The organism is Vibrio sp. 11-4(1) (genome assembly GCF_013048625.1).
GTDB classification, from domain to species: Bacteria; Pseudomonadota; Gammaproteobacteria; order Enterobacterales; family Vibrionaceae; genus Vibrio; species Vibrio diabolicus.
Window position 1 is genome coordinate 57672 of sequence record NZ_VHSY01000005.1, and the last position, 56858, is coordinate 114529.

At 44.5% G+C, this 56858-nt stretch carries 64 protein-coding genes (2 of these 64 cut by a window edge); 30 read left to right on the forward strand and 34 right to left on the reverse strand.

Features of this window, described 5'->3' with window-relative positions; translation table 11 throughout:
• A protein-coding gene (lldD, locus tag FKN16_RS11245) for an FMN-dependent L-lactate dehydrogenase LldD (protein WP_005383962.1) crosses the window boundary here: on the forward strand, positions 1 to 303 show its end. It extends 837 nt beyond the left edge of the window; only the last 303 of its 1140 coding nucleotides appear in the window; its start codon lies beyond the left edge, outside the window; its stop codon occupies positions 301 to 303.
• Between the two features lie 91 nt (positions 304 to 394).
• On the opposite strand, the gene FKN16_RS11250 is transcribed toward lldD, so the two are convergent.
• On the reverse strand, positions 395 to 742 hold the full coding sequence (locus tag FKN16_RS11250; RefSeq protein WP_005375109.1) for a helix-turn-helix transcriptional regulator: 348 nt from the start codon (positions 740 to 742) through the stop codon (positions 395 to 397).
• Between the two features lie 300 nt (positions 743 to 1042).
• On the opposite strand from FKN16_RS11250, the gene FKN16_RS11255 reads away from it, so the two are divergent.
• Positions 1043 to 2146 (forward strand): mechanosensitive ion channel family protein, encoded by a 1104-nt coding sequence (locus FKN16_RS11255; protein WP_046875767.1) that lies wholly within the window; start codon positions 1043 to 1045, stop codon positions 2144 to 2146.
• A gap of 72 nt (positions 2147 to 2218) precedes the next feature.
• Here FKN16_RS11255 and FKN16_RS11260 read toward each other — a convergent pair whose 3' ends face one another.
• From FKN16_RS11260 to FKN16_RS11310, 11 genes are all read right to left on the reverse strand, one after another.
• Positions 2219 to 2938, reverse strand: coding sequence for a carbonic anhydrase (locus FKN16_RS11260; protein ID WP_006741954.1), 720 nt, complete (start codon positions 2936 to 2938; stop codon positions 2219 to 2221).
• A gap of 141 nt (positions 2939 to 3079) precedes the next feature.
• Complete coding sequence (locus tag FKN16_RS11265; RefSeq protein WP_170902711.1) at positions 3080 to 4051, reverse strand: spore coat U domain-containing protein; 972 nt, start codon at positions 4049 to 4051, stop codon at positions 3080 to 3082.
• Positions 4048 to 6462: a fimbria/pilus outer membrane usher protein gene (locus FKN16_RS11270; RefSeq protein ID WP_170902868.1), complete on the reverse strand. Its 2415-nt coding sequence runs from the start codon at positions 6460 to 6462 to the stop codon at positions 4048 to 4050. The genes FKN16_RS11265 and FKN16_RS11270 overlap by 4 nt, the downstream gene beginning before the upstream one ends.
• Entirely contained in the window at positions 6455 to 7213 is a 759-nt protein-coding gene (locus FKN16_RS11275; RefSeq protein WP_006741957.1) for a molecular chaperone, read from the reverse strand. The genes FKN16_RS11270 and FKN16_RS11275 overlap by 8 nt, the downstream gene beginning before the upstream one ends.
• 39 nt (positions 7214 to 7252) lie before the next feature.
• The gene (locus FKN16_RS11280; protein ID WP_225311819.1) at positions 7253 to 7789 is read right to left on the reverse strand and encodes a spore coat U domain-containing protein; all 537 of its coding nucleotides are present in this window, start codon (positions 7787 to 7789) and stop codon (positions 7253 to 7255) included.
• Positions 7790 to 8323: a spore coat protein U domain-containing protein gene (locus tag FKN16_RS11285; RefSeq protein ID WP_006741959.1), complete on the reverse strand. Its 534-nt coding sequence runs from the start codon at positions 8321 to 8323 to the stop codon at positions 7790 to 7792.
• A gap of 377 nt (positions 8324 to 8700) precedes the next feature.
• On the reverse strand, positions 8701 to 9732 hold the full coding sequence (gene tdh / locus FKN16_RS11290) for an L-threonine 3-dehydrogenase (RefSeq protein WP_005394871.1): 1032 nt from the start codon (positions 9730 to 9732) through the stop codon (positions 8701 to 8703).
• A gap of 44 nt (positions 9733 to 9776) precedes the next feature.
• Complete coding sequence (locus tag FKN16_RS11295; RefSeq protein WP_005394869.1) at positions 9777 to 10970, reverse strand: glycine C-acetyltransferase; 1194 nt, start codon at positions 10968 to 10970, stop codon at positions 9777 to 9779.
• A gap of 212 nt (positions 10971 to 11182) precedes the next feature.
• Complete coding sequence (locus FKN16_RS11300) at positions 11183 to 13513, reverse strand: EAL domain-containing protein (protein ID WP_170902712.1); 2331 nt, start codon at positions 13511 to 13513, stop codon at positions 11183 to 11185.
• The gene (locus FKN16_RS11305) at positions 13510 to 14442 is read right to left on the reverse strand and encodes a transporter substrate-binding domain-containing protein (protein WP_046875760.1); all 933 of its coding nucleotides are present in this window, start codon (positions 14440 to 14442) and stop codon (positions 13510 to 13512) included. Before FKN16_RS11305 ends, FKN16_RS11300 begins: the two co-directional genes overlap by 4 nt.
• Positions 14443 to 14504: 62 nt before the next feature.
• A complete protein-coding gene (locus FKN16_RS11310; protein ID WP_170902713.1) occupies positions 14505 to 15914 on the reverse strand; it encodes an aminotransferase class V-fold PLP-dependent enzyme in 1410 nt (469 codons plus the stop codon).
• 540 nt (positions 15915 to 16454) lie between these two features.
• Between FKN16_RS11310 and FKN16_RS11315 the strand changes: the two genes are divergently transcribed.
• Complete coding sequence (locus FKN16_RS11315; protein WP_005394862.1) at positions 16455 to 16970, forward strand: superoxide dismutase family protein; 516 nt, start codon at positions 16455 to 16457, stop codon at positions 16968 to 16970.
• A 30-nt stretch (positions 16971 to 17000) separates the two neighbouring features.
• Here FKN16_RS11315 and FKN16_RS11320 read toward each other — a convergent pair whose 3' ends face one another.
• The 4 genes from FKN16_RS11320 to FKN16_RS11335 form a co-directional block, all read right to left on the reverse strand.
• Positions 17001 to 18374 (reverse strand): HAMP domain-containing sensor histidine kinase, encoded by a 1374-nt coding sequence (locus tag FKN16_RS11320; protein ID WP_170902714.1) that lies wholly within the window; start codon positions 18372 to 18374, stop codon positions 17001 to 17003.
• A 104-nt stretch (positions 18375 to 18478) separates the two neighbouring features.
• On the reverse strand, positions 18479 to 19210 hold the full coding sequence (locus FKN16_RS11325) for a response regulator transcription factor (protein WP_170902715.1): 732 nt from the start codon (positions 19208 to 19210) through the stop codon (positions 18479 to 18481).
• Between the two features lie 146 nt (positions 19211 to 19356).
• Entirely contained in the window at positions 19357 to 20052 is a 696-nt protein-coding gene (locus FKN16_RS11330; RefSeq protein ID WP_170902716.1) for a spondin domain-containing protein, read from the reverse strand.
• A gap of 9 nt (positions 20053 to 20061) precedes the next feature.
• Complete coding sequence (locus FKN16_RS11335; RefSeq protein ID WP_170902717.1) at positions 20062 to 20745, reverse strand: spondin domain-containing protein; 684 nt, start codon at positions 20743 to 20745, stop codon at positions 20062 to 20064.
• A gap of 289 nt (positions 20746 to 21034) precedes the next feature.
• Here FKN16_RS11335 and FKN16_RS11340 point away from each other — a divergent pair, with 289 nt between their 5' ends.
• The 3 genes from FKN16_RS11340 (at position 21035) to FKN16_RS11350 (ending at position 22929) form a co-directional block, all read left to right on the forward strand.
• The gene (locus tag FKN16_RS11340; protein WP_046875756.1) at positions 21035 to 21508 is read left to right on the forward strand and encodes a hypothetical protein; all 474 of its coding nucleotides are present in this window, start codon (positions 21035 to 21037) and stop codon (positions 21506 to 21508) included.
• A 77-nt stretch (positions 21509 to 21585) separates the two neighbouring features.
• Positions 21586 to 22515, forward strand: a complete 930-nt coding sequence (locus FKN16_RS11345; RefSeq protein WP_042601221.1) for a LysR family transcriptional regulator — start codon at positions 21586 to 21588, stop codon at positions 22513 to 22515.
• A 30-nt stretch (positions 22516 to 22545) separates the two neighbouring features.
• Positions 22546 to 22929 (forward strand): VOC family protein, encoded by a 384-nt coding sequence (locus FKN16_RS11350; protein WP_170902718.1) that lies wholly within the window; start codon positions 22546 to 22548, stop codon positions 22927 to 22929.
• Here the strand turns inward: FKN16_RS11350 and FKN16_RS11355 are convergent.
• From FKN16_RS11355 to FKN16_RS11375, 5 genes are all read right to left on the reverse strand, one after another.
• The gene (locus tag FKN16_RS11355) at positions 22909 to 23274 is read right to left on the reverse strand and encodes a hypothetical protein (RefSeq protein ID WP_080619260.1); all 366 of its coding nucleotides are present in this window, start codon (positions 23272 to 23274) and stop codon (positions 22909 to 22911) included. The genes FKN16_RS11350 and FKN16_RS11355 overlap by 21 nt on opposite strands.
• A 176-nt stretch (positions 23275 to 23450) precedes the next feature.
• Positions 23451 to 23840: a cytochrome b562 gene (locus FKN16_RS11360; RefSeq protein WP_005394852.1), complete on the reverse strand. Its 390-nt coding sequence runs from the start codon at positions 23838 to 23840 to the stop codon at positions 23451 to 23453.
• Positions 23841 to 23995: 155 nt separating this feature from the next.
• Positions 23996 to 24748, reverse strand: a complete 753-nt coding sequence (locus tag FKN16_RS11365) for a phosphatase (protein ID WP_170902869.1) — start codon at positions 24746 to 24748, stop codon at positions 23996 to 23998.
• Positions 24749 to 24831: 83 nt separating this feature from the next.
• Entirely contained in the window at positions 24832 to 25278 is a 447-nt protein-coding gene (locus FKN16_RS11370) for an SRPBCC domain-containing protein (RefSeq protein WP_005394850.1), read from the reverse strand.
• Between the two features lie 99 nt (positions 25279 to 25377).
• Positions 25378 to 26301 carry a DMT family transporter gene (locus FKN16_RS11375; protein WP_170902719.1) on the reverse strand — a complete coding sequence of 308 codons (924 nt, stop codon included), beginning with the start codon at positions 26299 to 26301 and terminating at the stop codon, positions 25378 to 25380.
• 129 nt (positions 26302 to 26430) lie between these two features.
• Here FKN16_RS11375 and FKN16_RS11380 point away from each other — a divergent pair, with 129 nt between their 5' ends.
• Both FKN16_RS11380 and FKN16_RS11385 read left to right on the forward strand, forming a co-directional pair.
• Entirely contained in the window at positions 26431 to 27321 is an 891-nt protein-coding gene (locus tag FKN16_RS11380; protein WP_170902720.1) for a LysR substrate-binding domain-containing protein, read from the forward strand.
• Between the two features lie 125 nt (positions 27322 to 27446).
• On the forward strand, positions 27447 to 28448 hold the full coding sequence (locus tag FKN16_RS11385) for a serine protease (RefSeq protein ID WP_225461349.1): 1002 nt from the start codon (positions 27447 to 27449) through the stop codon (positions 28446 to 28448).
• Between the two features lie 16 nt (positions 28449 to 28464).
• Here FKN16_RS11385 and fliJ read toward each other — a convergent pair whose 3' ends face one another.
• Genes fliJ through FKN16_RS11425 form a run of 8 tightly spaced genes read right to left on the reverse strand, consistent with a single transcriptional unit; the run spans position 28465 to position 36485 of the window.
• Entirely contained in the window at positions 28465 to 28905 is a 441-nt protein-coding gene (gene fliJ / locus FKN16_RS11390; protein WP_005394844.1) for a flagellar export protein FliJ, read from the reverse strand.
• A gap of 24 nt (positions 28906 to 28929) precedes the next feature.
• Positions 28930 to 30276, reverse strand: coding sequence for a flagellar protein export ATPase FliI (gene fliI / locus FKN16_RS11395; RefSeq protein WP_005394843.1), 1347 nt, complete (start codon positions 30274 to 30276; stop codon positions 28930 to 28932).
• Positions 30269 to 31024: a flagellar assembly protein FliH gene (gene fliH, locus FKN16_RS11400; protein ID WP_005394841.1), complete on the reverse strand. Its 756-nt coding sequence runs from the start codon at positions 31022 to 31024 to the stop codon at positions 30269 to 30271. Before fliH ends, fliI begins: the two co-directional genes overlap by 8 nt.
• A 4-nt stretch (positions 31025 to 31028) precedes the next feature.
• Complete coding sequence (locus FKN16_RS11405; protein WP_005394839.1) at positions 31029 to 32042, reverse strand: flagellar motor switch protein FliG; 1014 nt, start codon at positions 32040 to 32042, stop codon at positions 31029 to 31031.
• On the reverse strand, positions 32011 to 33759 hold the full coding sequence (fliF, locus tag FKN16_RS11410) for a flagellar basal-body MS-ring/collar protein FliF (protein ID WP_031780427.1): 1749 nt from the start codon (positions 33757 to 33759) through the stop codon (positions 32011 to 32013). The genes FKN16_RS11405 and fliF overlap by 32 nt, the downstream gene beginning before the upstream one ends.
• Before the next feature lie 3 nt (positions 33760 to 33762).
• Entirely contained in the window at positions 33763 to 34119 is a 357-nt protein-coding gene (gene fliE, locus FKN16_RS11415) for a flagellar hook-basal body complex protein FliE (protein ID WP_046875752.1), read from the reverse strand.
• Between the two features lie 15 nt (positions 34120 to 34134).
• Positions 34135 to 35466, reverse strand: a complete 1332-nt coding sequence (locus FKN16_RS11420) for a sigma-54 dependent transcriptional regulator (protein ID WP_006741978.1) — start codon at positions 35464 to 35466, stop codon at positions 34135 to 34137.
• Positions 35466 to 36485, reverse strand: coding sequence for an OmpA family protein (locus FKN16_RS11425; RefSeq protein ID WP_170902722.1), 1020 nt, complete (start codon positions 36483 to 36485; stop codon positions 35466 to 35468). Before FKN16_RS11425 ends, FKN16_RS11420 begins: the two co-directional genes overlap by 1 nt.
• Positions 36486 to 36869: 384 nt before the next feature.
• Between FKN16_RS11425 and FKN16_RS11430 the strand changes: the two genes are divergently transcribed.
• From FKN16_RS11430 to lafA, 9 genes are all read left to right on the forward strand, one after another.
• Positions 36870 to 37688, forward strand: a complete 819-nt coding sequence (locus FKN16_RS11430; protein ID WP_170902723.1) for a flagellar motor switch protein FliM — start codon at positions 36870 to 36872, stop codon at positions 37686 to 37688.
• Positions 37685 to 38056 carry a flagellar motor switch protein FliN gene (gene fliN / locus FKN16_RS11435; RefSeq protein WP_005398044.1) on the forward strand — a complete coding sequence of 124 codons (372 nt, stop codon included), beginning with the start codon at positions 37685 to 37687 and terminating at the stop codon, positions 38054 to 38056. The genes FKN16_RS11430 and fliN overlap by 4 nt, the downstream gene beginning before the upstream one ends.
• An 18-nt stretch (positions 38057 to 38074) precedes the next feature.
• Complete coding sequence (gene fliP / locus FKN16_RS11440) at positions 38075 to 38833, forward strand: flagellar type III secretion system pore protein FliP (RefSeq protein WP_005398045.1); 759 nt, start codon at positions 38075 to 38077, stop codon at positions 38831 to 38833.
• A 13-nt stretch (positions 38834 to 38846) separates the two neighbouring features.
• Positions 38847 to 39116 (forward strand): flagellar biosynthesis protein FliQ, encoded by a 270-nt coding sequence (gene fliQ, locus FKN16_RS11445; RefSeq protein ID WP_005375036.1) that lies wholly within the window; start codon positions 38847 to 38849, stop codon positions 39114 to 39116.
• The gene (gene fliR / locus FKN16_RS11450) at positions 39116 to 39892 is read left to right on the forward strand and encodes a flagellar biosynthetic protein FliR (protein ID WP_006741982.1); all 777 of its coding nucleotides are present in this window, start codon (positions 39116 to 39118) and stop codon (positions 39890 to 39892) included. The genes fliQ and fliR overlap by 1 nt, the downstream gene beginning before the upstream one ends.
• Positions 39889 to 41016: a flagellar biosynthesis protein FlhB gene (gene flhB / locus FKN16_RS11455; RefSeq protein ID WP_006741983.1), complete on the forward strand. Its 1128-nt coding sequence runs from the start codon at positions 39889 to 39891 to the stop codon at positions 41014 to 41016. Before fliR ends, flhB begins: the two co-directional genes overlap by 4 nt.
• A gap of 31 nt (positions 41017 to 41047) precedes the next feature.
• Positions 41048 to 43138, forward strand: a complete 2091-nt coding sequence (gene flhA, locus FKN16_RS11460; RefSeq protein WP_006741984.1) for a flagellar biosynthesis protein FlhA — start codon at positions 41048 to 41050, stop codon at positions 43136 to 43138.
• 19 nt (positions 43139 to 43157) lie between these two features.
• Complete coding sequence (locus FKN16_RS11465) at positions 43158 to 43928, forward strand: EAL domain-containing protein (protein ID WP_046875750.1); 771 nt, start codon at positions 43158 to 43160, stop codon at positions 43926 to 43928.
• 304 nt (positions 43929 to 44232) lie between these two features.
• Positions 44233 to 45105: a lateral flagellin LafA gene (gene lafA / locus FKN16_RS11470; RefSeq protein ID WP_046875749.1), complete on the forward strand. Its 873-nt coding sequence runs from the start codon at positions 44233 to 44235 to the stop codon at positions 45103 to 45105.
• Positions 45106 to 45164: 59 nt separating this feature from the next.
• Here the strand turns inward: lafA and FKN16_RS11475 are convergent, their stop codons facing one another.
• A complete protein-coding gene (locus tag FKN16_RS11475) occupies positions 45165 to 45452 on the reverse strand; it encodes a hypothetical protein (RefSeq protein WP_053807552.1) in 288 nt (95 codons plus the stop codon).
• Between the two features lie 414 nt (positions 45453 to 45866).
• On the opposite strand from FKN16_RS11475, the gene fliD reads away from it, so the two are divergent.
• The 9 genes from fliD (at position 45867) to FKN16_RS24550 (ending at position 52474) form a co-directional block, all read left to right on the forward strand.
• Positions 45867 to 47204 (forward strand): flagellar filament capping protein FliD, encoded by a 1338-nt coding sequence (gene fliD, locus FKN16_RS11480; RefSeq protein ID WP_170902724.1) that lies wholly within the window; start codon positions 45867 to 45869, stop codon positions 47202 to 47204.
• A 19-nt stretch (positions 47205 to 47223) separates the two neighbouring features.
• Positions 47224 to 47610: a flagellar export chaperone FliS gene (gene fliS / locus FKN16_RS11485; protein ID WP_005375014.1), complete on the forward strand. Its 387-nt coding sequence runs from the start codon at positions 47224 to 47226 to the stop codon at positions 47608 to 47610.
• Positions 47594 to 47914: a hypothetical protein gene (locus tag FKN16_RS11490; protein WP_005398525.1), complete on the forward strand. Its 321-nt coding sequence runs from the start codon at positions 47594 to 47596 to the stop codon at positions 47912 to 47914. The genes fliS and FKN16_RS11490 overlap by 17 nt, the downstream gene beginning before the upstream one ends.
• Entirely contained in the window at positions 47911 to 48984 is a 1074-nt protein-coding gene (locus tag FKN16_RS11495; protein ID WP_170902725.1) for a flagellar hook-length control protein FliK, read from the forward strand. Before FKN16_RS11490 ends, FKN16_RS11495 begins: the two co-directional genes overlap by 4 nt.
• A gap of 22 nt (positions 48985 to 49006) precedes the next feature.
• Positions 49007 to 49507 (forward strand): flagellar basal body-associated FliL family protein, encoded by a 501-nt coding sequence (locus FKN16_RS11500; RefSeq protein ID WP_005398533.1) that lies wholly within the window; start codon positions 49007 to 49009, stop codon positions 49505 to 49507.
• Positions 49508 to 49519: 12 nt separating this feature from the next.
• Positions 49520 to 50248 (forward strand): FliA/WhiG family RNA polymerase sigma factor, encoded by a 729-nt coding sequence (locus FKN16_RS11505; protein WP_005396579.1) that lies wholly within the window; start codon positions 49520 to 49522, stop codon positions 50246 to 50248.
• Positions 50249 to 50258: 10 nt separating this feature from the next.
• Positions 50259 to 51116, forward strand: coding sequence for a flagellar motor stator protein MotA (gene motA / locus FKN16_RS11510; RefSeq protein WP_005396580.1), 858 nt, complete (start codon positions 50259 to 50261; stop codon positions 51114 to 51116).
• Positions 51116 to 52108 (forward strand): flagellar motor protein MotB, encoded by a 993-nt coding sequence (locus tag FKN16_RS11515; RefSeq protein WP_170902726.1) that lies wholly within the window; start codon positions 51116 to 51118, stop codon positions 52106 to 52108. Before motA ends, FKN16_RS11515 begins: the two co-directional genes overlap by 1 nt.
• 78 nt (positions 52109 to 52186) lie before the next feature.
• Complete coding sequence (locus tag FKN16_RS24550; RefSeq protein WP_031780567.1) at positions 52187 to 52474, forward strand: hypothetical protein; 288 nt, start codon at positions 52187 to 52189, stop codon at positions 52472 to 52474.
• Here FKN16_RS24550 and FKN16_RS11520 read toward each other — a convergent pair.
• The 4 genes from FKN16_RS11520 to FKN16_RS11535 all read right to left on the reverse strand — a co-directional run bounded on the left by FKN16_RS11520 (position 52471) and on the right by FKN16_RS11535 (position 54023).
• A complete protein-coding gene (locus FKN16_RS11520; protein ID WP_170892747.1) occupies positions 52471 to 52689 on the reverse strand; it encodes a DUF6500 family protein in 219 nt (72 codons plus the stop codon). The two genes, FKN16_RS24550 and FKN16_RS11520, sit on opposite strands and share 4 nt — an antisense overlap.
• 10 nt (positions 52690 to 52699) lie before the next feature.
• Positions 52700 to 53077, reverse strand: a complete 378-nt coding sequence (locus tag FKN16_RS11525) for a PH domain-containing protein (RefSeq protein ID WP_005396583.1) — start codon at positions 53075 to 53077, stop codon at positions 52700 to 52702.
• 118 nt (positions 53078 to 53195) lie between these two features.
• A complete protein-coding gene (locus FKN16_RS11530) occupies positions 53196 to 53411 on the reverse strand; it encodes a TIGR02450 family Trp-rich protein (protein WP_005396585.1) in 216 nt (71 codons plus the stop codon).
• Positions 53412 to 53549: 138 nt separating this feature from the next.
• Entirely contained in the window at positions 53550 to 54023 is a 474-nt protein-coding gene (locus FKN16_RS11535; RefSeq protein ID WP_170902727.1) for an HPP family protein, read from the reverse strand.
• Between the two features lie 98 nt (positions 54024 to 54121).
• Here FKN16_RS11535 and FKN16_RS11540 point away from each other — a divergent pair, with 98 nt between their 5' ends.
• The 4 genes from FKN16_RS11540 to FKN16_RS11555 form a co-directional block, all read left to right on the forward strand.
• Positions 54122 to 54667, forward strand: coding sequence for a TetR/AcrR family transcriptional regulator (locus tag FKN16_RS11540; protein ID WP_047009615.1), 546 nt, complete (start codon positions 54122 to 54124; stop codon positions 54665 to 54667).
• 98 nt (positions 54668 to 54765) lie between these two features.
• Positions 54766 to 55203 carry a MerR family transcriptional regulator gene (locus FKN16_RS11545; protein ID WP_170902728.1) on the forward strand — a complete coding sequence of 146 codons (438 nt, stop codon included), beginning with the start codon at positions 54766 to 54768 and terminating at the stop codon, positions 55201 to 55203.
• Positions 55204 to 55456: 253 nt separating this feature from the next.
• Positions 55457 to 56401 carry an SDR family oxidoreductase gene (locus FKN16_RS11550; protein ID WP_109169237.1) on the forward strand — a complete coding sequence of 315 codons (945 nt, stop codon included), beginning with the start codon at positions 55457 to 55459 and terminating at the stop codon, positions 56399 to 56401.
• A gap of 24 nt (positions 56402 to 56425) precedes the next feature.
• Positions 56426 to 56858 carry the 5' end (the start) of a saccharopine dehydrogenase NADP-binding domain-containing protein gene (locus tag FKN16_RS11555; RefSeq protein WP_170902729.1) on the forward strand. It continues 650 nt past the right edge of the window, so the window shows 433 of its 1083 coding nt (coding positions 1-433); the start codon lies at positions 56426 to 56428; its stop codon lies beyond the right edge, outside the window.

Here is a 56858-nt window from a genome sequence, read left to right on the forward strand (position 1 = left end):
TTAGATGGTGTACTTTCAAGTGCTAAAGCACTACCAAGCATTGCAGATGCGGTAAAAGGCGATCTTAAAATCTTTGTTGACTCAGGTATCCGTACTGGTCTTGATGTGGTTCGTATGCTCGCACTTGGTGCAGACTGCACACTGCTTGGTCGTTCATTTGTGTACGCATTGGCTGCACAAGGCGGCGCAGGCGTTGAAAACCTACTGGATCTGTACGACAAAGAAATGCGTGTAGCTATGACGCTTACTGGCGCGAAGTCTATCGCGGATCTTTCTCGCGATTCGCTAGTGAAAATCCCATAATCTTTGCAGGCGATTAAAAACAGAAACGAAAAAACGAGCCACAATTGGCTCGTTTTTTATTGCTCTTCAACCCGATAATTTGACGAGCAAGCTAGCTTACTTGGTGAACGTACTCAATCACGACTTGGTTGCCGTCGATAAACACGTTACTGATATCACCATCCACCGTCACACGATTTTGTAAATAAACCGTACCAGATGCAGATAGATCACGCTCCGTCAAAGACGGAATCACCTGACCAGGACGTACATGTAGCTGCTCGCATAGCTGTTTTACAAAACCTAGCGTCAGTGGAGAATTACCACGTAACAAGCCAGAAAACTCGTGTAGACTCAAACCAAGGCGCTTCGCCATTTCCATTTGAGTGATGTGCATTTTGGCTTTTTGTGACATCCAGATGTCGTAGAGCGCGTTTCGATCCAGCTCTGTAAATTCCATATCTGCCTCCGCTAATTCAAGAGCCAATACACTCTCACACTTACTTAAGATAAATGTTAGCGATAAGTCAGAGAAGTTATAATTGATCGTTCAAATATCAACGCACATCGGAGATGACGAAGCTCCGCACACGAATGGAACGGCGGCTCATCACCCAGTTTCGACCACTCACTTTTCACCTCACGAAATAGCCTACCTCAGGCGATTTATACATAAGTAAATGATTTAAAGGAAATCACTGGGGTGAAGGAGTAATATCTGCTACCTTTCCTTCCATGGTTCACTAGAAAGAAGTTACATATGTCACAGTGGTTTACCGATTTGCAAAGCTATATTGAAACATCTCATCAAGATTGGAGTGGAAGTGTCCTTTTCATTACACTCGCCAGCTTTATTGCTTGGATAGCTTGGCGACTGATCCGTTCTCGTCTCGCAGTACTAGTAGAGAAAACCCCTTTCCACTGGGATGACATGTTGCTTGATGCGCTAAAAGCGCCAGTCAGTACACTCATTTGGTGTTGGCCAGCAACCGTCTCTATCGGCATCATATTAGAGAGCGAGCTCAACGATAAAATAAACTGGTTAAGCACGCTGAAACTGATTTTGGTGATCAGTATCTTCGTCTGGACCGTTATGCGACTCATCACCAATGTTGAAGAGTACGTCCTAGAACAAAAAAACCGAGATGAAACCACAGTACAAGCGATAGCTAAAGTCGCGCGCTTGTTCTTTATTACCGTCGGAATTCTCACTGTGATGCAGGCGTTTGGCTTGTCACTGTCAGGATTGCTCACCTTTGGTGGTGTCGGTGGTTTAATCGTTGGTTTAGCGGCGAAAGATCTACTATCGAACTTCTTTGGCGGCCTTATGATCTACTTCGATCGACCGTTTAAAGTTGGCGACTGGATCCGCTCTCCAGATCGCCAAATTGAAGGTACGGTAGAGCGAATTGGCTGGAGAATGACCATCATCCGAACTTTCGACAAGCGTCCTCTTTATGTGCCAAACTCTGTGTTTAGCAACATAGTCGTAGAAAACCCATCTCGCATGCTAAACCGACGCATCTACGAAAAAATTGGACTTCGTTACGACGACGCCGAAAAAATGCCGCAAATCATTACAGCGGTGAAAGAGATGCTTAAGAATCACAAAGATATTGATGCACGCCAAACGCTTATCGTCAACTTCGATACGTTCGGTCCATCGTCACTGCATTTCTTCATTTATACCTTCACAAAAACCGTGAATTGGGTGAGATACCATGAGGTTAAACAGGATGTTCTTCTTCAAGTAATTAACATCATTAAAGAACACGAAGCAGATATCGCATTCCCAACTCAAACACTCAAGCTCGACCCAGTTCAAATGATAAAAGCTGAAGAGCAAGAAGATCACGGCTTCTAATTTCCACCAATACCAATAACAAAGCCCGCTTTATTTAAGCGGGCTTTTTCATTTTTTATTTGCTTGGATTGGTTAGTGTTGCATTAACACCATACGAGCATTCAACGGTTGGATGGGACGATTGTTTTCCCCCATCACTTTCGTAAACGCTTTAATCTGCTCAGGGGAAATGGTTTGTGCTTCTTTCATCACTAACCAACGTACCCCTTCAGAGCATGGTGGTGTCGTTAGTGAGCCATTAAAGCGATAATAGGCTTTGTCTTTTGGAAGCAGTGCATCCGCTTCAAATGGCAATTTAATCTCTACAGCTTGATCTTTACTTGGTATGTTTGCCAGTAACTTCGCTAAATCTGGGTTCGCTTTTCCGGATTGAAAAAACACGGCCACAACCGCCAAATGGCCAGTTGTATCAGCATGCACAAAGTGCGCTTCTAATGGGTATTCTTTGCCATCCACATGGTTTTCTGACGGAGTATGGAAGTGGAACTGCTTTAACGTGAATGCATTGCCATCAATCAACAGTGTGTTGTCACCCTCTAGGCTGGTTTGCAGGGTGTGGCCGTTATTGAGCAATGAGATTGCTTTGCCATGGTAGTCAAACTGCAATTTGTCTAACTTCGCTTCTGCTGCGGAGACAATATTAATTGGGCTTTGGTTTTGACCTTTGGAACATTCAGACGCAAACTCGCCCCAATGCTCAGGCCCGTGACTCCCCTCGTAACCCCAGCTTGCTGCGTAAGCTGTTCCTGTAAATACCAACGCCAAACCTAGTGCTGCCAGTGACTTCTTCATAGTTTTCCTTATTCCTTCAAGTTAAATGTTGTGAAAACAAAACCATACTAATCGCACAGAATTAAGCGGGAATAGAGTGAAAACTATGATTACAAAAGTTTTTTGGAATAGATGCCTCTAGTTATGCAATTGATATGATGCTCAAAATTGAACATCAACGATTATCGAGTCGGTATAAGTGCCAGCTGGTGGGGTGGTTTGGCTTGTTATTATCTCTGCGCGATAATTGAAGTTCTGCGGAGTGATGCCATCGGGAATAGTGTCACCCGTATCCACATCGCTCTGTTCACGACGTTCAGAACCAGTACCCCCCCACCGCTCCGTCGATGAGGATTTATAGATTTCATACTCCAAATAGTTACCGCCAGATGCCATGCGTCGTTGGCCTCCGGAGGCATTCACACCGTCGTTTAAACCAATGGTAAAAGCACTATTCTTGGTGCAGGTTAATGATATAACCTGACTGACAGGGTCAAAACCTGCCACCAATGGTGATGAACCAAAATTAATATCTGGCGCCGTGATCATACAATCGGGAGTGACTTCCAACTCTACCGTAATCAAGCTTTGTGCATTGCCTGTTTCTCGCCCAAGACATACGCCTCCAACTCCAATTCCTGAGCAATAATTCCAAATCCAAGACACCGTAATTTGGTCTCGATAAGTCCCTGCTGAGAGATTACTACCAGCTCCTGTCCGGGCATAAAGCGGAAATTCAGCTTGAGTGCCAAATAAACCTAGTAAATCGAGCAGCCCAATTTCAAAAAAATTGTAAGTTTGGCCAAAAATGTACTCTTGCGAAAGGCTTGGGTCTCCAAAAATCTGATAGCTAAGTTCCGAACTGATATCCGCCGCATTAAGCAACCGCCCATCGTTAGCGCTGTTAAATGTTGCAGACACATAATCGCCACTCAACAAAGAAACAAGTGTAGAAAAGTCACACGTTATCCCTGCGTGAGGCTGGGCTGAGCTCTGTTGCTGAATAGTTGAAACGGTAAACGAGGAAACGCTTCCAAATTGAATCAAAGGCGTCGGCGCAGTGAGCTCACAAGCCATGTTACCGGACGATATAAAAAGAAGAAAAAACCAAAGATAACGAGAATACCGACTCATAATTGTACCTCTGCTTTTTGCTCTTTCGTGCAGACTTGTTTACCTAATGTCTGTATCTTCTCGCTCCGTGTTTGATAGAGTCCCGTTATAAACACTTTACAAGGTGGAAAGCCTTCGGGGTAAAAGATAATGTACTCACCTACATTACGACCCTCAAAATACGTCACTCCATCCCAACCAATTTGCCCTACCACTCCAGTATCCGATTGACCATAAGTTCCTAACGGCAAGTAGGCGTCATTTTCATCAACAACCTCCATACTTAACGCAACTTGCAAAGCTATTGGGAACTCGAGCAAATAGCCATACCCAGAATGTATCGACGCGTATTGTTCTGTTGTTGGGAAAAAAGCATTGGCTGGTAATCTAAGCGGATCAATTTCATATTTTGCGGTGTAATATGCCATTGCCCACGGCACAAGTAAGTAACCGTCATCATCAGTCAATCCAACGACTTGATTCTCATATTTGACGGGCACACCTTCAAAACCGCTAGTACTGACAACAGCGAAACTATCGTACACATTATTTGCAGGGAATATTTCACCATCGAGTGACGCAACCGAACCCGACATTTCGGCAAAATAATCGTAATTACCACTCGTCCCGTTTAAGCCCGCTCGGAACTCCGCCCAAGAGGCTCGGTAAGTAACATCGGCCTGCTTTCTATTGTCAGGCTTTTCATTAATATCATGCGCTAAGTTGATTCCCCAACCACCTCGAATCGGCGCAAGTCGACTAACACTAGCACGGCCACTAAGATGACCATCGCTTTCCCGCTTCATGGTTAATCCCGCGCTACCAGAGAAAGCGCTCAAAGGTAATGAGAATTGTGCTAACGTAACGGCCTCTCCACCTATGCTCCGATTAAACGATAATGACATGTTGATATCGAACGGAAGCGAGCGGCTGTAAGTTACATTAAGTATTCTCGATCGAGAGTCGGTTTGCTGAACATCAAAGTATCCCCCTGATAACGAACCCCACTCATTCAGCCGTGCGCCAACATTTATCTGAGAGACATGTCGAGACAAATTTTCTCGCTCGTTAGTGTCATCACTTCTCAAGCTCTCTGGTGTTTGGGAGAGCGTGTAAAATCCCTCGCTCTCAACTTGGGTACGAGTGGCAAAGCTAAACATTCGAGATTGATAACTATAACCAACTGAATAGGAACTCGCTCTCTGCTCATAATTGCTAAACCTTACCGCCCCATCAATCGTTCCCATATTGAATAGGTTGGTAACAAAACCGACTCCCGCAACAATCAAGTCATCTTTCGCTTCGGTTTGTGCCTCCAACGTTAGCCAGTTTGTCATTCCGTGCCTCGCAGCTGCGACAACAGCACCATCGCCATAGTCATTTGAAGCGTTGCCATAGTTTTGGCGTAAAGCACCAAAACTGGCGTTGTAAGAGGTGTAGTTAGCCTTCAGCAAGTTAGCTGAAAGGAAAAATGGACTGGTCATTGCAGTCCGCCTTCCCTGGGCATCCGTTGCAATCACTGTGGCTTCACCAGCTCCCGATACCATTGGAATATCATTGATAACAAACGGTCCCGGCCCCACAAACATTGAATCGGTTTTTAATCCGTTTACAAATAAATCTAACGTCGTGGGAGCAGTTACTTCGCCATAAAATGCAGGTAAAGGGGCGGTAACCACATCTGGACGCATAGAGAAGTCATGTGAGAGTTGAATACCAGCCATTCGAACTGGTTGACTCCACGCAAGGGGCCTCACAATGTAATCCCCTACTTCAAAGCGCAATCGACGACTTTGATCAACATATTCGTACCTCGTGTCGAAGCGCGTATATTTATTACTTTGTTGCGCTTGAACGTCTCGATGAAGGTTAGATTTAAATATTCCCGTCGTAGAAAGTACGCCGAATTCGGAAAAGGCTCTCAATTCGTGGTTAATAGATACTTCTTTTTGACTACTCTCGTGATCATAAACACCAAACACACTGTAATTAAATAACCCACCAGTTCCGAATTTAGCAGGGGAAAAACGCCTCCTGTTCTGCGCAGAAAAGCGTTGCATCGGCAACCAATTCGGAGGCACTGTGATTGATAATTGCAGTGACGATTGCAAATAATCGACCTCTACACCCGATATTGATGTTATGTCTAACTTCTCTTGCGTCCCAGGTAATACATCCGCGACCACGCCAGCAGAAAGTAAATCGTCTCTATACACGAAGTAACGCTCGCCTTTACGTTCAACATCCGAGATTAAACCAGTCGGTCGTTGATTAATGACTAGTTCTAACGACAAATGAATATTTTCAAAGTTCTCATAAGAAAAGTTTTCAGGGCTAGGTAACTGCGATAAATGGGTCACTACGTTATCGCACCAACCCACGCCAGACGTCATACTGGTAAATAAACAAGATAAATATAAAATCTTATTCATTTTGTTCGAGTGGAATAACGTAACGCTTACCTTCAATATCCGCCTTTACTTTTATATTTTTCATATTGGAGTAAGAAATAGGCCACGTTTTATATTGCTCAGGTAATATATACCCTGCTAACCCTTTCGAAACGATAAAAGGCGATTGGTTTGGCGCGGTCACTGCTAGGTTGACTAATCTGACATAGTGATTACTGGTGTTTTCTATATGAATAAGGTTCTTATCTTTACTCTTTATAATCTTTGCCTGTAGTCCGCTCCAAACTTCATTTGTTCCTTGGGATTGTCTTTTCATCCCTTTACCGTACATAAACAATGGTATGGAATATCTCATTCTCACTTTTACTGCCAGATCATTTTCTTTATTTTCATCTTGAGGCCCTTTAGCTGGCGGGAGTTCATCGATGATAATACGATATGCGTACTCTTTATTCGAAAGCGCCCCATCTTGATTTAATATACGAATAAGTTGTTTGGCACCAGGTGCAATTTTCACAAAAGGAGGCGTAGCTATCAGTTGTCGTTGCTGCGCATATGTATCCTGTCCATCCTTCTGTCCCCACTGAAAAATACGAACCTGCAAATAAAAATCTTCAGTGCCTTGATTAACCATCCAAATTGATGTCGCATTCGATTCAGAAGATATTTTAGGGTAAATAGGCCAAATAAGAAGAGAATTAGCATAGGCCTGTGAAGTTAACGTTGATAAGAAAATAATGACGAAAACCAGTCTTTTTATTATTAAATCCATTTAATTTCTCCGAAGGTTATCATTTCTTCGAAACAGCGCTTACCACTCAAGCGTTAAGGTAAGAGTATCTGTATAAATACCAGCGATTTCATTTCCATTTAATATCGCCTTTGCCCAAATTGGCACCTGAATGTTGTCAGGGTCTTCATTAGTTCCAACAGAATAGGGGGTATCAATGTCTAATACTTGAGAGTGTTCTGCATCTTCAAATAATAAATAATCCACCGTACTCGACTTTTCTGTGTGCTTCAGCTTGCGTACTCCTAGCGAAGCGTTCAAACCACCGTCAATCTTAATATTCATGGCTATGCCAGGGGTACAACTTAACGTAAGCCCACCGTTGTAGGTGATGCTGCCTTCTACTTCCGCAGCATAAATAGCAGAATGTTCACCAAAGTTTAACTCTCCTATTGTTCCAATTTGAGTGTTACTCTCTTCTGTCAGCGCACCATTGATCAGACACCCCGTATCAATGGTCGCTGACACTTGGAAAGTTTCACTCTGCGCTGCAAAAATAGGATAGGAAAAAATGGCACAGGCGGTGAATAAAAATGCTTTGAGTAATATAGAGTTCACTTACCAACTCAGAGTTACGTTTAGTGTATCAACATAACTCCCTGCGACGCTGCTGGTACCGTATGCCGTGGCGTACAAATTAATGGTCTCTGAATCAACACCATTAAATGTAGAGAGTGCTATAGGGTTACTCGAGGTAAACTGGGTAGAACGATCTGAATCAGTGAAGAGAGTGTAATCCACAAACTCGGATCCGTTGGTCATTGCGTGATTACCTGTCGTCGAACTGGGATCGTTGGCACCACTGACTAAAGAGAAAGTAGGCGTGACTCCATTGCTGCAAAGTATTTCGATCCCCGTACCACCTTCCCCAGTCAAGACTGCTTCTTGCTCAGTAAAAATGGCCGGAACGTCACCAAAATTTAATGAGCCAAAACCAATATTACTGGAACCGTTCACCGCATTGTTGCCATTAATGACACAGCCTTCCACTAAATTGATCGAAACGTCTATCGTACCGCTAATTGTCTCTGCCCTCGTTTGTAAGCTCAACACTGTAAATAACAAGGGAATAATCAAACAAAAAATTTTCATATGAAGCTCCATTTCTATCTCTGTGAACTCTATACAGATGATTGTATTATTAGTTATAGCTCAACAAATAAAACAAAGTGCATATCAAGATTAAAAAGATAAAAAGAAGTCAGTTCATTGTAGTTGTCAAAAGAAAAGCAGTGCTTTACACCGAGATATTCTTTTAGGTTGGAATATAAAACCACCAATTAACCATATTAAATAAAAGGTCTTTAGTGTATTCTGCATACGTTGAAACACGAAGAAGGCAGTTTTTTCTGAATTAGACAGCTTTTAGAAACGAAAAGAGATAGGGTGTGAGCTAAATAATAAAAAATCTAACCGTTTAAAAAACGAAAAAAAACGCCCCTTTCGGAGCGCTTTCTTATTTGAGCAGATTATTCCCAATCAAGGATAACTTTGCCAGACATGCCTGAACGCATGACATCGAAGCCTTCTTGGAAGTCATCAATCTTGTAGTGATGCGTAATAATTGGTGATAGATCCAAACCAGATTGAATCAGTGAAGCCATCTTGTACCATGTTTCGAACATTTCGCGACCATAGATGCCTTTGATAACTAGGCCTTTGAAGATCACTTGGTTCCAATCAATGCCCATATCTGATGGTGGAATACCGAGTAATGCAATACGGCCACCGTGGTTCATTGTGGTTAGCATTGAGTTGAATGCCGCTGGGTTACCAGACATTTCTAGGCCTACGTCAAAGCCTTCTGTCATGCCTAGTTCAGCCATTACATCTTCAAGCTTCTCTTCAGCAACATTTACTGCGCGTGTTACACCCATTTTACGAGCTAGCTCTAAACGGTACTCGTTTACGTCTGTGATAACCACATGACGAGCGCCGACGTGTTTCGCAACTGCGGCGGCCATGATGCCGATTGGGCCAGCACCAGTGATGAGCACGTCTTCACCGACTAGATCGAAAGAAAGCGCAGTGTGTACCGCGTTACCGAACGGGTCGAAGATCGATGCTAGATCGTCAGAAATCTCGTCAGGGATCTTAAACGCGTTAAATGCAGGAATCACTAGGTATTCTGCAAATGCGCCTTCACGGTTTACACCCACACCGATCGTGTTGCGACACAAGTGAGTACGACCGCCACGACAGTTACGGCAGTGACCACAAGTGATGTGACCTTCACCAGATACGCGGTCACCGATTTCAAAGCCACGAACTTCCTGACCAATCGCAACCACTTCACCCACGTATTCGTGACCGACAACCATAGGCACTGGAATTGTCTTTTGTGACCATTCGTCCCAGTTGTAGATGTGTACGTCCGTACCACAGATAGCGGTTTTCTTAATTTTGATCAGAATGTCATTATGGCCAACTTCAGGTTTATCAACCTCAGTCATCCAGATGCCTTCTTCAGGCTTTAGCTTTGATAATGCTTTAATTTTCATAATGTAACCTTAATTAAAGGCCCTATTATCTAGGACCTAGAGTCTTAAATAAGACCCATGTCCTTACCAACTTCGATGAACGCATCAATTGCACGATCTAGCTGCTCACGAGAATGCGCTGCTGACATTTGAGTACGGATACGCGCTTGGCCTTTTGGTACCACAGGGAATGAGAAGCCGATTACGTAGATGCCTTTCTCTAGTGCTCGTTCAGCAAATTCTGCTGCCACTTTCGCATCACCTAGCATGATTGGAATGATCGCATGGTCAGCGCCGCCCATTGTGAAACCAGCAGCTTCCATACGTGCGCGGAAGTGTGCTGCGTTTTCCCATAGACGGTCACGTAGGTCACCGCTCTCTTCTAGTAGATCTAGAACTCGGATAGAAGCGCTTACGATTGCTGGTGCAACAGAGTTAGAGAATAGGTATGGACGAGAACGCTGACGTAACCAGTCGATCACTTCCGCTTTACCAGACGTGTAACCGCCTGAAGCGCCACCCATTGCTTTACCTAGCGTACCTGTAATAATGTCGATGCGGTCAACCACGTTGTGGTATTCGTGCGTACCTGCACCCGTTTTACCCATGAAGCCAACCGCGTGAGAGTCATCAACCATGGTCAGTGCGCCGTATTTTTCAGCTAGGTCACAAATAGCCGGAAGGTTCGCCACTACGCCATCCATTGAGAACACACCGTCAGTAACGATAAGAATGTGGCGTGCGCCTGCTTCTTTCGCAGCAATCAGTTGTTGCTCTAGCTCTTCCATGTTGTTGTTTGAGTAACGGAAGCGCATTGCTTTACATAGACGAACACCGTCGATGATTGACGCGTGGTTTAGTGCGTCTGAAATAATTGCGTCTTCTTTACCGAGAATGGTTTCAAACAGACCTGCGTTTGCATCGAAGCAAGAGGTGTAAAGAATCGTATCTTCTTTACCTAGGAACTTAGACAACTTCTGCTCAAGCTCTTTGTGGATGTCTTGAGTACCACAGATGAAACGTACTGAAGCCATACCAAAGCCGTGTTCGTCCATACCCGCTTTACCCGCTTCAATTAGCGCAGGATGGTTAGCAAGACCAAGGTAGTTGTTTGCACAGAAGTTTAATACTTCTTCACCGGTAGAGATTTTAACAGCCGCTTGCTGCTGAGACGTGATTACGCGCTCTGATTTGTAAAGACCTTCAGCCTTCACTTCTTCAATTTGCTGCTGAATCTGTTGGTAGAATGCAGAAGACATTTGAAATTCCTTCCTGGTTATTTTGGCGAGTATTTACTCGTTTAGAATTAGGTTGAGCCTTTATGTGACGGGCATCACGGGCTATCACTCATCAATTAATTGTAGTGTAATTCAAGGAAGGAAGAAGGATTATCCCTTAAGGTGGAAAAGCATTAATGAATTCAAGGCACGAATTCAATTAATGCTTTCCTATATTATTGTAATAAAAGGAGTTATCGCCCAGTTGGTTGTTTAAGTAGTGCTTCAAAGTCTTTGGCTGGTAACGGGCGGCTATAGTGGAAACCTTGCCCGAACTCACAGTTTAAGCCTTTTAGATAATCGACATGACGCTGTTCTTCAATGCCTTCAGCAACAATCTTAAGGTTCAGCGCTTTCGCCATTGCAATGATCACGTTGACGAGCTCACGATCGGAGTCGTTTTCGAACATATTTTGCATAAAGCTGCGATCAATCTTAAGGCGATCGAACGGGAATTTCTGTAAGTAACTCAACGCAGAATAGCCAGTACCAAAGTCATCGATGGTAAGCTTAGTGCCTAACGCTCTTAAGTTATTGAGCATGTCTAATAGCTCTGAGTCGTGGTTAAAGAGAAGGCTCTCAGTCACTTCAATATCGAACTTATCTGATGGAAGACCAGACTCCTCAAGGCTCTTCTTAATAAACGCAAGTAAGCGATCACAATACCTAAATTGAACACTGGAGAAATTCACAGAAACAAACAGCGGCGTCAGACTTTGCCATTGCGCCGCTTGGCGGCACGCTTGCTGGATAGCGAATTCACCAATTTGATGAATCAAGCCATTTTTCTCAGCAATAGAGATAAACTCTTCAGGATTTACGAATCCGTACTTCTCATCATTCCAACGCATTAACGCTTCTGCGCCAACAATTTTACCACTGCTCAGCTCAATAATAGGTTGATAATACAACTCTAGTAATTGACTAGAGATGGCATTTCTTAGTCGATTTTCCAAATCCAAATAGCGTTGCAAGTCTTGGTTCATATTGTGGTTATAAAAACAGAAGGCATCGCGTCCATCTTGCTTCACGCGATACATCGCCATGTCAGCACAGGCGAGGAGCTGCTCGGCATTATCTCCATCATCCGGAAATACAGACATTCCGACGCTGCTACTCAAGAAGAATTCATGGTTGTTCCATACAAATGGATCGTTAAACGCCGAAAGCACGCTTGAAGCAACGCGCTTCGCGGTGTCGTTGTCAGGTAAGTCAGGAATCACTAATAAAAACTCATCCCCACCAATTCTCGCCAGTAAGTCTGTTTTTCTCGCGACTTGATGCAGTCGTTGAGCACTAAGTTTAAGGATCTCGTCCCCAACAAAGTGACCCATTGAATCGTTAATCTGCTTAAAGTGGTCTAAATCAATAAACATGACCAATACTTTTGAACCACTACGTGACGCTCTAATCAACTCCAAAGCCAGTCTCTCAGAACCGTAGCTGCGATTAGGCAAGTTAGTCAACGTATCGTATTTAGCTTGGAAGGCGAGTTCTTTTTCAGACGCTTTTCGGCGTTCAATTTCGTTAGTTAGTTTTCGGTTCTGTTGAGAAAGAATGTCTTTTCGCTTTTTCTCTTCTTCAAGTTTAATTTTCAATTCAATTCTATTATTGTTTGTGATGAACGCATAACACAGCGCAATAACAACCATAACAGCAAGAATACTCAAACCGAGAATGAAGATCCGTGATGTGAAAATATCTCGCTCACTCAAAGGCTCAAACCAAGCCATAAGTTTGAAGTGATGTTTTTCAACAGGCACTTCAAAATATATTTTTCCATCAACGGCTTCAGATATTAAATAATTCTCATCTTTATTATGAGAAGACGTTTTATTTATTGTATCCCATACGACCATCTCAACGTCTTTTATTTTGAGCACCATCCGGCTATAACTGTCTTCGTGCTCTTGATTAGTGAGCTGATCAATAACAATGTTTTTATTGAGATCTGCAATTAGAAAGGCAACTGGCTTTCCAGAGAACTTGACTTGCTTGATGACTTGAATACGCACGTCGTCGTTATATCGAGTTGCACAAACCTCTTCGGGATGCCCATGTTGAGTCATTAAGGTTTGGATATCCACCTTCTGCTCTGTGTTGTCTTCAGAGCCCGTCGTGACAATCGTTGTGCCATCACTGCCTACCAGTGTGAGCTTTTTATAGATTTGGCTGCTATTAATTAACTTACCATCTATCTTTTCATCGAAACGACGCTTCAAGTTAATTAAACTCGCTCCTAATCCGTACTCCATTGACATGCCAGAGGCTAAATTAGCAAAGAATGTTTGTACTGTTTTATCTGTAGATAAATTATCAACATCTTCACTAGCAATGGTAAATAAATTATCGAGTGTGCTTGCGTAACTTTTTACTTTTAAACCGAGTTCCCTATGCTGGGATTCTTTTAATTTATTTTGCCCCAAACTTGTCACAACAATAAGCATAGCTAAATAAATAGAGACTAATATTGCGCTTATTGCAATAAATTTTTTACTGGATATTTTTTTAACGGCCTTTTTCATCGGATTTTCTTACTATCTTCTATGAAGTAATCGTTATAAAAGTAGTAAATAGATGGGTAGTATTTTTTTACTAATTTTTCGTAGGTTCCATCTTTCTTTATTGAATCTAAATAACGATCAAATGCTTTGCGTAATTCCGGCGAGTTTTTCCGGAATGCAACAGCCATTTTCTGATTTTCGGATACTGGACCAATAACTTTTATTTCACCTGGCCATTTTTCTAATGCAATTAACGTATCGGCGACGTCTAGTAATGTGCTTTCCGCATCATTTTTCATTATCGCTGGCACCATCTCATTAAGAAGACGAGCCCCATCAGGCAGTATGACTTTTGCGCCTGTGTCATATAAGTCATAAAGGTTAGGGTCCAAGCAAGAGTGCTCCAACGCTAACACTTCGCGACCATGAATAAGCTGCTTGACGGTTTTTACATCTTCATCAACCGAACCACTGGGTTTAATCGGACTCAGCGTGGAATCTGTTCTGGAAACTAACCAAACACCTGACGGGAAGTAATCTTGTGAAAAGTCTAAAACTTCAGAACGCCAGTCAAGAATGGTAACGCCATTTGCGATCAAGTCCCCCTCGATTGGAACACTTTCTCCCACGACGGCTTGCTTATTATGGTATTGAACATCTTGGCCCGTCAGCTTACCGACCATATCGCTCCACTGAGCTGGAACATATTGGTACTTAACGCCCAACGACTTGGCAAAGCCTTTTACTATCTCTACATCTAAGCCAGTCAAGGTTTCCACTTCACCTTGTTCAATATAAGAAACGAAGTTAGCGTACGGCACACCAATATGGCGCAACACTCCGCGATCACGGATCTGTTGTAAGTCGTCTGACCAAGCGGAAGAGGACATAACAGAGGCCGCCATAAGCGCCATCGCCGCTAAAGTTCTTTTGAATGTTTTGACTGACATAATAATATCCTTACCTTTCACAAAGCGCCCAATCATGGGCGCTTGAGTGATAAACAACGATGTTAGAACGACGAGTAATACAAATTCGTCATCGCCACCACGAGCCCTTCAACATCCTGCTCGTCATGGAACAAGTGCGTGGAGATACGGAGTGCGTAAGTATCAAAGTCATCATCTTTATGCAGCTTAAAGCTGGTTGTTCGAATGATATAGCCATATTCTTCACGCAGACGATCTCTGAATTCAGTCAATATGTCTTCATTCGTCACATCAGAGAATGGGTTAACTGTGGTTAAGCCACTCGTTAAACCTTCCACGTTTGGCGAGTACATTTGGGCTTGTGGCAAGTACTCTTGTAGTAAGGTTTTACACAAACTACCAAGACTTAGAACACGTTCCTCAATGCGGTCACGACCAATCTCATCCCACATTTTGCAGCTATCAACTAACGCTTGTTTCGCAGGATAGTTGTCGTTCCCGATGTACTGCATCTGTAACTGCTTGCCTAAGTAATCCGCATGAGAAAGTGAAGAGTTGATCAACCACAACGGGTTTTCACGATCACTCCAATACTCATTCAAGCGATTGGCGTTATCACGTACGTACAAAATACCGGTTGCGCCAGGACCACACTGCCATTTGTGACCAGAACCTGCATAGAAATCACAGTCCATATCATGGAAATCGAGGTCAAACATACCGACAGTATGCGCTCCATCTACAAGCGTAGGCACACCATATTCTTTCGCTAAAGCACAAATGGCTTTGGCTGGTAACGCCGTTCCCGTTTTATAGGTGATATGAGAGAACATGATGAGGCGAACGTTTTGATGCGCATCAAGCGCGTCACGGAAAGCTTGGATGTAATCTTGTTCAGAAACGTCTTCAGTACCGGTAAATACTGGTAGTTGAATTTCAACAACATCGACGCCAAAACGATGTTTTGCGACGTTCATCGGTGATGTTGCTGCCATATGCTCATGGTGCGTCGTTAGAATCACATCGCCTGGTTCAAAGTGTAAGCCGTTAATGATCGAACATAGACCATCAGTAGTATTGCGGCTGAGAATGATCTCTTCTGGGTTCGCACCAAAGCCAGGCGCTACTTCTTTAACCATCTCAGAGACATAAGGCCAAGAGCCAAATTTGCCCTTCATATCCCAAGGATATTTAGCCACCAACTTGTTGTTATGCTCGTAATCTTGAAGAACTTGTCTTGGCATAGAACCCGTTGTGCCAATGTTCATGTAAGTCGTACGTTTATCCAAAACGAACTGTCGTTGCACTTTACGCCAAAAGCGCTTATCGTGTTTTCTACCTAGCCCGCGGCTGCTCCAATCAATTTTCTGTTCTCGTGCTTGAACTGCGCTCGAGAAAGCGGAAGCACTCACACCAGCAACAACAGCTCCTGTTGCGCCTTTCAGAAAATTACGGCGGCTGCTATTAGTCTGAATAGATTCCTTGTCTTTCATCTTTTTCAATCCTTGTCGGAAATTAGCCATATTATTAATTTTAAGTGCGTAACTATCTGTTACTAAAACATTATTACCCATTAAAACCAGAGTTTAATTTTTCCTCCGCCATTAAGTGACTTTAGTTCCAATTTTTTATCTTATTTGATGATATAAGCAACAGTTTGACCACAAACCTATAAACAACCATATTCACATTAAAATATTCATTAAATTGATTATTTTTTATAGAAGACAATTCCGACAACTTCTTTATAAAACAATTATGAGCTTTGTTATAAAGTCATTAAAAATTTAACTTTGCGTTAATTTAAAAATATTCAGGCTATTTTTTGATTGACGTCTATTCTTTTTATATCTGAACAATCTCAATATGTTAAGTCTTAATAGTGGAGAGCTGGTTTCGCAGATAGATACCAGTTTAAGACCATAGAGTGAGACACATCACTCTCTGACATAAACCCACCGCTCAACAGACATAAGGAAGAGAAGTTTTCACTAATATGTGCTTGAGCGTACAACCAAAAAGAAGGAAGTCCCATGTTAAAAGGATTGCTATGCATTTCAGTTGCTGCCACTCTCGTAGCCGCTCCTAACGTACTTGCGCAGACTGTCGCGATGACCGATCTCAACAGCAAGAAGAGCGCTGGCACCATTGAGATTTCACAAAGTGACTATGGCGTGGTATTTATGCCTCAGTTATCAGGTTTGTCATCAGGGGTCCACGGTTTCCATGTTCACACCAATCCATCGTGCGATAGCGCGGAGAAGAATGGCAAAACCGTCCTTGGCGGTGCAGCAGGTGGTCACTATGACCCCAGCAACACAGGGAAACATGGCTACCCTTGGACCGATGACAATCATTTAGGCGACCTGCCTCCACTCTACGTGGACATGGATGGCAATGCCAATCAGCCCGTTGTCGCGCCTCGCCTAAAATTATCAGATTTAAAAGGCCGAGCATTAATGATTCATGCTGGTGGTGACAATCATTCCGACCATCCTGCTAAATTAGGCGGCGGCGGTGCGCGCGTTGTATGTGGCGTTATTAAGTAGTCATTCGATAAGCCAAATTCGCGCTTCTCCTCAAGTAGCGAGAAGTGCGAATTTTTGTTGATACTCAGTGTCCGTCTCACACGTCTCTAAGTAACTGTGGTGCAACATTAAAATTGATTGCACTATCTTTGTACCAATTCCTAATGCGCCACCGACGGCATCTTTATCAATTCGATTGACAAAAGTGAACAGGATTCGCGACTTATCCTCACTCAAATGCGCTCGACAATGCACTTCCGAGCCGATTGGGCTGTGGCGTAAGGCATTTTCAAGCAGGTTCAATACCAATCGCTCTAAGAGTCCTTTATCACCCACAGTTTGAATCTCGCTATCGATATCCACTTTCAACACCACTTCTTTACGAGAAAACTGGCTCTGCATCGTCTCAGCACATTCTGCCATCAACGCGCCAAGATCTATGGGGCGGTATTCGTAGTTTGGCATTGGTTCCTCTTTACGCGCGGCGTCTAATAAAGAATGCAATTGAGTTGAGAGCTTCTCACAATTTCGGAACGCGACATCAATCAGCGGATCGGATCCCGGATGCTGCAAACGCCACGTTTCCAGATAGCCAAGCACGCTCGATAACGGCGTTTTTAAGTCATGACTGAGCTGCAATAAACTTTGACGGCGATGAGAAGACTGATACTCCAACTGTAAAAACTGCTGCTGAATGTGCTTCGCCATCATCTGATAAGAGTGCGCAATCGGCACGAGCTCCGGCACTTGGTAAGTAAAGTCAGGTTGCAGGTGAAAATCATGTTCGGCTTGCTGTTGAAGTTGCTTGGTCACACGCTCAATCGGGTTCAATAGGCTACGTTTGACCAGCACATAAGCCCCGAGAGCAAAGCCTAAAATGGACACTAAGACCAATCCTGCCAGCGCGATGTAAGGGGTATCGACTTGCGCATTGGCAATGGCGTCATGTCGGGTACTGCCAATCACCACATAGAGATAACCGACCGTAGAGCCTAATTCCTCTATCGCCGCGACAGAAAAGACTTTGTGTTCACCGCGATTACGAGGGTCTTCGCCTAAGATGGGAAGCGGTTCGTTGTTTAAGAATTGCTGAATGGGGTTCAGATCCACCGAGTCCATAAGCTTTGCCCCATCTGGCGCAGCATGGGTGGTGATATTGCCTTGGCTATCGAGGAAATAGATTTCAAAATCAGGGCCGATCAGCATGAGGGTATGAAAGATCGACTTGAGCGCTTTAGGGTTGTAATCCGTACCAATCATCAGCGGATTATCATCGCGCATGTGGCTGGCTAGCTCTTTGTGCAGGCTTTGCTTAGTCCGTAACTCAATGGTTTCTTTTTGCCAATTGTAAGTCAGTGCAATCACCACCGCCGCAAGACAGAACCACAAGCTAGTAAATACTACCAAGCGAGATTTGAAGCTCATCCTATCGCCTCCTTAAACAGCGGTGTTTTTGAAACACCCGTGATGATTGAAAAATGACCTGCCGACTTACTGTCTGGCTTGATGTTTTGACTTGCTTTTTTGCATTAGTGTCTTGGCTGAAACTTATACCCAACGCCCCACACGGTTTGGATGAAGTGATGATCAGAGTCAGACAAAGACAATTTGCTGCGTAAACGGTTAATGGTGCTACACACCGTGTGGTGATAACCAGAATGACTGGTGTTCCATACGTGATCGAGCAATTCATCTTTACTGTAGACTCTGCCCGGACGAGTCGCGAGAAACTGCAGCAAAGTAAACTCTGTCGCGGTAAGAGTGACATCCTTGTCGTTTAGGGATACTTGGTGCAACTCCGGAATGATTCTTAGCGGACCAAAATCCATCGCTTCGTCGAGTACTTCATTTGCTACTTTGGCCTCTGCGGTTTGACTGACTCGGCGCAGCACGTTACGTACTCGCGCTTGGAACTCTAATACACTAAATGGCTTAGTGATGTAGTCATCAACGCCCGCTTCTAAACCGTCAACCTTGTCCATTTCGCCGTCTCTTGCTGTCAACATAAGCACTGGGCTCCAATCTTGTTGCTGCCGCAAATAATGGCAGATGTATAGACCATCACCATCTGGTAAACCTCGGTCAAGGATCAATAAATCAAAGGGTTGTTGCTGGTACTGCGTTTTAGCATCGGCGACATTTGTGGCTCGCGACACTTGGTGTCCTTGAAACTTGAGATGCATCTGAACCAGTTCTGCCAAATCATCGTCATCTTCCACCAACAAGATGTTCGCGACTAAATTGATTGCCTGTTGTTCCATGGTCCTTTCCTTGCCTTCGAGTATCCTCACTTTGCACATGACCGGAACAAATTAGAAATTCTTTCAAAAAAGGTTCCGATGACGCCATGAGGGATAAAGCGCTCGGCTACAAACGCTTTGGAAAGGAGACGTCATCGGAGCCTGTGTTACTCGACTCGAGTGATGGTGACTTTCGCACCTGGGTTCAAGAAACGATGGTTCGCAGAGAGTGCTGAGTTTGCTAATCCATCATCTTGGCTAACTACCCCCGCATGGAAGGCAACAACGTCATTACTGTCATTACGAGTGGCATTGAAGCCCTCACCGCCACCTGCTGGGCCCGGAATGGTTGCGGCAAGTTCATTGTTCAGTTCCGTGCCAGAATCCCAAACGTTCATGCTCATTTCATAGCTTTCACCTACTGCGAGCGATTTGAGCGATAGCCCCGTTTCGCCAACAAAGGCATCGTTGGTATTCACGAACATAGACGCCACAGACAAGTAACCGTAACGACTAGGGTCAACCGTGATGGTGACTTCGTCCGATGCACCCGGCAACACCAATCCATTACCCGAAATACCTTGGTAAACACTGTCATTGCTGTTCATCAACTCAATCAGCTCGGCGTTACTACCGCCTTCAGCAAGATGCTCAAGTTCAACAGATGCGGCTTGGCCAATTTCAAACAGTTGATAGTCGCCATTGTGAGTGAGAACCGCGAGCGGAGACATAGGTTGATTCGCAGTCAAGTTCGCAACGTTAATCGTGTAACGGTACGATTTCACTACGTCATTATCATCATCGCTTGGACAACCGGCGAGCAAGCCGACTGAAGCTGCTACTAGTAAGATTCTGACTTTCATACATCCCCCTTACTTCACAACGATTGTGATGGTTGCAACTGGGTTTAACCAACGATGGCTGCTGCTGTCTAGATCACTGATGCCGCCAGTTGGATCGCTATCACCAAGGTTACCCGGATGCACGTGAACTTTATCGTTAGTTACCGTTGCTTCAACGCCTGTACCGCCAGTGCCAAAGGTAATGAAAGGTGGGTTTGGCATGCTAGACGCAAGTTCATCGTTCGCTTCTGTACCGGCATCGTAACTTCTTAGCGTTGCTCGGTATGTACCCGCTTCCGTTGGAATCTTCCAGCTGTCTAGACCGACAAAACCGTCATTGGTTGGCAGCAACATCGCGCTCAGAGAAAGATATCTGTGGTCGCCACTGTCTAAGGTGAAGGTGGTTGCAACACCCGGATTCAAAATACCACCAGCAGGATTCTCAACCACCGCACCACCAGCGTTACCAATCACACTCGCAAGACCAGAGATATCACCACCTTCTGCCATGGCTTCTAGTTCTGACGTTGCTGCTTGGCCCGTTCTGAACATTTGAAGATCAGAGCCATGTGCAGCAACAATAAGTGGTGTAAAGTAGATGCCTTTGGTTGCGTTTGTCACGGTAATTTCCAATTCCGCCGCATTCACTGATGCAGAGCCTAGTGCCATAGCGACTGAAGTCATGACGAGTCCGAGTTGGGTACGTTTTTTCATTGTGATTCCATCCTTTAATGAGGGTTGAACTACCCAAGCCAATCTGTACGGCTTTACTTCTTTGTTCGTGACTTGAGTAGGTTAAGCATTACGTTTCGAACGTTTTGCGTTCTTGCCTCTAAGAATGACGAGCAAATCTATCAGTAACTTCATCGAATTCTCATAAAATTCTCACAAGTTCTGTTCGAATTCTGTCAGCAGCACTTTTTTTACTCTTAATCAGCTATTTACACTTCTCGGTTTCCCCTCCTACAATGCGGTATTCCCTGTTTAAATCACGATTCTCACCATGATTCATAACGTTCTGTCTGCCTACTATGGCGAAATCTACGGCATCGCTTTTTTCAACCACTACTTGAGCCATTACGCCCAAAGTGAACAACAAACACTGTGGCAAACCTTGATTGAAGTGGAAGACCTCACCGCAGAAAAGCTCAAACCTGTACTGCTGACAAATGGCATGGATATCGAAAATCGACACCAAGAGATGCTGGATAAAGGCTTGGCAGATGCAACCAAGTGGATTGGTTTACCATGGCAAGAGTTGGTAGCGACTCTTCTGAAGTGGGTAGAACCTTATGAGGTCAAGTATCGAGAGTGGCATGAAGAAGTGAAAGCTTCGCAGCAATATTCAATCGCTGAGCGAGAAGCTATCGAGTTAATTGCAGACCACGAAACAGCTATTTATCACTGTTGGCAACAATACCATACTGGTGAATCCGGCTTGCCTGCACTCAATACATTTTTAGCAAAATATCGTTAAAGCGAGACGGTGACACTTGAACCTCGTGAAACCGTACCAGACAATATCGTTATTCCGCTGCGCAGAACTGAACAATTATGGTTAATCCAAAACTCATTGCCCTACTTCCTGATCTTGCGTCGTTTATCTTGGTGGTAAACGAAGGCAGTTTTACCGCTGCAGCCAAACAACTCGGCGTGACGCCATCGGCTTTAAGTAAGTTGATCACCCGACTAGAGCAAGCGCTCTCGGTCAAATTGTTTGAGCGTACGACTCGTAAGTTGATCATCACTCAAGCTGGACAAAAGGTTTACGACCAAAGCATCGCAATGGTGAATGCCGCGCAGCAAGCCGTTGAGCTATCAGCGGAAGATCATGCCGAGCCAACAGGCGCACTCACAGTGGCAGCCCCCGAAGCATTTCTTAATTCGGTGCTTCAACCGTTTGTATTGCCATTCCTAGAACGTTATCCAAATATTCAGCTTAAACTGCGTGCAGCAGATGGTGAGATCGATCTGTTCCGCCAAGGTATTGATGTCGCATTTAAGCTTACCGATAAACCCGATGAGAACTTGGTACTCAAAGAGATCAGTAAGACCAATCTTGTTTTGTGTGCCTCTCCAGATTACCTCACCAAACACGGTATGCCTGAGCACCCAACCGAGCTTGAACAGCACGATTGTATTTACCTTGCCGAGAACGACAAAGACAACATCTGGTCGTTCTTTAAAGAGGAAGCCTTTCATTCGATCGCAGTAAGTGGACGCTACGCCGTCAACCACTCTCAAATGCGCTTGAACGGGGTTAAGTCTGGCTTGGGAATTGGGATCTTCCATGACTTCGTGATCAAAGACGCGTTAGAGCAAGGAGAAGTGGTGGAGGTATTGCCGGATTGGATGATCAAGAGTAACTACCACGGCGCTATTGCGATGCAGTATGCACAAACCAAATATATGCCTGCTCGCCTGCGCGTGTTTATCGACTTCGTTAAGGAGCATTTAGTCTCCGAGGACACTAACCATGCTTGAGGATACGAGCCATGTTTGAAGAGGTTAACCATGTTTAATGCCATTCATCACGTTGCGATCATTTGCAGTGATTATCCAAGGTCAAAACGCTTTTACACCGAATTGTTAGGGCTAAAAGTCATTGCTGAAAATTATCGTAAAGCCAGAGACTCGTACAAACTTGACCTTGCTCTGCCTGACGGTAGCCAAGTTGAACTATTTAGCTTTCCGGACGCACCAGAGAGACCGAGCTTTCCTGAAGCTCAGGGGTTACGCCACCTTGCTTTTCAAGTGGATGATGTCGAGCATGTTAAAGAATATTTAGAGGCGAGAGAAATTGAGGTAGAGCCCATTCGCGTCGATGAATTTACAGGCAAAGCGTTTACCTTTTTCAAAGATCCAGATGGCTTGCCGCTAGAAGTTTATCAACGCTAACTTTGGTGGGGCACGAGGAACTGGCGTTTCAAACCGTACACTTAGAGCCAAAAAAGTGTAGCTTTCAGAAATGACCAAGCTCAGTTGTGGAAGTATTGGTGTAGTTGGAAGTGAATCATGATGAAAAGTCGAAAAGTGACTAAAAGGACAAGGTTTGCCTTTATGGCTGACGGCATTGTCACTTTCTTCGATTTGAACCAATTCAAAACCATTAAGCGTACATAGCGTCGCCCACACGCCCATGCTGTTACCATGAGCATTGATAACAGGCATAAGCGTCACTAGCACCCAACTTAGAGCACTAGCAAATAGCATGGAGCGATAAAAAGGAATTAATCTACGCATAACGGTGACTTAACAAATTTAATTCAGCGTAACTAATTCTGAGTGCTAGCTCAAAAATAGGATCAATAAGTGGTTGCCACCTCACAGCTTTTCTTCAATAACGCAATTGACAGACACAAAAAAGCCCACCAAAACGGCAGGCTATTTTCATATTCTATTGTCAGCATTTATCGCGATTAGCCGAACAGCTTACTCCAAATACTTGGGTTACGCTTGTCGTGGTATTCTTCACGTAGGCTATCAATTTCACGTAATTGTGCTTTCGCGTCTTGCAGGTTACCAGCGTCTAAGTCTGCCTCAATCTTGTCTAACGTTACCGTTAGTTTATTAAAGCCTTCTAAGTAGGTATCGAATTTCTCTGGTGGATAGTTACCGCGCTTAGATTGCTCGACGATTGCTTGCAAGCTATCAATTGCAGACTTCATGGTTTCAACATCCGACGCTTCTGCCGCCTGTTTGAATTCCATCTTCATCTGCTTCATGTTTTGTTTTAAATCAACCGCTTCTGCCATTGCGTATGTTGAGCCAAACGCAATCGCACACCCTAGGACTAAAGGACGTAACATTTTCACTTCTCCATTTATAGTGCCGAATTCTGTGTCGGCTTTATTTACCCAAGTAACCCACGCCATAAAAGGCGACAAACTAGCTTAGTTGAGTATTTCCGGGTCGCAGTGTAAAGCAATCTTACGCCAGGTGCATACCTAAAATGTAATCAAGTTTATGCGTTGCGAATGTCGTCATACTCTGGAATTGGCTTACGGCCTCTCAGAGCTAAGAAAGACAAAAACTGCTGAGCGGTGTGAGTAATCACTTTTTTGCTATCGATACCCACTCTATCCATTAGCTCTCCAACCAAATCCAGATTACCAACATCATGACAGAAATGCGCATCACTTCCCGTTGTGAAGAAGACACCGAGATCTTTACCGATTTGTGCAATCTCGTGGCAACGGTCTACGCTACCCACTCGGCTATTCCCTTTTAGCGTGGTGTTATTGATTTCAATCGCAACATTATGCTCTTTCGCGCACGTTAAAACGGCCTGAAAATCAAAGTCGAAATTTGGATTCCCAAGATGGCCAAGCGCATCAATACGACCGTTTTGAATCACATTAATGAGCGCTTCCGTATGAGTTTCTTTGTTTGCAGGACGAAAAACAGGTTCATGGAAACTTGCAATAACCCAATCTAGGTTACGATCGACACTCAGCGGAATATCGATGTCGCCTTCGGTATTAAGAATGTTGGATTCCACACCCCGAATGATCGCGATACCGTCCAAAAATCGAGGCAGGATTTTTTGGTTGGAGAAAAACCAGTAATGCGGCGCGCCCGGCATTGATTCTGCGTGATCGGTAGTACAGAACATATCCAAGCCGTTCTCTTTCGCCAATTTTGCATTTTCAATCAAGGTGCTGTACGCATGACCACTGGCGTACGTATGTGTATGGGTATCAACTTTAAATTCCATCATCCACTCTCTTAGGTGCGCTATCTTGCGTGCTATTGTATACCTACACGTGACGTACCGTCAGCCCAAGATGAGTATCAGACTTAAGCTTGCTCCTCACTGATGGCTTTTATTAGGGGCAACGCTTTTTCCCATCCGTGATTAAACATAGAAACAAAGTCGCTGTGCGTATGAATGGTGACATTGAGTAACAAACGATCACTATTGGTGTCGATCTGATAGATCTCTCGTGATCCAATCCACTTAGATGCTAAATCCCCATCCAATTGCTGCCTATTATCCGGATTAAAAATAGCAATGTGATGAAATTCAAGACGCTGTTGCGGTTGCACGATATCGATAGTCGCTCGCGTTCCGCCCATATCGGGATCAAAAAAAGTGATGTCTTGCCCTTCTTCCCATATCCCATCAAATTGAGACTGGGGTGAGAAAGCCTGTGCCCAGCGTTTGTATAACTCAGCATCGGTTAGCACTTCCCACACCCGTTGCGGTGTAGCCGAAATCTCAACGTAATAATTTAGCGTAAGCATTATTTCTCTCCCTGAACCTTTCTTGACGCTAGTTCATTGTCAGAAAAAATCAAACCTCACCTCTGATTTGCCTTACTTAATCCTCTATTTTCCGACAGGCTAAGAAGTTCTCGCTTGTAACCTACCACCACGATGCGCCGTAAAGCGAACCCAACATGTGTTCAGTATGGTTGCGAGCACGATTAAACTCATCCCGATAATTTGGCTTTGGCTCATTCGGTCATCGAAAAACGCACTCTGCCAAACCGCGGTGAACAGTAGGTTAGTAAAAATAAGTGGTGCAAGTTGAGAGCCGCTGCTTGCCAGTTGATACGCTTTGGAGCGGAAAAGTTGGGTGTTAATGATCATCAGGGACATCACACCGAGCCACAGCATATTAGAAGAAACAGTAGATTCCATCACATTGGCTTTGAGGAAAACATCGATGTCGTTAAACAACGTTAGCGGTAACAGAAATACGGCAGCAAACCCAAACGCCCAAAAGTTGATTTCTAATGGCGACATATCAGTTTTACTCACTTTATATAGCGTAAGCTGAGAGCCGGAATTGAAGAGTCCACCAGCTAGACCGAGTAATAAATCCGAGCGCCAAGTAAACTCCCCACCAACTCCCGCCAACATAACCACTCCAGTAAACGCCATTGCTAAAGCCGCCAATGTTGAAACGCGAATGTGGCCTCCCATAAACAGCTTTTCAACCAAAGGAATAAATAATGGGCCAGTGGCAAACAATACCACCCCTTCTACCAGCGTTAACGTTTGTAGTGACGCGATGAAACACAACTGTGATAAGCCGATACAGAAGGCGCGAAGCAAAATCGGTTTTAACGTCCCAGCTTTAGGAAAGGTAAGATTTTTGAAACGAAGTAAGACAAGCAAAATAAGTGCAGGAGCCAAAAAGCGTAAGAAACTAAACAGTGTGACGGAAAGTTCACCTGTCAACTGCTTTGCTAACAACCCAGTAACAGATAAGCTTAACGTAGACATCAGCATGAAAAGAATAGATTTATTTACTGCATTCATTCGATACTCCTTAATATGTGGAGTATTTTATGAGATATCACTTATTGTAAATAGCGAGTAATATTAACCATTAATGTAAGAAAAACTTACAGGTTAACTTATCTCTCATCATGTTACGGTTTCTAAAATATGCGTAAATTAGTCCCTCTAAAATCCATCTATGCATTTGTCGCTGTGGCGGAATCTGGCAGCATGACAGAAGCAGCGCAGATATTAAGTGTGAGTCATTCGGCGGTGAGTCAGGCGATAAAATCACTGGAGACTCAGGTCAACAAACCTCTGTTTGATCGCGTAGGCAGACAAGTTCAACTTAATGCTGACGGTAAAAAATATTATCGAAATGTTGCGCCAGCTTTAGAACAAATTGTCGATGCCACAGAAGCGCTAATCCAAGACCAAAACTTGCAACGTATTACGCTTAATATGGTGAATTCCTTGGCGCTGCATTGGTGGATTCCGCGAATGTCGAGTTTGCAGGACTTTGCTCCGCAATTAGACGTTCGTTTATCAAACCTGTCTGGCAGGTTTAATCTAGAGCAAGAAGGTATCGACGCTGCCCTCGTGCATGGAAACACCGAGGAATGGCAAGATTATTACTGTGAAAAGCTCAGTGAAGATGAACTGGTTTTGGTGTGTAGCCCTGAATTGATAGCTAAGACGAATGACTCAAATATAGCTCAACTGTTAAAGCAGTATCCCATCATTGAAGTCACTAACGAACGAAGAAAAAATGACTGGAACGTGTGGCAGAATGCGACTGGCATCCTGCGACCTAAAAGCAAAAAACCAATCACTTTTAATATGTCGATACAAGCCGTGCAAGCGACGACTCGTCGTTTAGGCTTATTGGTGACTCATCGCTTGTTTGTGAAAGATGACATCAAATATGGCCAGTTAATCGAGCTGGGTAAACCCGTCATTAATCCTAACCAACAGTTTTACTTTGTTTGCCCACCACACAAGCTAAAGCTGGAATCGTTTCACCTTCTGCGCTCGTGGTTGCAACAATCATTCAATTAAAGAAACCTTTTGTTAAGCACATTCATTGAAAAATTAGTATAAAGTTAGAAAGAGCACTTTTCATCCAAGGATGGTTTATGAAGCGGTATCAAATATGGTTAAGCGTACTCTGCCTCGCAGTACCCATGAGTGCAGTCGCTGAAAGTGAAGACGCTCATTCAGAGCAAGGCATCTCAACGGCAATCATAGGCGGCCAGCAAGCCACTCAAAATCAATTGCCTTTTTTCGCACGACTCATTCTACACAAAACTGGCGCTAATCAATTTGCCAACATCTGTGGCGGCACGATTGTTAATGACCGCTTCATTTTAACCGCCGCTCACTGTGTAGAGCCGAGTGTTTTTTCTGACGGATGGACAATCAATGATCTACGAGTTTTAGTAAAAAACCCGACAATGAATGATGTGTTTGTTGAAGAATTCAAAGATGTTCGCTCTATCACTATTCATCCAAATTACGAGCCTAGTGATTTATGGATTAATGATATCGCCGTACTTGAACTTACCCATCCGATCACCGACAACGTTCAATCCATTACGTTGCCGCAAGATTTTGGTGATTACAGCAGCAAATCGGTTTATCAGATATTCGGTTTAGGGCAAACCTCGACCAACGATGAAAATGGACCAAATTATTTGCGATGGGCGGAAGTAAAACCACTCACTGATGCGCAATGTGCTTCTTTAGTGACGGGGTTTAATGCCCAAGAAAGCTTATGTGCCAATGGGTTTCCTGAGCGCAGTTATACCGGTATTTGCAGCGGTGACTCTGGTGGCCCTCTCACCTATCAAGACAACAACGGAATATATCAACAAATCGGTATTGTGAGCTATGGTTCTTCTGTTTGTGAATCCGCTGCGATTCCGAGTGTGTTTACTGAGGTTCTAAATTACACAACATGGATTGAATCCCAAACCAGTTCGGGAGTGAAGACTCGTTACAATGCCCTCTTAGCAAGCACAGAAGATTATCATAGTGAAGGTGATTCCGGCTTTGAACCAGAAGATACCAACACATCTGGCTTTGAGGATAATGGCAGTAGTGGTGGCGCACTTGGCGCAGGGATGATCATGCTTGGAGGCTGGTTTGGTTGGCTAAGACGCCGCGGAACTTATTCGCGCTCCTAATAGCTTCGATAAGACATCATAATATCTTGCGCTTAACACGAGAGTTGATGATGTCTTCTATTATTTTTTGCTCTTTTTTCGCTTTTTCATAATTTTGCTTAGTACGCCATCGTTCGAGCACTTTTTCTAACCCTTGAACACGAGCGTGTTTGTGCTCCAGCGTTTTTTGTACAGACGCGCATTCCGCTTGCATGACGGCTTGTTCATGCTCATGGTGGCGAAGCATTTTTTGCAGCATTTGATCGACACGATTAAAGTTCATCAGTGCTGCGCTTGTCAGTGTTGGAACAGTTCTGGTTGATTGTCCCGCATGACCTTTCAATGCTGACAATTGTTCCAACTGCATTGAAAGATGGGAGTGACGTTGACGCATGGCATCAAGTTGTTGACCCACACGATCACGTTGCTTTTCTTCCATTTGTTGCAGCTTACCCACTGCTTTTAACTTGGATTTCATCTCAACGATGCCACTCCCATTTGGTTAAGCACTTTGAAAAAGCTGCGCGAGCTCGGTCAAACTGGTTGGGTAATCCACTGACTCATTGGCGGCTTGTTGTAAATACGCACGTAAGTTTGGATACATAGCAACAGATTGATCTAATTCAGGATCTTGCCCCGGTTGATAGCCTCCTAACGGCAGCAGTTCTTTCACCTGAAGATAGTTGGAGTACATCTGGCGGAAATTATTCGCGATCGTGCTATGCGCCTCCTGTGTACAGGTACTCATACAACGGCTGATAGACGCATTAATATCAATGGCAGGATAGTGCCCTTGCTCGGCAAGTTGACGCGATAATACAACATGCCCATCTAAGATAGCACGCGCAGAATCCACGACAGGATCTTGCTGGTCGTCCCCTTCCGCCAACACGGTATAAATTGCGGTTAGGCTACCGTGCTGATTTTCACTGTTGCCCGCACGCTCAAGGAGTTGCGGTAACACGCTGAAGACAGAGGGCGGATAACCGCGAGATGCCGGAGGCTCGCCAAGAGAAAGAGCGATTTCACGCTGTGCCATGGCGTATCGAGTGAGAGAGTCCATCAACAACAGAACATCTTTGCCTTGGTCTCGAAAATACTCGGAAACGCGATGACAAAGCAGTGTGGCTCTTAACCTCATCAGCGGGGATTCATCAGCAGGAGCTGCGATGATAATCGCCTTCTTGCGCGCCTCTGGGGTTAAGTTTCGTTCGATGAACTCGCGTACCTCTCGGCCTCGCTCACCAATAAGACCAACCACAATCACATCGGCTTCGGTGTTTTTGGTGATCATCCCCATTAAAACACTTTTACCGACACCACTGCCCGCCATTAAGCCAATGCGTTGACCTTTTCCGACGGTCAAGAGTCCATTGATTGCGCGCACCCCAACGTTGAGTGGGGTATCAACAGGACGTCGCTTCAATGGGTTAATCGGTTTTGGTTCAAGTGAAACACGATCTCCCCCTTTTAGCGGTGCCCCGTCGTCCAACGGCTCACCTAAACCATTCAGCACTCGCCCTAACCACTGAGCACTTAACTGCACGGTACTGTCGCCGTCCAGAGGAATAACTTTCGCACCAGCAAATAAGCCACCTAAGCGCCGAATAGGCATTAGGTAAGCAATAGTGTGCTCAAAGCCCACCACTTGCGCTTCGATCATGTCGCCTTCTGCGGTTTCTACGAGACAGCGCTGCTCCAGTTTAAACCGGCACCCAACGGCTTGTAACATTAAGCCGTTTACTTTAATCAAGCGCCCTGTCACGCGAGCAACAGGGATTGAATCGAGCGAAGCCAATGCTTCGCTCAAACGCTCACTCAATAGCTCATGGCTTAAGGTATTACTCATGCTCTGATTCTACCTGCGGAATACTAACTTCATCCAAAAGGTGTTGTTTTACATTGTCCATACAGGCTTCTAAACGAGAGTCGCAACTTGCATCCGCCTCTGCATCATCGGTCACTAGTTGACAGCCACCAATCGGAAGTTCCGTATTAGCCACCAGTTTCCAAGATTGTGGCAGATCAGCATTAATGTGAGTAATTCGTTCTAAATCCTGCGGATTTAAATGCACGGTTACGGTTTCCGCTTTACCAGGCATGGCAGACAATGTCTCATCCACCAAAGCAAGGATCTGTTGAGGCATTAAAGTGAGCTCAGCACGAATCACTTGCTGAGCCACTTTTTGTACCAGCTCACAAATCATATGACGTTGCTGTTGCTCTTTTTCGTCTTGCCAACGAGACAGCGCATGAAAGAGCTCGTTCACGGGTTTCGCCGCCTCTAGAAAACTCTGTTTTCCTGACTGCTCACCAGACACAAAGCCTTTTTGGAAGCCTTCTTTTTGCCCATCTAACAGGCCTTGTTGCTTACCCTGCTCGATACCTTGACGTAAGCCTTCTTCATGCCCTTGTTGTAAACCTTGTTGAAAACCGGCTTCAAGCTGCTGTTGAATATCAACTTGCGGCTCTTGCCAACCTTGGTTATCTAGCCCGAATTCGTCTTCTATAGCCTTAGGCTGCGCCAAAGGCGGAAAACGGTGCAAACGGTATCCACTCGGCGGCAGTCGCATCGTACTTGATTTTGTCTCTACCATGACGTTACTCCACCGTTGGCTCTTCATAAAGAAGCAACTGAACTTCACCAGATTCATCCAATTCACGCACCATTTGCATGATGTCTTGACGCGCTTTTTGAACACGACTTAACGCAACAGCCCCGCGCGCTTCCATATCGTCTTCCAGTGCTTTCACCATACGCTGAGGCATAGAACGTTTAATGGCTTGCTGTAACGTAATTTCTGAACCTTTAAGTGCAACTGCCCACAATTCTAGTGGGATCTGCTGCACCAGCATGTCCATGGTTTCTTCACGCTGACGACCAAGAACCATAAAGTCGAACATATTCTCTTCAATGGCATTAACGACATCTTCATCATGCAACTTCAGCATTTCCATCAACGACCCGCGATCACCTTCAAAGCGGTTAATGATGTCAGCAGCTTGCTTGACACCAGATAGCGGTGTGCTTTGGCTTGCAGATACTTTTTCAATGCAGCGCTCAACGAGCTCATGCAAATCAATAGCAACTTGATGATCGATGTCTTGCAGCTGAGCAATTCGGAACAAGATTTCGTCATGGTAATCTTGTGGCAGGTGCTTCAACACCGCTGAAGAGCTATCGGCTGGCAAATACGCAAGAAAAATCGCTTGCATTTGCGGGTGCTCATTCACAATGAAACGAGCAAGCGTTTCTGCTTCCACCCACTGTAAGCGCTGCATATTGTTGCGAATTTCATCACCATACAGCGTATTCAGCAGCCCTTTTGCCAAATCATTACCCAATGCTTTACGTAGCGTATTAGACAAATATTCTTTAGAAGCTCCACGAATGCCACTGTGCTCACGAAAGTCTTCAAAGAAAGTTTGAATAACGCCGCGAGCGGAATCGCTCTTAATGCCATTCAACTTCGCCATTGCACGAGTCACCCGCTGGGTTTCATCACGGCTAAAGTGCTGTAAAACCTTCGCAGCGGCATCCTCGCCCATGCCTAATAGCACGAGCGCGGTTTGTTCTACATAACTAAGCGTCTGCTTTGATGGAACTGTGTTCATTGATGTTTACCCATTGTTTCAGTATTTCGGCTACGCGCTCTGGCTCTTCATTGGCAATAAGCTGTAGGTGTTTCAATTGAATCTCTAGTGGCGAACCGGCTGGAGGCAGCATGTCGCTGTTTACATCTAAGCCGGAAGAGGCTGAGATACCTTTTTCTGATAGACGGCGATCAAGCACTTCTTCATGCTCACGCTCTTCACGCGTTTGCAGGTTGTCATAATCAGGCTCTTCTTGCGGCTCTGCAAAGTCTAACTCTGGTACTGGCTTATCAACGCCTGTGAGGTGCATGATCAATGGGCGTAGTACGAAGAAGATCATCGCCAAGCCTAACAAACCACCGATAACGTAACGTATTGGCTGCTGTACTGTAGGGTCTTGCCACCACGGCAGCGCAGGAGGCGCATCAATTTCAATTGGAGTGAAGTTGAAACTCATCAAGCTTAAGCTGTCACCTCGTGCCGCAGAAATACCGACAGCATCCATGATCATATTTGAAATCTGCTCTTTATCTGCTTCACTCCAAGCAACACCATCCGGAGAGGCTTTCGAGTTCAACAGTACCGACACGCTCATTTTCTCAATTTGACCTTGTTGGTATTGAGTACGACGAACACTACTCCCCACTGCATACTGACGGTTTACTTCAGAGCGTGCGTTGGTGTTTTGGCTATCGTTCGTTTCTACTTCTTCACCAGTTACCGGCGGTTGGTTGCTTAGAGAACCTGGTACGCCTAGCGCAATTTGGTCAACTGAGTTGTTGTGAATGGTGTGCTCGTTACGTACGACAGGTGCGTTATCCAAAATCTCTTGCGTTTCTTCAACTTGGCTAAAGTCCATATCGGCAGCAACTTGCACACGGAAGTTACTCGGACCCACAATTGGCGTAAGCATGTCTGCTGCGCGTTGAATGATCTGCTTCTCAACGTTCTTTTGATATTCAAGGTATTTTGCATTGACTTTACCTGCTTCCGCCGAAGCAACATCTGCACTGAGTAAACGGCCATATTGGTCGATAACAGATACAAATTCAGGCTTCATCGCCGTCACGCTACCAACCACTAAGTTGATGATTGCTTCAACTTGCTCAGACTTGAGGTCTTCGCCAGGTTTCAGCTCAAGCATCACTGACGCTGAAGGGTTCTCGCTGTTTTGACGAACAAATAAGGTTTGACGAGGAATAGCTAAGTGAACACGCGCATTCGCCACTGAATTCAGAGACATGATAGTGCGTACTAACTCACCTTCTAAACCATGACGGTAACGCGCCGTTTCCATAAATTGGCTTGTACCGAGAGAGCTGTCTTCTTTAAGCGAATCCAAACCTGTCGGCAGTTTGGCTTTAACACCTTTTGACGCAAGCAACATGCGAACTTTCGCAACTTCGCCTTCTGGCACAAGAACTTGGCCATTTTGCTCTTGCATACGGTAGCTTACACCTTCGCTTTCTAATACCGAGACAATCTCTCCGATATCAAAACGTTCTTGTTGGCTATACAGTGGACGGAAGCTTTGTGAGGAACTCCAAAGAGCGACCACAATGATTGCCGCAACAATCGCAGCGAGTACGGCAGATAACACTAGGTTTCTCTGGCTACTCGACCAGATTTGCTTCAGCTTCGTTGTTACATCGTCCATGCTATTCGCAGTAGAAAATGTCTGTGCTGAGCCGGAGGTCATGGCTGTATTTCCGGCGACTTGGGGGGTTAGTTCTGACATGAATTACACCGGCATCTTCATAATATCTTCAAATGAGGTCACGACTTTGTTGCGCACTTGCATCAAAGCATTAAATGATAAGCTGGCTTTTTGGCTAGCGACCATCGCACCAACTAGGTCATCACTTTTTCCTGTTTCTACGGCCGTCATTTTTTGACTAGCCACTGATTGATGTTGATTCACTGTTTCCAACACATTTGTCATCGCTTGTGAGAACGATAATGGTGCGTTTAGTGATTGTTGATCTAAAGGATTTGCACTCACGATAAACTCTGGCGGCTGCACTTGTGCCTGCATCGCCTGCATTTTTGACAACATAAGTTGCTCTGCCGAGACCGCATGAGTAGGTTGACTTGCCATCTATTTTTTCTCCTATTAGGCAGCCGAGCCTAGTGCCGACTGTAAATCAATACCATGTTCTCGCATGGCTGCGAGTTTGTAGCGTAGCGCTCGAGTTGATACTCCAAGCGCGTTTGCGGTTTTCGTTCGGTTTCCACCAAACTGACGTAATTTTTCTAAAATAAATTGATATTCGGCCTGCTTCTTCGCTTCTACATGACCAAAGCTTGAAGCTGGCTCAGCGGATGGAACTGGCGCAACAAGTTCAATAGGCAGCATCAGATCATGGGCAGTAATGTAGTCACCATGACGCATGACCAATGCACGCTGAATGACATTTTCCAACTCGCGAATATTGCCTGGCCAGTGATACTGACTCAGTGCACTGATCGCATCTTGGGATAGATGACAGCGACTGCTATCTTGATACTTTTCAATAAAGAATTGGCTGATCGGTAAAATGTCTTCTTTTCTTTCACGCAAAGGCGGCCAGTGCAGAGGCAAAACATCCAATCGATAATAAAGGTCTTCACGGAATGTGCCTTTTTGAACTTCTTCACGTAAGTCTTTATTGGTTGCCGCAATAACACGAATATCAAGCTTCACCGCCTTGTGGCTGCCTACGCGTTCCACTTCACGCTCTTGAAGAACGCGTAATAACTTGGCTTGAACTGCTGGGGACATTTCTCCGATTTCATCTAGCAAAATCGTCCCGCCATTCGCTTCTTCAAACTTACCGCTTTGAGAGTTAGTCGCTCCTGTGAAGGCACCTTTTACATGACCAAATAGAACCGCTTCTAGCATCGACTCTGGAATGGCGGCGCAGTTAACCGCCACAAATGGACCATCAATACGTGGAGAGTGCTCATGCACATATCGAGCCAGCACTTCTTTACCCGTTCCCGATTCGCCTGTAATTAACACACTGGCGCTGGTGCAAGCGGCACGATGCGCCAATTGCAGTACCTGCTTGCTTCGCCAAGATTCCGCAACAATGTTGGCCATTGGCTTACCTAGCGCTTCAACGCGCTTCAGTAAATTGAGCAGCTGATTCGCTTCAAATGGACGTAATAGATAATCGGTTGCTCCCGATTTCATCGTCTCAGCCGCCAAGATTCCCTGCTCTTGATCGACAATAGCGATAACAACACCAGAGTTACGTTGCTTTTGGTGGCAAGCAACAAACTCGCGGACACACATGTCCGGTAAAGTAGAGCTCACAAGAGTGATTTCTGCTCGCTCTTCAAGTAATGCGCCTCGGCCAGTACGAGTGTGTTTTGCGGTGTAACCTGCATTTTGCAACACATCCAATACTGGTTGAGCAAGAGCTTCATTCGGCTCAACCAACAAAATTTTCGTTTTCGTCATCATTGAACCTTAACTTTCGTTTGTTGATTTTGTTGTTGTACATCAGGGTGGTGTTTCACTGCCGTTCGCTCGTTATCTCTAACTAGGCGCAACGTTACACGTCGATTTTTCGCTTGGCCCTTCGTCGAATTATTGCTGGCAATTGGGTAACGAGAACCATGCGCTCTTGTTTCGAGCATCGATTTATCAATACCAAGTTCAACTAAGGCCTCGGCAACTTGCTCTGCTCTAGTACGTGATACTGAAAGGTTCGCCAAGCTAGAACCAACGTTATCGGTGTGGCCATCAATTAAGATCTTGGTCACACGATCATCAACAGATACATAGCTATTTAGCGCTGCGAGCGTTTCTTGCTGCTTACGACTGAGCGCCTTCTGACCAAAGTCAAAAGACAGAACAAGATTTCGTGCCTCTGAAAACGAAAGCTTAGGCAAACGCGCTCGACAGGCATTAAATGACTTGAGCGCGTTTTGAATTTGAATAGTCGGAATCACAATCTCCGACAAAGAGGAAGCATTACTTCCCTTTAGTGACAACGTCACCCAATTACCAGTAGCAATTGAATCCATGAGTTCATCAGCACCTTTGCTGAAGACAAATCGTTGGGATGGCTTAGTAAAATCAAGGGTGGCAAACTCTTTTCTATAAAGCTCACTAGACCAAGGGGCACTTTGACTTATTAGAGCAATCGTTTTCCATTTATTATTTTCATAATGTATATCGGAAATAAAATAAGTTTTATTGTTAGGTTCCGAACGGAAATAAAACTTCCCATACGGCGTGCTTGAGTGCAATAAGTTGCATTCAAAGTTGTTTCCTTTATATGTCCACTTTGAAAGGTCCATGGGGATGGTCACAACCTCACCTGAATATGTCACCTTAGACACTAGCAAACTGACAAAAATAAATATTTTACAATTTATTAAACCGTTAGGGTTCATGTATATCTTACAATTCCATGACCTTATCAATTTAATTAAATATGCCACTAAGCCGTGATAACTGGCATAGCTAATCATGTTAATTACCTATTCTGAATATTGAAACTGGTTACAAAACACTCACAAGAGCATAGCCAAACCTTTAAAATCAAGATTTAAGCTTTAAAAACAATGTCTTATATTTTAATTATCTAAATTAGCTGTTACACCATGAAGATGGTTTTAAAAAGTTAATAACAACTAAAAACGCTTAATATTTTTATATTTTCTTATTAAGCAATTTATAAAGGAAACTAACCCTTTTTAAATTTTATTAAAAGATTAAGACTATATGCTCAAGGCAACATGTGAACTAAAGTCACAATCTTAGAGTTTGAAACTAAAAGATCATTAAAATTTCTGTGTAGACTACACGCTATTAAGTTAAAACAGTTTCGATTGTTAACGCACGGTAAAATATAAATGGAAAATAGAGTTAGCGAGCCTATTTCTGATATTCAACTACTTGATGTAGAATTATTAGGCAAACCTATTCATATCATTCGTGAAAAGCTTGAAGGCTTGATTTCAGAGTCTTGTTCCAGCCTTACGATTGAATTACAAAATTGGCTCAGTACGAGTAAAGTGGAAGCTAGCTTAACCTCTGTAGACTTGCATCGCTTTACACCGATAAAAATGGATAAAGACCAAACATCAACCTATCAGCACCAAGAGGGCGGCATGGTATTTGTTCATGGAGATGCTCACACGTTAATAAAACTGGCGGATCGGTTCTATGGTGCCAGCACTGAGCGTTCAGCAACAACACTGACAGCAAGTGATCTCCGCCTACAAGAGCGAATCAGTCGTATCATTATTGGTTGGCTTGCACCAGGTGAGATGTGGGAAATGGGTGAGTACGAAGCACCCCGAGGGATTGGGATTAACGTGCAGTTAAACATCGCGTTTGACGATCACCAAGGCTCAATTCATCTCAAACTAGATAACCACCTTATTCAAACACTGATCGAGCAGCTTGAACTGCAGCCCGATACGGATTTGTACCAACCATTCTGTCGCTCTTTAGAGGCAACGCCTGTTCGACTGAATGTTGTTTTAAGTAAAAAGAAGATGCCGTTGAGCGACGTTGTTGGCTTACAACCTAACGATATTTTACCAATTGAGCTTCTTAATACGGTTCCAGTCAGCATTGGTAACCAATCTTTATTTACAGGTCGTATTGCTGAGCAAGACGGCCAACTTGTTTTGATCTTTAACCCTGATAAGGAACCGCAGCGATGAGCGAAGCGCCAGAAACGAATGCATTCGACGCAGAAGAATTGAACTTTGACGACTTTCAATTAGAAGACTTTGAAGCTGAAAGTACGCTCCAACAAGAACCAGCAACTGCGGAACGTGATCTTAGCTTTTTCAAAAGTATTCCCGTCACTGTCACGCTGGAAGTTGCAAGCAAAGAAATCCCACTTGGGGACTTAATGAAAGCCGGAGAAGGCACGGTTATCGAACTTGAAAAGCTCAATGGTGAGCCTTTAGACGTAAAGGTAAACGGCTCTCTAATGGGTCACGCTGAAGTCGTCGTCGTTAATGATAAGTACGGACTTCGTCTGATCGATGTACATGACTCTGCATTGAGTGGCGTTGGTCAATAATCTTAGGTAGGCATCACAATGAAAAATCTGAGCGCTTGGCACCGTTGGTTACCTCTTTTGGTACTGGTGTCACTTTTGTTTGCTTTCCCAACCATGGCGGCTGACAACGGCTTAACTATCCTGTCCGTTTCTGATGGCGACACACAGCAAGAATACAGCGTTAAATTGCAAATTCTGTTGTTGATGACGGCGCTCAGTTTTCTTCCAGCATTCATTCTGATGGCAACGAGCTTTACTCGGATTATCGTCGTCCTCGCGATTTTGCGCCAAGCCCTTGGTCTTCAACAAAGTCCTCCTAACCGCGTATTGGTTGGGATTGCTTTGGCATTGACCTTGCTGATCATGCGACCTGTTTGGAGCGATATTCATGAAAATGCATTTCAACCGTATGACAATGGTGAAATCACGCTAATACAAGCATTCTCTGTAGCAGAGAAACCAGTGAGAGAGTTCATGCTGGCACAAACTCATCAAAGCTCTCTTGAGCAAATGCTGCGTATTGCCAATGAACCACTCGACCAAAACGTTGAGGATATTTCTTTTGCGGTTGTCTTGCCTGCGTTTGTCATCAGTGAACTAAAAACCGCCTTTCAAATTGGCTTTATGCTCTTCATCCCCTTCTTGGTTATCGACTTGGTTGTCGCCAGTGTGCTCATGGCAATGGGTATGATGATGCTATCGCCTTTGATTGTTTCACTTCCTTTTAAACTGGTGGTGTTTGTACTCGTGGATGGCTGGGCAATGACGGTTGGCACACTATCTGCCAGTTTCGGTTAAATAGGAGCATGCTATGACCCCTGAACTAACCGTAACGTTATTTTCCGATGCAGTATGGCTGATCATTTTGATGGTTGCGGTACTGGTTGTTCCTGGCTTAATTGTCGGTTTGTGTATCGCCGTTTTCCAGGCCGCCACACAAATCAACGAGCAAACACTCAGCTTTTTACCACGTTTGCTCGTTACGCTATTGATGGTGATTTTTGCGGGTCATTGGATGCTCCGAAAAATCATGGAACTGTTTGATTTCTTATTCCACAACATACCGGGGATGATTGGCTAATGGCCATCACATTTGCAGAGCTCTCAGCGATACTCGGTCAACTCTGGTGGCCGTTTTTTCGTGTGGGAGCTGTATTTATTTCGATGCCCTTCTTTGGTGATGCAATCATTCCCGTTTGGATCCGTACCTTACTGGCACTTTCGATCGTCGTGATTACCGCACCATTGATGCCACCAATGCCACAAGTCGAATTATTCTCCATGACGTCTCTATTCCTTGCTTTTGAGCAAGCGATTTGGGGCGTGATGTTTGGGCTAATTTTGCACATGCTCTTTAACGTTTTCACCATGCTTGGTCAGGTCGTTTCTCTGCAAATGGGATTGGGTATGGCAATGATGAATGATCCTATCAACGGACTTTCTGTCGCCATTTTGGGCCGCATATTTCTTATATTTTCAACCTTGTTATTTCTCGCGCTAGAAGGACACTTGCTCGTCATTGATATCGTGATTCAAAGTTTTGTCGTGTGGCCGGTCGGTTCTGGCATCACATCGCTTTCTCTGCAAGGCGTTGTAAATATTTTCGGTTGGATGTTTGCCTCTGCTTTAGCACTAGCGCTGCCTGCTATTGTTTCAATGCTCTTAGCCAACATCAGTTTTGGTGTGATGAATCGCGCCGCCCCCTCACTCAACGTGTATGCGTTAGGCTTTCCAATGACGATGCTTCTTGGCCTGTTCAGCGTATTAATTTCAGTGTCTGGTGTGCCGGGTCGCTACACCGCGCTTGTGCACGACACCATCAGACACTTGAGTAACTTTATGTTGGGGGGCGCATGAGCGATCAATCGTCTCAGGACAAAACTGAAAAAGCCTCGCCGCAGAAAGTAAAAAAAGCACGTCAGGAAGGACAAATTCCTCGTGCAAAAGAGTTTACTACTGCGGTGATATTTCTAGCGGTAGCGCTCTACTTTTACTCTCAGCTCAATAGCATTTGGGAAAGTATGTCAGGTATTTTTCGCTACAACATGATGCTGACGCGAGCCGACCTAGAAAACCCGAAACAGCTTGTCGAGCAATTGGGACAAAGTTTAGCGGTAATCATCGACATGTTATTACCGTTGTTTACCGTCATTATTATCGTGACCTGTGGTAGCAGCCTTGTACTAGGCGGTTGGATGTTCCGTCCGGCGAACGTTATGCCAAAGCTGAGCAAAATTAATCCTTTAAGTGGGATAAAGCGCATTTTTTCGACACGCTCAGTGGTTGAGCTATTAAAGTCCACGTTCAAAGTAGCCGTTATTTTCGGCATCTTATATGGCTATTTAGACAACCACTTACAGCCTCTGCTAGGTATGCAAAACTTACCTTTAAGCCAAGGCTTTTCGCTGGTGATGTCTATTCTCTTTGAAGGCTTACTGTTGATGGGGTTTGCGTTATTGTTATTTGGTGTTGTAGACATTCCCTACCAACGTTGGGAGCACCTAAAAGAGCTGCGTATGACCAAACAAGAGCTGAAAGAGGAATTCAAGAATAACGAAGGCCGCCCAGAAGTAAAGCAGCGAATCCGTCAAATTCAACAGCAGTTTGCACGCCGTAAAATCGATAAGATGGTACCAACGGCTGACGTGATCATCACTAACCCAACTCACTACGCTGTCGCTCTGAAGTACGAACCTTCACTTTCTGATGCTCCATTTGTGGTTGCAAAAGGCGTAGACGAAACAGCCATGCACATTCAACGAATCGCCCGAGAAAACAAGGTGGAGATCATCAACTCACCACCGTTGACTCGTTCGATCTATCACACCACAGCGATTGAACAAGCAATCCCAAGCCAACTGTACATTGCCGTGGCACATATTCTTACGTACGTTTTGCAATTGAAAGCCTTCCGTAAAGGTGAAGGAAAAGAGCCAACTCCTTTGCCTCATTTTTCGATTCCAAAACATTTGCAGCACTGATTAACCCGCGTTTATCCAAGGACACGAAAGTATGCTTAACCGGTTAAAACAACTTCAAACATCAACCAAAGGCTACATTGGCATTCCAATTGTCTTGCTAATGATTTTGGCAATGGTGATTTTACCTTTGCCTCCCCTGCTATTGGATGCGTTGTTTACCTTCAATATCGTCTTGGCAATCCTAGTATTGCTGGTCAGCACTACCGCAAAGCGACCATTAGACTTCTCAGTTTTTCCAACGATTTTGTTAGTCGCGACATTATTGCGTCTTACACTAAACGTCGCTTCCACACGAATCGTACTCCTAGAAGGACATAATGGGGGGGATGCGGCAGGTAAAGTCATCCAAGCGTTCGGTGAAGTCGTTATTGGCGGTAACTACGTCGTTGGTATGGTGGTGTTTGTTATCTTGATGATCATCAACTTCGTCGTAATTACCAAAGGTGGCGAACGTATCTCTGAGGTGTCTGCGCGCTTTACTTTGGATGCCTTACCGGGCAAACAGATGGCGATTGATGCCGACTTAAATGCCGGTCTTATCGATCAGGAAACCGCTCGATTGCGTCGTAAAGAAGTCGCTAACGAAGCCGATTTCCATGGCTCGATGGACGGTGCCTCAAAGTTTGTGCGAGGCGATGCTATCGCTGGTTTGCTGATTCTGTTTATCAACATCATTGGTGGTATCAGCATCGGCGTCTTTGAGCATGGACTCGCAGCATCTGACGCCTTTAAAACCTACGCACTACTTACAATCGGTGATGGCTTAGTAGCTCAAATTCCGTCACTTCTATTGGCAACGGCTGCAGCGATTATCGTTACGCGAATTAATGATAGCGATAATGGCATGTCGGAAACCATGCAAAAACAATTGCTGGCAACCCCGGCGACACTGTTTACCGTCGCAGGCATCATGGCTGTGATAGGCATGGTACCAGGCATGCCACATTTGGCCTTTTTTGCTTTCGCGGGTGCTTTAGCTTTCGCGGGTTGGCGTCAAACGAAAAAGCCCGTGCAAGACTCCCAAATCGAGGAGGTCGAAGCACTTTCACAAGCCATGCAAGAGGACGATACACCACTTACGTGGGAAGATATTCCTCATGTTCAAACGTTGTCACTTTCCCTGGGTTACCGTCTCGTTCACCTAGTCAACAAAGAACAAGGTGCACCTTTATCACAGCGTATTCGCGGTGTGCGCCGTAACCTATCTGAACAAGTCGGCTTTTTATTACCAGAGGTACGTATTCGAGACAACCTAAGCCTTAAACCGAATCAGTATACAATTTCTCTCAATGGCGAAGTGATCGAACAAGGCTTTATCGAGCCAGAACGTTTGATGGCGATTGCAGTCGGCGAAACGTACGGTGAAGTAGATGGTATTTTGGGCAGTGATCCTGCTTACCAATTACCAGCAGTGTGGATTGAACATCAAGACAAAGCGAAAGCGCTGAACATGGGTTATCAAGTGGTCGATGATGGCACGGTCATCGCGACTCATATTAGCAAGATAATGAAAACAAACCTTGCTGAGTTGTTTACGCACGACGATGTTGAAGCCATGACGCAACGTTTGACACAGCAAGCACCGAAGTTAGCCGAAGCCCTAGCCGCAGCACTTAACCCTGCGCAGCAACTCAAAGTATATCGCCAGTTGTTACTAGACCAAGTGCCACTAAAAGATATTCGTACGATTGCTAACACAATGTTGGAATCTGCGGAAAACACTAAAGACCCGATTTTACTGGCATCTGATGTGCGTTGCGCACTAAAACGCACGCTCGTAAACCTGATCGCGGGACAGAAAAACGAATTAAATGTCTATGCTCTCTCTGATGAACTAGAACAAATGCTACTGACTTCGCTACAACAAGCACAATCTTCTGGTACAGTAATGTTAGACAGCTTCCCAATTGAGCCGAATATTCTTGGTCAGTTCCAACAAAACTTGCCACTGATAAGACAACAGCTCAAACAACAGGGATTACCTCCGATTCTTCTCGTTATGCCTCAGTTACGTCCACTTCTGGCTCGTTACGCACGCACATTTACGCAAGGACTGGCAGTATTGTCTTACAACGAAATTCCAGAAAACAAACAAATCAATGTGGTAGGAAACCTTGGTTAATCTTATTTCAACACATGCGATGTACGAACATTTGGTTGGTCTCGCAGTACAACATATCGTCACGGATGACGATCAATTAGTATTTGATGCTTTAAAGCACAATGACATTCAACACGCGTGCCAAGCCATTCGCGAGACTCAATCAGGAGAGGTAGAATTCCAACACCTGACGTTGAGATTTGGCACGCGTGGCGAACAAAGCGTCTATCAATTCGAACTCTCTGAACAAATGCAGTACTGCCTAGATTTGTTCAGCCTTTATCTCGCATTGCGACAAACACAGTTTCAGCTAGAAGCCTTTCACCCCGACTTAATCAGTAACGTCGTCGTGCCGATAAGAATTGACGCATTACTATGGGAACCAGGCATATACTTTCTCGAACAGATGATTCAGTTTCACTCTTCCGCTTTTCAACATGTGATTCCTTCTCTTCAAGCAGACAAAACGCTATGCGCCTATGATAAAGTCTCAGCGCTGATAGAGAAGTTAAGAGAAAACGCCTACTCACTTTGGTTTGAAGTCGCGACATCACAAGTGAACTTCGAACGAGTCGCTGACTTTAGTCCCGATATGATCAAACTATCAGTCACGTTAGAGGATAAAGAAGAAAGACATGCTTTCCTACCGATTGCTAAGTTCTTAAGAAAGCACAAATACCCTTGGGTAGCCGGGCGGGTAGCGAGCCAAACAGAGCTAAACCGCTATCGCTTGTTAGGGGCCAATTATTACTTTGGTTATTTCAGTGACATCCCGACCTCCCTCTCTTTTCAATCTTTTGGTGAGGAATGACAGAATCCTAACTATTAATCTTTATAAAACAGCGCGAATTATTCGCGCTGTTTTTTTATTTATAACGAAGAACGACAATATTGATAGATGACTGCTTCCCCGATTAAGTCAGGCTTATTCAGGTTATTTGATGTTATATCTGTATTTTCATGGAATACAAGTCACTAAAAATCATCAATTTTGATCTTTTTTAGGAATTTTTTAATTTTCAAATTAATCATTAAAGCTGACCGACCGCCTCTAGTTAGTGACTAGGGAATATCCCGAGGCCTGAAAGATATAGTGACTAACTAAGGAGACTAAGATGGCTTTATCAATGCACACTAACTACGCATCGCTTGTAACTCAAAACACTCTGAACAACACAAGCGGTCTTCTAAACACCGCGATGGAGCGTCTAAGCACGGGTTACCGCATCAACTCAGCAGCAGATGACGCTGCGGGTCTACAAATTGCTACTCGTCTTGAATCTCAAACTCGTGGCATGAACGTAGCGATGCGTAACGCACAGGACGGCATCTCTATGATGCAAACTGCGGAAGGCGCAATGGATGAGATGACAAACATCACATACCGTATGAACGACCTTGCAACACAAGCTTCAAACGGCTCTCTATCTGCAAACGACCGTACAGCACTAAACGCAGAATACCAACAACTAGGTTCAGAACTTGCTAACATCATGTCTTCTACTAGCTTTGGTGGTAACAAGCTTCTATTAGATGGTGCTGGTCAATTTGAGCAAGCTGCTGTTACTTTCCAAATCGGTACGCAAGCTGGTGAACAACTATCAGTCGACGTTTCTGGTCAAGTTCAAGCAATCAACACTGCTGTTGGTACTGCTGGTGCTCTAGCAGTAGGTGACCTAACGTCTGCAGCAAACGCGCAAACTGCAATGACAGCACTAACTGGTGCGACTGGTGAAGCTGGTCTTCTAGGTGCAATCGGTACTGCACGTTCTGCGTTAGGTGCAAACATCAACCGTCTAGAGCACACAATGACTAACCTAGGTAACATGGTTGAAAACACTTCTGCAGCGAAAGGCCGTATCACAGATGCAGACTTCGCAGTTGAATCTTCAAACATGACTAAGAACCAAATGCTAATGCAAGCTGGTACGACCGTTCTTTCTAAGACTAGTCAGCTACCTGGTATGGCAATGTCTCTACTTCGTTAATAACGAACTAGAAATAAAATATACCAAAATAAAAAGCCTCCCTATAGGAGGCTTTTTTATCACCTGCGAATATAAATATAGCTTTTATTCCCACGTTGCTCTTCCGGTACTCTAAAACCTATTTTCCGCATTATATTATGAAGCACTTTATTAAATAGCTCCAACTCAACTGTCTCGCTTCCCTGTCCTTGCTGATATGTTTTCAACTCAGGGAACTTGGATATCGCTTCTTGTAGGATACTTGCTAGTTCATCTGAATTAATATTTTGTTTGCTCAGTAACTTAGCACTAATAAACGTTTCGTAAGATCGAGCACATTTCATCAGTCGCAAAACAAATTCATTCATTTCTGCCGTTCTTATCTAAGTGTTAAACTAACGTTGGAAAAATATCTTCAAACACCAAATACATACCAAGTTAAAGATACCAAAAAGCGACATCCCACTATGTAGGAATAGTCCCAATAAAATAGCAGGAAGAACCTAAAATACCGCACTATTGATAGTTTACTTAAACTCCCTCCCCCCTAAAGTGGATTAAATAATTTAGTTTTTTAGTCGCCTTGTCTTATAAGGAAACACTAGATGTTTTCTAGAGGAAGGCGGAACACACTAGGTGGAAAATCTACTTCCTCTCAAATCCAGATAACATCGTAAGCTTATGTTTTAAAAGCCCATTTCAATTGGGCACGTATCTTGCGATAAGACATATATTCCAGGCATAGAGTTACGCCAATTACCGATGAGAGAGGGAATAAGCTCGTGAGTTCATTAGATCCAATATCCATGGCAACTAAGTTGGCAACGTACGACGTTCAACCATTTAAACAGCGCTATCAGCTACAAGCCGATAAATACCAATCTCAGTTATCTGCCTTGGGCAAAGTTGAAAGTGCAATGCGTGAGTTCCGAACTGCTCTCAAAGAGATGAACAGCAGTACTAGCAGCATCATTAAAAACTCAACAAGCATTTCTCAAGAAGGTTACTTTACAGCTAATGCTGACGCAAAAGCGCTATCCGGTAGCTACCAGATTTTCGTTGAACAAGTTGCAACATCACATCAAGTCTCTACAGGCATGCCTGCAGACCTTGACGCCACTACAGAGGTTCCGACTTCAGGAACTCTCGAATTCACCATCAACGGTGAAACGATGACACTTGATCTATCAACAGTCGATACCGACGGTGATGGTACAGCAACAATAAGTGACTTAGCGACTGCAATTAATAACGACAGCGATAACCCAGGTGTAAATGCAACCTTAGTGCGCTCAAACGGCCAGACTCACTTTATGCTTTCAAGCACTGAAACTGGTGTTGCTAACCAAATCAACGTATCGGCGTCTGGTACTGGCCAAGCCTGGTTTGAAGATGCATTCACAAACCTCAATCAGATAAGTGCTCCACAGGATGCTGTGATTTGGTTAGGAGCAGAAGGAACTGGGCTAAAACTAACAAACTCAAACAATACGTTTGAAGGTGTTATCGATGGCGTAGATATTACCGTTACCAAGGCTCAAACCTCAGGAGAAACCGCTATTGGTTTAGGTATCGGAGCTGACGACGAAGCAACAAAAGAGCAGCTCAATAAGTTCGTAGAAGCCTACAACACATTGATATCTGCGATTGATGAGCACACGCAAATCGGCGGCGAAGATAAAAAGCGAGGCGCTCTGGCAAGCGATCCAACTATGCGTTCGATTGAAAGCCAGTTAACCAGCCTGGTTCGAGGTGAGCACGGCGGCATGCGCTTGAGCGAAATCGGTGTGACATTGGACCGCAATGGCAAAATGAAAGTGGACCAAGAAAAGTTTGCCGAGGCACAAAAAAACAACGGTGCGGGCTTGGAAGCGATGTTCAATGGCGACGGCGCTTTACTCGACTCTATTGATGCTATGGTCGAACCATTCCTCAAATTCTCTTCTGGAGCGTTCAAATCTCGTAAAGAATCGCTACAAGCAAACATTGATCGCATCTCAGATAAACAAACTACTTTAGAGCGTAAATACGACATGTCGTACAAGCGTTACCTAAAACAGTTCACTCAAATGAATACATTAATGACCCAAATGAACCAAACCATGTCAATGTTTGGCTAAGGCTTTAGGAGAATATCTCATGCTTATGGACTCTGGCTATGACTCGTACCAACAAGTCGATCTCGACGCGCAAGCGGCAGCAGCAAACCCACACCAATTAGTCATTATGTTGATCGATGGCTTACTTGATGAAGTTGAACGTATTCGTGGCCATTTGGCTGCGAATCGCTTGGCTGAGAAAGGTAACGGAATCAACAAATGCATGAACATCTTGATTGGGCTCACAAGCGCTCTAGATGATGAGAATGGTGGCGAAATTGCTGAAAACTTACGCCAGCTGTATGACTTCTGCCAAGTTGAGCTTTATTACGCCAGCGTGCAGAACGATGCGAATCGCTTGGTTAATGTCGAGCGTGTAATGGGTAACATTCGTGAAGGTTGGATGAATTTTGGACAACAAGCATAAAGTGTCGCCAGAGCGATTTCGTCATTTATCTCAGCTCATCCAATTCGCTACAAAAACAGCAGATTGGCATGCGCTTAAGCGCTATGACTTGCAGTTGCGAGAGCTATTGATCAGTCACAAACCTTTTTTGAAGGATCCTAAGCTTGCACCTGAAATTCAACGTGCCAAAACCGTTCATGCTGATGCATTCGCTAGATTAGAAAAATCAAAGAACGAGTTAGAAAAAGAGATGAATATGGTCAATGACCATCAAGAGCGCGCTATGGCCTATCAATTAGCGATGACCATGGAGCTAACTCAATGATCGTATCTCCTTCAACTCAAATATCCGGCAATGCATCACCTAGCCATGAAGGCAACATAAAACAAGCAAGAGCTGTACACGGTTTTTCTCATAACCCTATGTCTGAGCATAGCCAATATGACGGCCAAGGTTTTTCCTCAGCTTCAACCGTGCCGAGTTTTTACCTTACCGCTCCAGCTTTGGACAGCGAAGAAAAAGCGCATGCTCGTGGTTTGGATACTGACGAACACTCGGCTTCTGAAGCAGATGCTCACCTGACAAGTACACTGGGTTCAAAAGAATCACCTGATCTTGCTATGCAAGCTCAGGCTCTAACCCAGAGTATGCTCACTATGGCAGAAAAGCAGTCGGGTCAGTTCGGAAAAACTCCGCCTTTATCGGTAGCTAACGACGTCAAGTCTACAACACAAGACTCAAATAACGCCTTGCTAAACACCTATCTAAAGCAACAAGAGGTGCACCAAAGCCAACCGATGTCATCGAACTCGCGCCTATCAATCTCCAATGCCGACTTTCAGACCCTATTGAGTCAACCAGCTCAAGGGCAACCAACGGCCTCACCACTCCAAGGACAAACACCAACGCCACAAGCCCCGAACACCGCCGTTGCCACGAGTAATATTCAAACTCAAGGCTCTGAGTGGGCGGCTGTGCGCGTTGACACCAGTGCTGGGAAATGGGGAGAGCAAATGATGCAAGTTCTGCATGACCGTGTGACTCTTCAAGCGCAACAAAATGTACAAGAAGCCAAAATCCGCCTCGACCCACCGGATTTAGGTAAGCTGGATTTACTTGTACGTGTTGAAGGCGACCGACTAAGCGTGCACATCAATGCCAATACAGCCGCAACACGAGAAGCTTTAATGCAAGTGTCTGAGCGTCTACGCACAGAACTGCAAGAGCAGAACTTCGTCCATGTCGATGTCAACGTGGGCTCTGATCAAAGCCAGAGTCGCAATGACCAACATACAAATGAAGAAGACGCCACTATTTTCGCAGCACGAGAATCTGGTGCATTCCAAACCACAACAACAAACTATTCAGAACACTGGCTGAACACTCAAGCCTAGTTAATCCTCGAGGAAAAAGGTTATGACCAAACAACAAATGATCGCCCTGTTTATCGCCATGATCATCACCAGCGCCCTCGTTTCGGCCGCCACGATTATGGGCGGAATCTGGTACTTAAACAAACACGCTCAAGAGTCACCTGACTCTGGTTCCTTGATCGATGATTCTCCATTGTCATTTTTAGTCACAGAAGAACCGACAAGCAAAGGTCCTAGCTTCCATCCTTTAGACAAAGTCGTTTTGACCGTGAAAGGTAAAAAACAGACTCACTTTGTCATGCTAGAACTAGCAATTGAAACACGCCGTCCTGAGCGCATCAAAGACATTGATGAGTACATGCCAATGGTACAAAACTCATTATTAAAATTGTTTAGCGACAAAACATTTGATGAGTTACAGCAAGCGGGTGCCATTGATATTCTGCAAAACGAAGTAAAACAAACGCTTTTACTGGCTTTTGCTAAAACAGACATCGTTCGCGAAATCGACGATGTTTTGTTGACTAAATATGTTGTGCAATAACGGAGCACAACCATGTTAGACATGAATATACAAGACACCTATACCACAGAAGAGGAAGTGACGACGCCATCACGCCCAATTGACGAAAATGCACTGCTGCAACGTCATCAAGTTATGGTGAAACGCGTCGTTAACCAGCTACGTGTTCATGCCACTTCTCACTGTAGTATTGAAGATATGCAGCAAATTGGCCTTATCGCTCTAGTTGAAGCTGGACGCCGATACGGCGATGTTGACGATCCTCATTTCCCTGCCTTTGCCGTGTGTCGCGTTCGAGGTGCAATTTTAGACGAATTGCGCCGGCTAGATTGGCGCTCACGTAAAACTCGCCAACAGGCTCACGAACTCAACGACGTGACTCGAGATCTCACACGCTCTTTAGGTCGGATGCCTACGGATGCAGAAATCATCCAAGCCTTGGGGACGAATGAGCAGGACTATTACAACCGCCAAAATGCCGCCCTTGCGGGAGAGATGCAAAGCCTTGACCAACTGATGGAAAGCAGTGGTGATAGCTATATTGGCGGGCAATATGATGGCATGGAACATGAGCATATTCGTCGTAGTTTAGATAGCGCTTTAGGCAAATTGCCGAAGCGTGATCAATTGCTGCTTACTCTGTTCTATCAACATGAACTCAACTTACACGAAATAGCTCTGGTATTGGATCTGACACCACCTCGTATATGTCAGCTTCACAAACAAGCGCTGAAACAACTCAACCAATTAATGTCCTCTTAGGAGTCACAAGATGCAAAAGTTTTTTGGAGTCCTCACTATCCTGGTGTGCGTCTTCGGTGGATACATGTGGGCCGGCGGTAACTTAGGCGCTATCTGGCAACCAGCCGAATTCCTTATCATCATTGGCGCTGCTGCTGGTTCTTTGATCATCGGTAACCCACCTCACGTACTGAAAGAAATGCGTCGCCAAGTGCCTGCAACCATCAAAGGCCCGACAGAAGAACATGAGTACTACATGGAATTAATGGCGCTGCTCAATAACTTGCTTGAGACAGCGCGCAACCGTGGTTATAAGTTTCTCGACTCTCACATTGAGTCGCCAGAACAGAGCTCTATGTTTCTCGCTTACCCGACGATTGCAGAGGATCATCGCCTAATTTCTTTCATTACTGATAATTTACGTTTAATGGCAATGGGACAAATGTCGCCTCATGAATTAGAGGGACTGCTAGAGCAAGAAATTGAAGCTATCCAAAACGAAATGCTTTTGCCTTCACGCTCACTACAGCGTACAGCAGAAGCACTACCTGGCTTCGGTATTCTTGCAGCAGTTGGTGGCATCATTATCACCATGCAGGCCATTGATGGCTCAATCGCTATGATTGGTTATCACGTTGCAGCAGCTCTCGTAGGTACATTCATTGGTATTTTCGGTTGTTACTGTGGTTTAGACCCACTAAGTAACGCCATGGCTCAGCGAGTAAAACGTAATATGACGGCTTTTGAATGCGTACGCGCAACCTTGGTTGCCTACGTAGCGAAGAAGCCGACATTGCTCGCCATTGACGCTGGTCGTAAACATATTCAGCTAGACATCAAACCAACATTCAACCAAATGGAGAAGTGGTTAGCTGAACAGGAGGGATAATGCAAAAACAAGAGCATGTAGTGTTCAAACGTGCCAAAGCACACAGCCATGATGAACCTCATGGCGGCGCGTGGAAAGTCGCGTTTGCTGACTTCATGATCGCCCTAATGGCGCTGTTTCTTGTGCTTTGGGTTATGCAAGTGGTAGACAAAGAAGAGCGTAAAGCAATTGTCGCCCACTTACATAGCTCAAGCGTATTCGACAAGAGTTACGGTAATCCATTTGATACTTCACAAAGTATCTCTCCTATTGACTTGGCACAGGACTCTTCTGTGCCAAGTCAACACAATTCCAACCACGTGGTAAGCTCATACTTTCGAGGTGACGGCGATGGGCCAGAAATCGACTCGTTGATTCCTGGTAACTTCGATACTCAGGAGCAACTTGCAGCGTTGGCGAAAGTCATTGAACGAATGACCGCTCAGATTAACGCACAAGGAAATGTCAACGTCACCGTGACCCCACAAGGCTTACGTATCGTCCTTCAAGATGATTACAAACAGCATATGTTCAGTCGTGGTGGCGCAGAGCTGACCCCTTTCTTCGAAGACTTATTACTTGCACTTGCGCCTGTATTTCAGCGTGTGAACAACCCACTGATCATCAGCGGACATACGGATGCGATTCCATTTAAAAAACGCTTTGGTCGTCAATCAAACTGGGCACTATCTGCATCTCGAGCTGATGTCGCAAGAAATACGCTGGTTGAAGGTGGCATGCCGGATGATCGCGTCATGCAGGTCACAGGCATGTCGGATAGAGCTCTGCTTAACCCTGATGAACCAGATTCAAGCGAAAACCGCCGTATCGAGCTGTTCGTTTTAACGACGCCAGCAGCCAAAGTACTCGAAACTCTTTTTGGTAACCACCAAGAAAGTGAACTGCAAAAAGCGAAAGATAAAGCCGAATTTAACCAACCAGTCATTCGACAAGAAGTCATCAATTACTCGGGTGATACGGCCACCAACGAAGTAAATATTCAAGAATTATAACCTCAAAAGGTCACCTCACCTAATGGTGACCTTTCTAACTGAAACCTCTGTTACTGTGACTTTTTAGTTGAGTTCTATATGCACATAACACCATCCGAAAACAAAAAACGCGATCTATTGAAGAAAGCCTTTTTATGGTTAATTGTCTTCGACTACCTTTTATTGGCGTTTTTCTTAACTCAGCTGTCCAGTTTAACGCTTAACAGTGGGACCATGATTAGTATGCTGCTCGTCGTCTACAACGTCTTACTCGTTTCTCTGTGCTTTCAAAGAACCAATAAACAGGACTCTTATATTATCTACCCTGTTTTATCCGCGACGTTGTTGGCATTTGTCTGCTTTCTTTATTTCTTTTTTTTAATTTAGATACCAGACTCCACCATTGATTTGATTTTTAATGCTTTCTCGAAGTGGTCGAGCTGATGAGTCTGAATCCACCACGTAGCCGCCTCCATCAACTGTTCAGGATCATCATTTTTGTTGGCGAAAAACGCATAAAATGAGAGCCCAACCTGCTCACCTTTGCTTTCGATCTTTTTGTCACAGACCTCTATTATTTTGTCTCTCAATGAAGCTCTCATTTCTATTCCCTTACGCTAGTACATACTCACTAACCATACGGTTGAAAGAAATCAGATCAAACGAACCTTTAATTTCAAAGCGTACTCTTCCCACCTCACTCATGAAGAACTCAATTTCACAATCTAAGTCAAAGGTACCAGACGTCTCGATAGAAAATGCATTGATCTTGCTATAAGGCAGCGACGTGTAATCCACTTTTGAGCCCGTAATCCCTTGCACATTCGCCGCAATCACTCTCTTGTTGGTAAACACCACTTGGTCGCGAACCGTTTTAAAGCCCGCAAATACCGACTCGCCATCAATAAGAAACTTGTGAAAATCTTCCCTAACTTTTGATACCTCAATGGGCTTAAGCTTAAACACTGATGAATTGTCGAAATCGATCATAGTCATTCCTTTTTAGTTGATAGCGAACAAACTCAACGTAGCAGATACACAGACCGTTGCCTATCAGCTAAGTACCATCTTTCGATTTCAAACCTAGGAAAAAATTCAACAAAGTGCATTACTTCCATCCTTGCCGCCATAGCTCTGGGTCTTTCAGCTCTTGCCAGTTCATCTCTTGCTCACGTTTACTCATAACCGCCTCAATGACACATTTCACAACATTGCCTTCTTCATCCAGCTCCATTTCTGTTACGACAAAGTGCTTCTCTTTATTTTTAGGTGACGTCGCCGTCCATTTGCTGTGCAATAGCTTCTTGGGGTGAATTTTATTCATAGTGGTATACCAATTTAACTAACATCTTTATGTATACGACTGAATAACAAGAGAGAATCAGATTTTATTTTTAAGCCTCCACGAAAAAAAAAGCCGCAAAAGAGGTCATCCCCTAATGCGGCCTTACTTGCATCCCAATTAGGTCTTTTGACCGTTCAAACGAGGGGTTAAGTACTGACTCTGTAGCAACTGCAACGCCTTACCAACCAGCACAATCACCACCGCGCCGATCAGTACTGGCGTGAACAAAAAGCTCCACCCCTGCCCAGAGGTCATGATCAAGATAGGATTTGCGCCCGCAGGTGGATGCGTTGTCTTCGTAATCAGCATCGCTGACACACCTAACCCAGTCGCAATCGCCAGCGTGATTGGCGTGATCTCAACGTATTGACTAAACGCAATACCGATAGATGCCGTAATGAAGTGACCAATGATCACATTTTTTGGTTGAGCGAGAGGGCTGCTAGGCACCCCAAACACCAACACCGCAGTAGCACCAAATGGCGCCATGAGAAGTACAACCTCAGTAAGAGATACCTCGGCGTAAGACAACACACCAATAGCCAATGTCGCACCAACCCCCGCGACCAAAGATAAAATTAAATTATTCATAAACACCTCAAGGTAGACCGAATTGTCTACAAATTAAAATAGACAAATCTGTCTACCTTTGTCAATATGTGTTTGTAGAACTTTTTGAGGACGTAGTTATGAACAAAAAGAAACAGTTATTGATCGATACCGCGTTGTCGCTGTTTTACAAACAGGGCATCAACTCCATTGGCATCAATGAAGTCCTTAAAGTATCTGGCGTGGCTAAACGCACGCTGTACAGCCATTTTGAAAGCAAAGAAGCGCTCATCCTTGCCGCACTAGAACAACGCCACCAAATCTTCATGGCGTGGCTAGAGGAGAAACTATCACCAGCACAATCGAGCACAGACGTGATCGACCAGTTGTTTACCGCGCTTAACGGCTGGTTTCATGGTTCTGAGGAAAAATTGGGCGAGTTTCGCGGCTGTTTCTTCATCAACACGTCCGCCGAATTCAGTGACGACAGCGGCGAGATCGCAACGTATTGCCGCCACCATAAACAACAGGTTCGAGAGCTAATTCAACGCTATCTCAAATCAGACAACACATCATTACTCGATGCCATTTGCATCATGAAAGAAGGTGCCATCACCACCGCTTACATGACAAAAGAGTACGACGACGTCACAAAGAAATGCGTGGAAATTTTGCACAAGCTGTAACGGTAAGAAAGCAAGAAACGAAACGACCGAGCACCAAACTGGCGAGAATGTTCAGAAATGGTAAGGTTATTTTATCAATCTAATGAGACACGCTTGATATGAAAATTGGCGAACTGGCGCAAAAAACGAGCCTTGCTCCCTCGCGTATTCGATTTTACGAGCGCATCGGACTGCTAAAAACCGTGACCCGTAAAGCCAACGGGTACCGCGAGTATCCTCAAGAAGCATTAATGATTCTGGACATGATCACAACGGGTCAGCAAGCTGGCTTCAGTTTGGATGAGCTAAGTGCGTTACTGCCATCCGATCTTTCTAACTGGGATCATCATCAGTTATTGACAACCTTGCAGCAAAAAGTCCAAGAGCTCGAGGAGCTTGAGAGAAAAATTGCCCAGAGTAAAAGCAAGTTAAAAGAAGTACTTAAAGAGATTGAAGCTAAGCCTGATGACATGGACTGTGCAATGAATGCAAAACGCGTCATGTCTCAACTTGGTCAAACGATTCTGACCAAAGAAAATCCCTCAAATAAAAAATAAGACCGTCACCAAATCAAAGCAATGTTAACAAGCGAAGCTTTACTCTTGATGTTGGGTTAAAGATTCGCCAATTCCCCTGCCAGCCACTAAATTGAGTCTGTAAAAACCATTCGCCCTTAGCTCAGGTGTGCCATCTCCTTGTTTCTATACTCAATAAAAAATCAATCCAATTTATCTTCAAAATGCGGGTTGACCTTAAACCTGACTTTAACGTTAGGATGAATATCAAAGCAACACAGCGGGAGATTGGTGAATGCAAACGATATTGGGTGCAAGTGGGCAAATTGGCCGTGAGCTGGCATTAAGCCTAAAACGAGACTTTACGAGCGACATCCGATTGGTGAGCCGCAATCCACATCGAGTCAACGAGACGGATCAACTGGTAAAAGCGGACTTGCTCGACGCGAAACAAACATCAGATGCCGTAAAAGGTTCTAGTATCGTTTACCTTACTGCAGGGCTACCAATGGATACTCAACTGTGGGTGGAACAGTGGCCAACAATGATGCGTAATGTCATCGCCGCATGTAAAACTCATCAAGCAAAGCTTGTTTACTTTGATAATACCTACATGTACCCGCAAACGGATACGCCTCAACAAGAAGATGCACCATTTCAGCCCAATGGAGAAAAAGGTCGAATTCGTGCGGTCATTACTGACATGCTGCTAGAATCGATGAATCAAGGAGAAATCGAAGCCGTTATCTGTCGTGCTCCGGAGTTTTACGGCCCGGGGAAAACGCAAAGCATCACTAATTCCGCCATTATCGATAATCTACTTAACCAAAAGAGTGCAAAAGTGTTTTTACGTGATGACACCAAACGCAGCTTAATTTATACGCCAGACGCAAGCCGAGCGATGGCGCTAATTGGGAATACGCCCGATGCTTACGGACAAACTTGGCATTTGCCTTGCGATGATCGTCGACTGACGTATCGGGAGTTTATCGCTGTTGCAGCAAAGGTTTTTAACGTTCAACCGAAATACAAAGTCATCAAGCGCTGGCAATTGTGGCTAGCTGGGCGATTTAATCAAACCATTCGAGATGCAGCCGAGCTTTTGCCCCGCTACGAATCTGACAACCTTTTTGTTTCAGATAAGTTTCAAACTCGTTTTCCAGATTTTCAAATCACCACATTCGAACAAGGCTTGACCACAATTCAACAAGAAAAAGCCAATGACCAGAAACCTCTTTAAGCAGGCATTGATAGGAGTTTTTTGATGAAAGATAACACACCGGCATCATCCCCAGATCGTTGGATCATATACGGAGCCAATGGTTATACAGGCGAGCTGATTGCGAGAGAGGCCGTAAAACGAGGTCACCACCCAACCCTTGCTGGTAGAAGTTTAGAGAAAGTACAAAGCCTAGCGGCTGAACTAGGGCTGCAAAGTCTTGCTTTTTCTCTTGAGGATAAAAGCAGCGCGATCCAGCATATTTCGGGTTCCTCACTGGTATTAAACTGCGCAGGCCCCTTTTCTTCGACAGCAAAACCTATGATGAAAGCGTGCCTAGAAGCAGGCGCACATTACCTCGATATTACAGGTGAGATCTCTGTATTTGAGTTTGCACAAACGCTGCAATCACAAGCAAAGGAAGCTAGTGTCGTATTGTGCTCTGGTGTTGGTTTTGATGTTATTCCAACGGATTGCA

Coding starts and splice junctions, on each gene's coding strand:
- FKN16_RS11305 (WP_046875760.1), bottom strand. CDS start 14,442: ATGTCAGTCAAAACATTCAAAAGAACTTTAGCGGCGATGGCGCTTATG.
- FKN16_RS11355 (WP_080619260.1), bottom strand. CDS start 23,274: ATGCGTAGATTAATTCCTTTTTATCGCTCCATGCTATTTGCTAGTGCT.
- FKN16_RS11380 (WP_170902720.1), top strand. CDS start 26,431: ATGCGTAAATTAGTCCCTCTAAAATCCATCTATGCATTTGTCGCTGTG.
- FKN16_RS11350 (WP_170902718.1), top strand. CDS start 22,546: ATGTTTAATGCCATTCATCACGTTGCGATCATTTGCAGTGATTATCCA.
- FKN16_RS11465 (WP_046875750.1), top strand. CDS start 43,158: ATGTACGAACATTTGGTTGGTCTCGCAGTACAACATATCGTCACGGAT.
- fliQ (WP_005375036.1), top strand. CDS start 38,847: ATGACCCCTGAACTAACCGTAACGTTATTTTCCGATGCAGTATGGCTG.
- FKN16_RS11345 (WP_042601221.1), top strand. CDS start 21,586: ATGGTTAATCCAAAACTCATTGCCCTACTTCCTGATCTTGCGTCGTTT.
- FKN16_RS11325 (WP_170902715.1), bottom strand. CDS start 19,210: ATGGAACAACAGGCAATCAATTTAGTCGCGAACATCTTGTTGGTGGAA.
- FKN16_RS11530 (WP_005396585.1), bottom strand. CDS start 53,411: ATGAATAAAATTCACCCCAAGAAGCTATTGCACAGCAAATGGACGGCG.
- FKN16_RS11550 (WP_109169237.1), top strand. CDS start 55,457: ATGCAAACGATATTGGGTGCAAGTGGGCAAATTGGCCGTGAGCTGGCA.
- FKN16_RS11425 (WP_170902722.1), bottom strand. CDS start 36,485: ATGATTAGCTATGCCAGTTATCACGGCTTAGTGGCATATTTAATTAAA.
- FKN16_RS11360 (WP_005394852.1), bottom strand. CDS start 23,840: ATGTTACGTCCTTTAGTCCTAGGGTGTGCGATTGCGTTTGGCTCAACA.
- tdh (WP_005394871.1), bottom strand. CDS start 9,732: ATGAAAATTAAAGCATTATCAAAGCTAAAGCCTGAAGAAGGCATCTGG.
- FKN16_RS11495 (WP_170902725.1), top strand. CDS start 47,911: ATGATCGTATCTCCTTCAACTCAAATATCCGGCAATGCATCACCTAGC.
- FKN16_RS11520 (WP_170892747.1), bottom strand. CDS start 52,689: ATGAGAGCTTCATTGAGAGACAAAATAATAGAGGTCTGTGACAAAAAG.
- FKN16_RS11385 (WP_225461349.1), top strand. CDS start 27,447: ATGAGTGCAGTCGCTGAAAGTGAAGACGCTCATTCAGAGCAAGGCATC.
- fliJ (WP_005394844.1), bottom strand. CDS start 28,905: ATGAAATCCAAGTTAAAAGCAGTGGGTAAGCTGCAACAAATGGAAGAA.
- FKN16_RS11310 (WP_170902713.1), bottom strand. CDS start 15,914: ATGAAAGACAAGGAATCTATTCAGACTAATAGCAGCCGCCGTAATTTT.
- fliP (WP_005398045.1), top strand. CDS start 38,075: ATGAAAAATCTGAGCGCTTGGCACCGTTGGTTACCTCTTTTGGTACTG.
- FKN16_RS11330 (WP_170902716.1), bottom strand. CDS start 20,052: ATGAAAGTCAGAATCTTACTAGTAGCAGCTTCAGTCGGCTTGCTCGCC.
- FKN16_RS11255 (WP_046875767.1), top strand. CDS start 1,043: ATGTCACAGTGGTTTACCGATTTGCAAAGCTATATTGAAACATCTCAT.
- fliS (WP_005375014.1), top strand. CDS start 47,224: ATGCTTATGGACTCTGGCTATGACTCGTACCAACAAGTCGATCTCGAC.
- FKN16_RS11430 (WP_170902723.1), top strand. CDS start 36,870: ATGGAAAATAGAGTTAGCGAGCCTATTTCTGATATTCAACTACTTGAT.
- fliR (WP_006741982.1), top strand. CDS start 39,116: ATGGCCATCACATTTGCAGAGCTCTCAGCGATACTCGGTCAACTCTGG.
- FKN16_RS11335 (WP_170902717.1), bottom strand. CDS start 20,745: ATGAAAAAACGTACCCAACTCGGACTCGTCATGACTTCAGTCGCTATG.
- fliI (WP_005394843.1), bottom strand. CDS start 30,276: ATGAGTAATACCTTAAGCCATGAGCTATTGAGTGAGCGTTTGAGCGAA.
- FKN16_RS11260 (WP_006741954.1), bottom strand. CDS start 2,938: ATGAAGAAGTCACTGGCAGCACTAGGTTTGGCGTTGGTATTTACAGGA.
- FKN16_RS11515 (WP_170902726.1), top strand. CDS start 51,116: ATGCAAAAACAAGAGCATGTAGTGTTCAAACGTGCCAAAGCACACAGC.
- FKN16_RS11295 (WP_005394869.1), bottom strand. CDS start 10,970: ATGTCTTCTGCATTCTACCAACAGATTCAGCAGCAAATTGAAGAAGTG.
- FKN16_RS11525 (WP_005396583.1), bottom strand. CDS start 53,077: ATGATCGATTTCGACAATTCATCAGTGTTTAAGCTTAAGCCCATTGAG.
- FKN16_RS11420 (WP_006741978.1), bottom strand. CDS start 35,466: ATGACGAAAACGAAAATTTTGTTGGTTGAGCCGAATGAAGCTCTTGCT.
- FKN16_RS11320 (WP_170902714.1), bottom strand. CDS start 18,374: ATGAGCTTCAAATCTCGCTTGGTAGTATTTACTAGCTTGTGGTTCTGT.
- FKN16_RS11545 (WP_170902728.1), top strand. CDS start 54,766: ATGAAAATTGGCGAACTGGCGCAAAAAACGAGCCTTGCTCCCTCGCGT.
- FKN16_RS11315 (WP_005394862.1), top strand. CDS start 16,455: ATGTTAAAAGGATTGCTATGCATTTCAGTTGCTGCCACTCTCGTAGCC.
- fliH (WP_005394841.1), bottom strand. CDS start 31,024: ATGGTAGAGACAAAATCAAGTACGATGCGACTGCCGCCGAGTGGATAC.
- fliE (WP_046875752.1), bottom strand. CDS start 34,119: ATGGCAAGTCAACCTACTCATGCGGTCTCGGCAGAGCAACTTATGTTG.
- fliF (WP_031780427.1), bottom strand. CDS start 33,759: ATGTCAGAACTAACCCCCCAAGTCGCCGGAAATACAGCCATGACCTCC.
- FKN16_RS11370 (WP_005394850.1), bottom strand. CDS start 25,278: ATGCTTACGCTAAATTATTACGTTGAGATTTCGGCTACACCGCAACGG.
- FKN16_RS11475 (WP_053807552.1), bottom strand. CDS start 45,452: ATGAATGAATTTGTTTTGCGACTGATGAAATGTGCTCGATCTTACGAA.
- FKN16_RS24550 (WP_031780567.1), top strand. CDS start 52,187: ATGCACATAACACCATCCGAAAACAAAAAACGCGATCTATTGAAGAAA.
- FKN16_RS11300 (WP_170902712.1), bottom strand. CDS start 13,513: ATGAAAAAGGCCGTTAAAAAAATATCCAGTAAAAAATTTATTGCAATA.
- fliN (WP_005398044.1), top strand. CDS start 37,685: ATGAGCGAAGCGCCAGAAACGAATGCATTCGACGCAGAAGAATTGAAC.
- flhA (WP_006741984.1), top strand. CDS start 41,048: ATGCTTAACCGGTTAAAACAACTTCAAACATCAACCAAAGGCTACATT.
- FKN16_RS11340 (WP_046875756.1), top strand. CDS start 21,035: ATGATTCATAACGTTCTGTCTGCCTACTATGGCGAAATCTACGGCATC.
- FKN16_RS11265 (WP_170902711.1), bottom strand. CDS start 4,051: ATGAGTCGGTATTCTCGTTATCTTTGGTTTTTTCTTCTTTTTATATCG.
- flhB (WP_006741983.1), top strand. CDS start 39,889: ATGAGCGATCAATCGTCTCAGGACAAAACTGAAAAAGCCTCGCCGCAG.
- FKN16_RS11540 (WP_047009615.1), top strand. CDS start 54,122: ATGAACAAAAAGAAACAGTTATTGATCGATACCGCGTTGTCGCTGTTT.
- FKN16_RS11500 (WP_005398533.1), top strand. CDS start 49,007: ATGACCAAACAACAAATGATCGCCCTGTTTATCGCCATGATCATCACC.
- FKN16_RS11375 (WP_170902719.1), bottom strand. CDS start 26,301: ATGAATGCAGTAAATAAATCTATTCTTTTCATGCTGATGTCTACGTTA.
- FKN16_RS11405 (WP_005394839.1), bottom strand. CDS start 32,042: ATGAACACAGTTCCATCAAAGCAGACGCTTAGTTATGTAGAACAAACC.
- FKN16_RS11365 (WP_170902869.1), bottom strand. CDS start 24,748: ATGGAATTTAAAGTTGATACCCATACACATACGTACGCCAGTGGTCAT.
- lafA (WP_046875749.1), top strand. CDS start 44,233: ATGGCTTTATCAATGCACACTAACTACGCATCGCTTGTAACTCAAAAC.
- FKN16_RS11285 (WP_006741959.1), bottom strand. CDS start 8,323: ATGAAAATTTTTTGTTTGATTATTCCCTTGTTATTTACAGTGTTGAGC.
- motA (WP_005396580.1), top strand. CDS start 50,259: ATGCAAAAGTTTTTTGGAGTCCTCACTATCCTGGTGTGCGTCTTCGGT.
- FKN16_RS11270 (WP_170902868.1), bottom strand. CDS start 6,462: ATGAATAAGATTTTATATTTATCTTGTTTATTTACCAGTATGACGTCT.
- FKN16_RS11535 (WP_170902727.1), bottom strand. CDS start 54,023: ATGAATAATTTAATTTTATCTTTGGTCGCGGGGGTTGGTGCGACATTG.
- FKN16_RS11275 (WP_006741957.1), bottom strand. CDS start 7,213: ATGGATTTAATAATAAAAAGACTGGTTTTCGTCATTATTTTCTTATCA.
- FKN16_RS11250 (WP_005375109.1), bottom strand. CDS start 742: ATGGAATTTACAGAGCTGGATCGAAACGCGCTCTACGACATCTGGATG.
- FKN16_RS11505 (WP_005396579.1), top strand. CDS start 49,520: ATGTTAGACATGAATATACAAGACACCTATACCACAGAAGAGGAAGTG.